Raw genomic sequence first — 57,671 nt, 5'->3', positions numbered from 1 at the left:
GCTGCGCAAGCAGCGCACAACGACTCAGCCGATGACGTGACACGCTAGATAAACCGCAACATTCACAGGCGACCGGCACAGATACTTCTGCGCGCCGCATTGCTGACGCTTTTCGTACCTTGCGTTGATAGCCCTTTTTTGTGCCCGCCTTGCGCGGGCTTTTTTTCTTGTCTGTTCTGGCTATTCCATATCCGGCCAATGTTCGATAGGACAAATCCGATTTGACATGAAGCGTTGCTTCCAGCGCAAGACTGACCGTCAGTTCGAGCTTTCCGATTCATCTGGCGCTAGTTTACCCGGCGATACAAATTAGCATACCGAACAGGCCAGATGAACAGGAACAACTACCGGCTGGTATTCAGCCGGCTGAGAAATATGCTTGTCGCCGTCGAGGAAACCGCCACGGCGACAGCAAAAGAAAACGGGCAGACCAAGGCTTTCAGCCGCGGCAATCCTGCGGGTCATACCGCGCTATTCACCTTGCGGCAGATTGCGTTTGCCGCCCTCGCGCTACTCGGTGCGCTGCCGTCGTGGTCGGCCGCGCAGATCGTATCGGGCGGCGCGCACGCCCCTTCCGTCATTCAGGCGCCGAACGGCGTGGGTCAGGTGAATATCAACCGTCCGTCTGGTGCGGGCGTGTCGGTCAATACCTACAACCAGTTCGACGTACAGCAGCGCGGCGCCATCCTGAACAACTCGCCGACGATGGTTCAGTCGCAACTCGGCGGCATGATTAACGGCAATCCGAACTTCGCGCCGGGACAGGCCGCGAAGGTCATCGTCAACCAGGTCAATAGCACGAGCGCGTCACAGTTCAACGGTGCGCTCGAAGTCGCGGGCCAACGCGCAAACGTGATTCTGGCAAATCCGTCAGGGATTTCCGTCAACGGTGGGACATTCATCAACACGAGCCGCGCGACGCTGACAACCGGCATTCCGAATTATGCAGCGGACGGCTCCGTGTCTGGCTTTAATGTCACGGGCGGCAACATCACGGTCAGCGGCGCCGGTCTGAACGCGTCGAACGTCGATCAGGTTGATTTGCTGTCTCGCGCCGTGCAGGCCAATGCGGCGGTCTACGCGAAGACCAGTCTGAACGTGGTGACGGGCGCAAACAGCGTCGATTACAACACGCTCAACGCCGCCCCGATTACAGGCAACGGCCCCGCGCTTGGCGTTTCGATTGACGTCAGCAATCTCGGCGGCATGTACGCGAACCGCATCCAGCTGGTCGGGACAGAATTGGGCGTAGGAGTTTCGCTCAAGGGCATCGCGGCTGCGCAATCGGGCGACCTCGTACTGACATCGGCGGGCAAGCTCGTGCTTGCAGGCCAGACGAACGCAAGCGGCAATATCGTTGCGAGCGCACAGGACATCGACAACACAGGCACGACCTACGCGCAGCAGAATGTCAGCCTGACCACGTCTGGCGCGCTGACGAACAGCGGCATGCTCACCGCGCAGCAGAACACGAGCATTGCCGCGGGTAGCGTCGCCTCGACCGGCACGCTTGCCGCGGGTGTGAACGGCGACGGCTCGCTGGCGCAGACCGGCGACCTGAACGTGAGCGCGTCCGGCGCGCTCACGGCAACCGGCCGCAACATGGCGGGCGGCAATGCGAACTTGCAGGGGGCGGCGGTCAACGTCGCAGGCAGCACCAACTCGGCAAAGGGCAATCTCGTACTGACCGCGACGGGCGGAGACCTGAACACATCGGGCGCGACGACAACCGCGGGCGGCACGCTCGTCGCCAACGCAACGGGCGGGCTGAACAATGACGGTGGCGCGCTTTCGTCGGGAGGCGCGCAGTTGCTGAATGCCGGCGCGCTCTCGAACCGCAACGGCCAGATTGTGTCGGGCGGCGCGCTGAACGCGAACGTCTTGGGCGCCGTCTCGAACGCGGGCGGCACGATGCAGGCGGCGGCCGGATTGAAGGCGTCCACCGGTTCGTTCGATAACGCCGCCGGACACGTCGCATCGCTGAACACCGACGGTCTCGTCCTCTCGTCCGTGGGTCTGTTGAACAATGGCGCAGGTGGCAGCATCGGTGGCAATGGAAGCGTCGCACTGCAAGGCGGCCAGATTGCCAACGCGGGTTCGATTACGGCAGTGCAGTCGCTGATTGCGCGCGCCGTGCAGACCCTGTTCAACAGCGGCACGTTCGCTACCAATGCGGACATGACGCTTTCGGCCGGTACGACGCTCACGAACGCCGGCCAGTTCGGCGCGGCCCGCGCGCTCACCCTGTCGGCTGCGACGTTCGACAACAGCAGCGGCACTGCGAGCGCCAGCCAGATCGCGCTGCACGCCGCAGACCTCGTGAATCACGGCGGCGCGATCACGCAGACCGGAACCGGCGCGACAACGTTCGACGTGACCGGCACGCTGGACAACTCAGCGGGCGGTACGCTGCAAAGTAACAGCACGGACCTGACGATTGCACCGGCTGCACTCGGAAACGACGGTGGCACGATCACGCACGCCGGGACCGGCAAGCTGTCGATCAATGCGGGGAACGGCGCGGGCGCAATCTCGAACGTCGGCGGCAGGATTGCCACGAATGGCCAGGGCTTGATTCAGGGCGGCGCGCTCAATAACGCATCGGGTTCGATCATTGGACAGGACGGCCTGACGGCGACGTTCGGCGGCGTGCTGGACAACACGAACGGCAAGCTGCTTTCGAACACGGATACAAGCATTGCGAGCGGCACGCTCAATAACAACGGCGGCCAGATCGGTGCGGGCACGACGGAAACAATCAGCACGGGAACGCTGACGAATAGCGGTGGCTCGATTGTTGCGCCTGACCTCACGCTGACGACTGGCGCGACGCTCGACAACAGCGGCGGCGGCATCGAGGCAAACCAGCTCGCGTTGAAAGCGACGGACCTGCTGAACCGCGGCGGCTCGATCACGCAATACGGCACGTCGTCAATGGGCTTCAGCATCGGCGGCACGTTCGATAATTCGAACGGCGGCACATTCCAGACCAACAGCACCGACCTGACGCTTGCCCCCGGCGCGTTCGTCAACGATGGCGGGTCAATCATCGACGCCGGTACGGGCACGCTGACGATTGCTCCCGGCAATGGCGCGGGCAACTTCTCGAACGTCGGCGGCACGATCATCGCGGCGGGACAGATAGCGGCACGCGCCGCAAGCCTGAACAACGCTAACGCCGTGCTCGCTGCGCATGGCAATATCGCAGCGAATATCGCCGGCGACCTGAACAATACACAAGGCTCCGTTCGTTCGCTCTCGTCGCTGTCACTCGCGAGCGGCGGCGCGCTGACGAACACGAACGGACAGATCCAGTCCGGCACAGGCGCGGCCGGCGACGCGAGCACGCTCGGCATTCAGGCCTCGTCGGTCAACAACACGAACGGCCTCGTCGGCAATCTCGGCTCGGGCGACATGACCGTGCAAGGCGGCAGCCAGACGACGAACAGCGGCGGCGTGATGACGGGCAACGGCAATGTCGCCGTCAATACTTCGTCACTCGTCAATACGCAGAACGGCCAGCGCGGCGGCCAGATCAGTGGCGCGGGCGTCACCGTGCAAGGCGACACCGTCGACAACAGCGGCGGGCAGATCGGCACCTTCGCCGGGTCGAACGGCGACGTGTCGATTACGGCGACGGGCACGGTCACGAACGCGGGCGGCCAGATTGGCGCCACGCATAACCTCGCCGTGACTGCCGCGACGCTCACAGGCGGCGGCGCGTACAGCGCGGCCAACGATGTCGCGGTCAGCGTTCAGGGCGACTTCGCGCCGGCGCCCGATGTCCAGTTCAACGCGGGCCACGACCTGTCTTTTACCCTGCCGGGAACGTTCAGCAATAACGCACTCGTCGAGGCGGCGAACAATCTGAACATCAATGCGGGCGATGTCCGGAATGGCGGCGTCATGATGGCGGGCGGCACGCTCGCGACACACTCGAACACGCTAAAGAACACCGGAACGCTGGTCGGCGGCAGCGTCGCGCTCAACGCGACGCAATCGCTGTCGAACACGGGGCCGACCGCACTGATTGGCGCGACCGACAGCAACGGCACACTCGAATTGCTGTCGAACGACATTGAGAATCGCGACGACACCACGGCGACCGACACCCAGGCGACGACGGCCATCTACGGTCTCGGCAAGGTGGTGCTCGCAGGCCGAAAAAATGCGGACGGCAGTTACACGAACGCGGGCCTGATCCGCAACCAGTCGGGGCTGATCGAATCGGCCGGCGACATGGAACTGCACGCCGCCCAGGTAACGAACACGCGCACGCGGATGACGACGACCGGCCTCAACCAGCCGGTCGATCCGGCGCTGCTGGCGCAACTGGGTATCAGCCTGTCCGGATGTACGGCAGTAACGATGGCCGCGTGCTCGGGGCAGAATGTCGGCTGGTCCAACGCAACTCCGGACATGATCGGCGGTGTCAATACGGATCCGCCGCACGGCGGTCAGTGGAACAGCGGCTACCAGTACACGACCTATACCGGTGTAGCGGTCGCGAACCTGATTGCAGGCATCAGCCCGCAAGGACAGATCATCGCCGGGGGCAATCTCGATGCCTCGTCGGTCGGTCTGTTGCAGAACTACTGGAGCGCGGTCGCAGCAGTTGGCAACATCGCAGCGCCCACGGCACTTGACCAGAATAGCTGGCAGGGTCAGACGGCGCCTGGTGTGCAGGTCACGTATTCGGGCTACTACCACTACACGAACTACGACCACAGCATTGCGGACTGGACATTGCCGTTTGGCGATGCGCCGTTCACGGGATCCACTCCGGGCGGCTACACGCAGGCAGCACCCGCCGATATCCGCAACTACGCACTGCCGTCCCATGAGTCGAGCTTTGTCGCGGGCGGCACGCTCTCGGGCAACGGCATCAGCATCGACAACACGGCGGGCAACGCCGGCATTCCTTCGCTCGGTCTCGCACCGGGTCAGGCCATGTCTGGCGTCAATATCAACGGAGTGAGCGGCAACGCGAGCGGCGGGAAATCTGGCGCGGCATCGGTGAATGGCGGCAGCAGCATGGTCAATCCGGCGATTGCCAGCGCCACGGCGCAGAACGTGCTGCAAAACCTCTCGATTCCGCAAGGTGGACTGTTCAGCCCCGCGACTGCACCGGGCGTCACCTACCTGATCGAAACGAACCCGGCATTCACGAACCAGAAGACGTTCATTTCGAGCGACTACTATCTGCAACAGCTTGGCCTGAATCCGCAGACGACGGAAAAGCGCCTGGGCGATGGCTTCTACGAGCAGCAGCTTGTACGCAACCAGATTACGTCGCTGACCGGCAACGCGGTACTCGGTCCATACACCGACCGTCAGGGGATGTATCAGTCGCTGCTGGAGGCGGGCGCGTCGCTGTCGAAGTCGCTCGATCTGCCGCTCGGCATGAGTCTGTCGGCTGAACAGGTGGCGGCGCTTACGGGCAACGTCATCATCATGCAGACGGAAGTCGTGGATGGTCAGTCCGTGCTGGTGCCAGTCGTCTATCTCGCGAAGGCCAGCCAGCAGAACATGAACGGCCCGCTCATTGCGGCAACCGACATCGACATCCGGAACGCACAGACCTTCACGAATAGCGGCACGATACAGGCAGGCAATGCGCTGTCGATCCAGGGCAACCAGATCAGCAATGCATTCGGCACGCTGCAAAGCGGCGGGCTGATGTCGCTGACGACGAAGGGCAACGTCGACCTGACTTCAGCGACCGTGAACGCCGGCAGTCTCGCGCTCAATGCAGGCGGCGACCTGCTGCTGAACACGGCGGTCAGGACCGTCAACCAGGTCAGCGCGACCGGCGCGACACGCACCACGACCACACTCGGCCCCATTGCGAACCTGAACGTCGCCGGTAACGCGGCTATTGTCACAGGCGGCAATTTCGAGCAGAACGCGGGCAATCTGAACGTCGGCGGCAATCTCGGTATGGCCGTGGGCGGGAACTACGATATCGGCTCGGTGCAGACCGGCGAACACAAGATCGTCGAGCGTGCGAACGGCGTGTCGAACACCGACATCAACCAGACGACCGGCAGTTCCGTCAAGGTCGGTGGCATTTCGCAGATTGGCGTCGGCGGCGACCTGACGGCGACCGGCGCAAACATCAATCTCGCAGGCGGTGGAACGCTCGCCGCGAACGGCAATGTGACCTTGCAGGCCGCCAAGGCAACCTCAACGACGGATAGCAACAGTTCCGGCAGCGACAGCCACGGCAGCTACGCGGAGTCGCTGCACCGCTCCGACGACACGCTCACGGCAACCACGCTGAATGCGGGCAATTCGCTCACCGTGGCATCCGGCAAGGATATCAACGTCACAGGCAGCGCGGTCACGCTCGACAAGGGAACGGCGACGCTCGCCGCAGCGGGCAACGTCAACATCGGCGCGGCAACGGAAACGCACGTCGAGAATACGCAGGAGCAGCACAAGCACAGCAATGTCGTGAGCGGCAAGGAAGTGGCGAGTTCGAGCAACACCAGCGCCACGCTCTCACAAGGCAGCATGGTGTCGGCTGACGCCATCTCAATCGCGAGCGGCAAGGACATCAATGTCGCCGGCAGCACGATTGTAGGTACGAACGATGTGAACCTCGCGGCGGCTGGTAACGTGAATATCAGGACGTCGCAGGACACGCAGACTTCGAAGTCATCCTACAGCGAACGTAGTACGGGCTTTGGCGCGGGCGGCGGCATCGGTATCTCCTACGGCACGGTCGCGCAGACCAATACCGCCAACGATGCCATCGTGACGAACAACGCAAGCACGGTCGGCTCGCTCAATGGCAGCGTGAACATTGCGGCGGGTAAAGACCTGCACGTAACAGGGAGCGACCTGATTGCAGCGCAGAACGTCACGGGTACGGGTGCGAACGTCACGATCGATTCGGCGACCGACACGTACAACCACGACGAGAAACAGACCGTCAGCAAGAGCGGCTTTACGCTCGCGATCAAGGCGCCGGTGATCGATGCGATTTCGAACACCGTCGATCAGGCGCATGCGGCCAGCCGTAGCCAGGATGATCGTGCGGCGGCCCTGCACGGGATGGCGGCGGCCAGTAGTGCGATGGATGCAGCGGGTTCGCTTGGCGCGCTGGCGAGCGGCGCGGCACCCGAGGCCAAGATTGAACTGAGCTACGGCAGCAGCCATAGCGAGAATACCTTCACCGAGAACAGCACGACGAATCGCGGCTCGAACGTTTTGGCGGGCGGCACGGCTGCGTTCGTCGCGACTGGCAACGGCACGCCGGGCAGCGGCAACGTGACGATTGCGGGTTCGAATGTGAATGCGGGCGACGTGATTCTCGCGGCGAAGAACCAGGTCAACCTGCTGAACACGACCGACACGGATTCGACGCGCAGCACGAACCGGTCGAGCAGCGCGAGCGTCGGTATTTCGTATGGCACGCAGGGGTTTGGCGTCGATGCGTCGATGTCGAAGGCCAACGGCAACGCGAACAGCGACACCGCGATCCAGAACAACACGCACGTGAGCGCGGCGAACACCGCGACGATCATTTCGGGTGGCGATACCAACATCATCGGCGCGAACGTGAGCGGCAATCAGGTGAATGCGTCGGTCGGCGGCAACCTGAACATCGCGAGCGTGCAGGACACGATGACAAGCGCGGCCCATCAGGAAAGCACGGGCGGCGGGTTTGCGATCAGCCAGGGCGGCGGCAGCGCGAGTTTTAGCCATACCAATGCGAACGCGAGCGGCAGCTACGCGGGCGTGAATGAGCAGGCCGGGATCAGTGCGGGCGATGGTGGGTTCAATGTCCGCGTCGTCGGTAATACGGACCTCAAGGGTGCGGTGATTGCGAGCGGCGCGGATGCGTCGAAGAACACACTATCAACGGGGACGCTGACCTACAGCGATATCCAGAACTCGTCGAATTACAGCGCGCACACGGGCGGCATCAGCGGCGGTGTGACGGTCGGCGATGGTGGCGCGAATTACAGCACGCACGGCAGCACGTCCGGCTCGAACGCGGGCGGCGTCGCACCGATGCTGAGCCAGAACGACAGCGGCAGAGACAGCGCGACCACGCGCGGCGGCGTCAGCGCTGGGACCATCAGCGTGACAGATACCGCCCATCAGACGCAGGACATAGCGAGCCTGAACCGTGATACGTCGAACACCAACGGCACCGTGGCAAAGCTGCCGGACGTGAACAACCTGCTGGACCGTCAGGCCGACATGATGGCGGCGGCAGGCGCGGCGGGTGAAACGGTGTCGCGGCGGATTGGTGACTACGCCGATGCCAAGGCGAAGGAAGCGGGTGGTGACGGCGGCGGCTGGCAGGAAGGCGGGACCAATCGCGCGATGATGCAGGCGGCGGGCGCCGCGCTGGTGACGGGGCTGGCTGGCGGAAACGCAATCGGCGGTGCGGCAGGCGCGGGTATCGTGTCGCTTGCGGCGGGTCAGTTGAATAAGCTGAGCAACGCAATTGCTGACTCGAACCCGGCCGGCAACGCTTCAATGAATGAAGCGCTCGGCAACATCGTGGCAAACGCGATTGCGACTGGCGCGGGCGCGGCGGTCGGCGGTAATGCCGGCGCATTCTCGGGCTATGACGTGGACCGGTTCAACCGCCAGTTCGATGCCAATGGCAAGCCGGTGAATCAGAAGGATCTGGTGGCGCAGGTGTGTCCCGCAGGTGCTCAGTGTAGCGATGCGACGTTGAACGCAGCGATTCAGGCGCAGGGCGATCTGGCGCAAGCAGTAAATCAAACATCCATTATTTCTGCGATTTCGCCGAACTATGCAACTGTTGGCACCGGCAGCTTATCGGGTACCCTTGGCGGAGCAGTGAACCTCTACGACGGCACGACTTATGTGTCGTATGGTGTTAGCCAGTCATTCCCGCCTGCATCGTGGGCACCGGGCGGAGCCGCTACGCTAGGTTGGGTTTGGGGATCACACGATGCTTCCTCGACCAACGCATTTATGAATGGAGACGGGAATCAAATCTACGTTTCTATCCCGGCGGGAAGAGTTAACGTCATGGGTGCAATAACCCACGCGTATGGCGGTTCGACGGCTGTTGAATTGGGCGTTACTACCCCTGGAGGTTTTACCGCAGGCGTCGTCCCTTGGAGCCATTCGGTTTTGGTCAATGACAAGAAATGATTCAGGAGGAAAAATATGCGAGGGCCAACGGATGAAGAATGGAAGCGTATGACGCCAGAACAAAAACGAACCTACAAGATATTTGTTGGGGTCGTCATTGTAATTCTGGTGTCACTCGCCATTAAAAAGTTCTTTTTTTAGAACTGGGCGAAAGGGCAGCCCGGTTCTTGCCGGCTTTGCCACCTGGCCTGCAATTCATCACACGCATATTTTTAGGTGGTCAAAAATAAATGGTCAGATTGCCAATAAGGTTTCTATTTTTTTGGATAATCTGCCTTGCCGGTGCCTTTATTGCATGGCAGATCGACTTATGCATTCATTGTGTTTTTATCTGCCTGTATTGCCCGGCTGATTCTTTACAGTCTCGTCGCTGCGGAACGGTCGAAATGTACACGCCAAATGGACGTTTTGGCAGCGGCAATTATCTTAATAGCCATGCTGAAAGACGATCGCAGTAACAGCAGATTCGTCGCTGCCTGCGGCAGCACGGATTTGTTTTTTAAAAACCGTTTTAGCTATTTGCCTTGAGAGAAAATTCATGAGTATCCGATACTTTGTTGCGCTTCTATTCCCAGTCGTTAGCGCGTGCTCCGCGCTTGTCCCGGATATCGCAGATGAAAATCAGGGCCTAAAAGGTCAGGCAGCGGAAAGCCTGGAGCAATTTTATGGAACCTATCAAGTGGCAAACACCAAAGGCCGTAACTGGGATGTATCGTCTGTATCAGTCATCCGTGGTGATGCCGCCGGAAATAACCTCCCACTGTTTCGCCTCTACAGAAAAGACGGCAGACAGTTCGACACAATCACGCCGCGCGTGTGCGAAACCTCGAGCACGCACAAGAAGCCCGAAGGTAGTGATGGGACTTACGTGAGGTGCGGGCTAACGGGTATGATGTCCAATGCGCCGTTCCTTATCTTCGACAGCTTTCCAATGACATTGAAATCAAATAATCTCATTTTCAAAGATAAAACATTTGAAATCAATCCCGGTGAATATCACCTCTTCCTATCCTATAAGAATGGCGGATCGGCAGATTTCGAACTGGTGCGCATCAGCGAAGGTAGTGCGAACAAACCTGCGGTTAAGTGACCGTTATTTCTAACGTCGCTCCCTGTCCGTTCAACCGCCAGTTGCATCCGGGCGAGAAAAAGATCACGGATCAGGCGAACGGAGACAAAGCTGAAGAGGTGAAGCTGACCAAAGCGGCGTGCTATGCGGTGAAATGCTGGGCCGAATATCCGAAGGGCAGCGACCAGTACAACGCGAATTACGTGAGTCAGCTTGATGCGTCGCAACTCGTGCCGGAACTGTCGTGCGTGAAAAATCAGAAGGAAGCGGGTTTGTTCAATTACACGCCGGAGCAGAAGGTCACCGACATGGTTAAGAGCGATCCGTTGGGTATTGCGAAAGATGCGGCCAAGGTAGTTGTCGGTGCTGTCACTGTAAAAACAGGCGTGGGACTCTGCGCCACTGCACTCGGTTGTTCGGCTGGAGTACCAATGGCTGCGTTCAGCACAAGCGACATGGCCGAAGGGATGGAGAGTTTATACAACCGCTATGACGGGATCAACTCATCTGGCGTTAATCCGCTACGTTACGCGTTCAACGAGGTAAGCCCTACATGGGACGATACTATGTACGATGCCCTCAACTTGGGTGCGTCTGCCCTCGCGCTTCGCGCACAAGTGCCTTTGAAAATGGGTGTAGCAGACGGCATGAACAGATCGGGAACCATCTTCGATGTGACTGTACCGCGGATGAACAACAATACGCTCGTTCCGTTCTTAAACACGGCTGCGCCATACGGAACGACGCAGGCAATCTCGGCCTACGGTATTGCCAGCAAGGGGGGCAACCCTAATCAAGGACGCGACGCAGGCAGGATCGAAAAAATGAACTGGCGAAGACTTTATTCGACGTTGGAAATTTGCGTCACCGTTGGGCTATTCGCCGCATTCATCGCGGCGTTTTGGGCCTTCCAGTTTTCGGGATTGTACAGATTGGTGTTCCATTTGGACGACATACAGTCGATGTGAATTGTCTTCGTGCCCACAGCAGTTTTGCTTTTCCTTTTGTTGACAAGATTTTTAAGTCCCTTCGAAAGATGGGGCTGTTGAGTGATCCGCCTTCGCGTTTTGGGCCGTGGTTCAAGTAATGGCAAAAGGAAAAGAGCGAGTTTATTGCTCGATGAAATAGCCGAACACACAATCATCAACTTGACGATGCGCGGCCCAGACCTGCGAGCGAAGCGCAACGGTCAGCGGCGCGCTCGTCGCGGAAACGTGGTGAAAGCGGGTAAAGCTGATTGTCCCTGCCATGCTGCGTTGCGCGCTGATCATTTAGCTTTACGAGAAAAAATCGTCGGGCCGCTAAATAGATGTCTTCCATTGCAACCAACTGCTGCAAGAAATTTATAACGCCTGTTTATGTGTTTCTGTGCGTTAGTTTGACAATAGGAGCCGCAGTGTTTATCGCGATCCCTGTATTCGGGGTGCCGCGCGGCGTCGATGCAGAAGTGGTGGCGCGGTTAATGATACCTGTGCTTGGGGTCTCGTGTTTTATAGGGGCTTGCCGAAAATGGACGCTACGACTGCCGTACAAAACAAGGTACGCAAAGACGTTTTATCCCCTGCAAAGGGGTTGGACTAATCGACTTATTGTAGAAATGGCAATGGGCACCTGTTTGGTCGTCATCGGGGTTGTAGCGAACTACTGAACTACAAGTTTTGAATCACGGAACAAATAGTTATGAGAATCAGAAATAGCCTGGCGGCGCTGCCGCTATCGGCTTTGGTCGCGCTCGCGCCCAATGTGCAGGGGCAAAGCCTCGGCGGTATCGAAACCGAACAGAACCAGCAGCAGCGGCGCGACGCACAGCAGCGCGAAGCGGCAGTACAGGCGCCGGCCGTGCGCTCGACCTTGCAGAAGGTCGAACCCTTTCCGGCGCTTCCGGCTGAAACGCCGTGCTTTCGCATCGACCGGTTCGCGCTCGACGTGCCCGGCACACTGTCGGCCGCGGCGCACGCGAAAGGCGCATCCGTTTTGCCTCTCGACCCGTTCGCATTTGCGCGCGAATGGCTCGCCCACTACAAGGGGCAATGCGTCGGCAAGCAAGGCGTCGACGTACTGAGCAAGGGTTTGCAGCAGGCCGTGCTAGGTCGCGGGTACGTGACCACGCGCGTACTCGTGCCGCAGCAGGACTTGACGGCGGGCACGTTGTCGTTTGCGCTCGTGCCGGGTCTGGTTCGGCAGGTCCGGCTGGCCGATCCTTCCATGCGGGGAACGTGGAAAAACGCGTTTCCGGTCAGCGGCGGTGACCTGCTGAACATGCGCGACCTTGAGCAAGGGCTAGAGCAGATGAAACGCGTCGCAAGTCAGGACGTGGACATGAAGATCGAACCGACCGACATCCCAGGCGAAAGCGATGTCGTCGTGACAGTGAGGCGCGCGAAGCCCTTGACGTTCGTCGCATCGGTCGATAACTCGGGCACGTCTTCGACAGGCAAATGGCAAGGCAACGTCAGCCTTGGCATTGATAACCCGCTCGGCCTGAACGACGTATTCACGGTCGGTGCTAATCAGGATCTGTCGTTCGGCAACAAGGCACTCGGCTCACACGGGTTCAATGGTTCGTACTCCATTCCGTTCGGCTACTGGACGGCGACCCTCTCGGGCAACACGAACACGTACTATCAGAACATCGCCGTCGTGAACGATACTGTCGTATCGAGCGGCAATTCACAGACGGCCGCGCTGCGCATCGCACGCGTTCTCTCGCGTGGCCAGAACGACGTGCTGGGCGGATACGTGCAGCTATCGAAGCGTTTCGGCGACAGCTTCATGGACGATGCGAGCATTCGGACACAGGCGCGCAACAACACGTTTCTGGAACTCGGCGCGACCGACCGGCATTACTTCGGCGCGGCGCAGTTCGACGGCACGCTTGCATACCGTCAGGGCATCGGCGGACTCGGCGCGACGCCCAACCCGTACCCGGACGGCCCGACGTACCGCTTTCACATGGCCGTGCTCGACGCGAACCTGTCGGTGCCGTTCGCCGTCGCAACACAGAATTTCCGCTACGTGACGACGGTTCACGGCCAGTTCACCAACGACACGCTGTTCTATCTGGACGACCTGACCATCGGCAGCCGCTACACGGTGCGAGGCTTCGACGGCGAAACGATGCTCGCAGCAGAGAAAGGCTTCTACTGGCGCAACGAACTGCAATGGCTGGTCTTCCAGACGGGTCAGACGTTGTATGCGGGGATCGACTACGGGCGCGTGTTCGGGCCGAACACGGCATTTCTGGCGGGGACGCAACTGGCGGGCGCGGTGATCGGCATTCGCGGTGGTGTGCCCGCAAAGATTGCCGGCCTGTCCTACGACCTGTTCGCCGGAACACCGATCTACAAGCCGTCAGGCTTTCCGACAGCACGCGCGACGGTCGGCTTTCAAATGACCGCGCAGTTCTAGGCGAAAGCGCCGGACAGCTCGTAACTTTGCGTCAATGCGTCAAAAATTGTATTGGGGGTAGGATTGAGGGTAACGAATTGCATTAATCGCTAGAAGCGCCTACCCATAAGGGTTGTACGGCGATAATTGCTTTGCCGCCGCGAAAGGAAGCAAAGAAAGCGGCTTCACGCCGCCAGCCTGTAAGCGGGTCTCCTGGCTTGGAGGAGGCAGTGGCGCATCTGGAATCCGTGCCCTCGCGCCTTCCGCGTTCGTGACAAGGCGCTCATTCTTCCGGCGGCGCTGCGCGCGCCGTCGCGGTCGTTCTGCAAAACGTCGGTCGTTTCGATGCCAAGCGTTCAATGAGTCGTGGACGGATTTCCCGCGTGGGCGGCTTGCCAAGGTACTCTGCTTTTTTGCGCGCAACTGTTTTCGTCTCGTCATTTTCCACGTCCGACGGCATTTCCCGTGGTGCCGGCTCCGTCCACCGCGGCCGCCGCCTTCAAGACCGCCGGCCGCTTCGCGGCATCGCCGGGGCGAAGCCGGTGGCCCCACTGCACACGCGCGCAGCGACGGGTTTTTGGACAGACCGTTCCGGCGAGCGCGCAGCGCGAGGCGGGCGGTATGACGGCCTTGTCACAAGCTCCGAATGCGCGAGGGCACAGATTCCAGATGTGCCACTGCCTCCTCCAAGCCTGGGGACCCGCTTGTAAGCTGGCGGTGTGAAGCCGCTTTCTTTGCTTCCTTTCTTTGCGGCGGCAAAGAAAGGGAGTGCCGCCCCGCACAGCAATGCTCTCAACTTAAGCCTCGAAGGGCTTGTATACAGGGCGTTAGCCCTGTAAGCTTCATCGCATAACTCACTGATAAATCAACGATATGAACTCAAATACCAGCGTCCTCAAGGCTTCTGGCTGAGTTCTCCGAATTCCTGTTCGATCCGGCGCTCGCCGATCGCGTGCGTCGTTCTCCCACCGCCTTTACCCGCAATCGCACACTGACCTTGCCGCGCATGGCCGCGCTGATGATGTCGGGCATGTGCGCCAGTGTGCAGGCCGAACTTGACGCGCTATTCGGCGCACTGGGAAGCCGCGGCGGGCGCACCCGCGCTGTGAGCGCACAGGCCTTCAGCAAGGCGCGACGGGGAGTGTCTGCCGAACTGTTCGAGCTGGCCCGCGCCCGCCTGATCTCGCTGGCCCAACCCCATATCGATTCGATGCGCTGGCACGGCCTGAGGCTGGTCGCCGCTGATGGCAGCCGCCTGCGTGTGGGCACGCGTCGCGGCCATGAACTGCGCGCCGATCACTACGCGTTTGCGCTATTCCTGCCGGGTTCCGAACTGACCCTGCACGCTGCACTTCATCCCGCCGACGGCGGCGAGCGGCAGATGCTGTTCGAAGCCCTCGATGTGCTGCAACCGCATACCGACCTGCTGCTGCTCGATCGCGGCTATATCGGCAACGCGATGGTGGCGGCGCTCGCACAGCGCGAAATCCCGTTCTGCATGCGCGTCGATGCGCGTAACTGGAAATGCGTCAGCGCCTTTGCCCGCAGCGGTAAAGCCGAGCGTGTGGTGACACTGGACGCGCCCAGCGAACTGGATGCCCGCGACTATGAACTGGCGCGTACGCCCACCACTGTTCGCCTGATCCGCGACGTCACGCCGGGCGGTCGCGTGCGGGTGCTGATGACCTCGCTGCTCGATGGCGGGCGTTATCCGGCGGCATCGTTCGGCGCGCTCTATCACCAGCGCTGGCGGGTCGAGGAAGCGTTCAAACGACTCAAGCACCGGCTGCGGCTGGAAGCCGTCACAGGCCTCGATTACCTGGCGTTACAGCAGGACTTCGGCGCAAAAATCCTCGCCGACAACCTGTTCACCCTGCTCAGCGATCTCGATGCGCCGCACGACGACAGACATGCCAGCCGTCCTAACCGGGTGTATGCACTGGGCGCACTCAAGCCCATCCTCGGCGCGTGTCTTCTGCGCATCCAGCGATGTCTGGACGGCCTCGCCGGTGTGCTGGAACTGATCCGCCAGACCCGATGCCGGATACAGCCCTCACGCTCCTATACAAGACCACCCAGAAAAGCCAAGCCCCACTTCCATCTCGCGTACAAACTCGCATGATCCAGCGGAGCTTAAGTTGAGAGCATTGCCCCGCACAGGGGCAACGCCAATAAACCACAAACAAATCAAGGAAAGGCCCACACGCCAGGCAACCGAACCATCCGACCAAAACACCCAAAACCCGCCCGCCCGCCAGGCGCCGCTTATAATCAACCATTCTCAGCATTCACCAGCCGAACCGACACAAATGAGCGAGACCCCGAGCGACACCACCTCTACGCTTGCCAAAAGCTTTGAGCCCCACACCATTGAAGCCCACTGGGGCCCCGAATGGGAAAAGCGCGCCTACGCGACGCCCACCATCGAGGAAAACCGGAAAGATTTCTCGATCCAGTTGCCGCCGCCGAACGTCACAGGCACCCTCCACATGGGCCATGCGTTCAACCAGACGATCATGGACGGCCTGACCCGCTATCACCGCATGCTCGGCGAAAACACCCTGTGGGTGCCCGGCACGGACCACGCGGGCATCGCCACGCAGATCGTCGTCGAACGGCAACTGGACGCACAAGGCATCTCGCGCCACGACCTCGGCCGTGCAAAATTCGTCGAACGCGTCTGGGAATGGAAGCAGGAATCCGGCTCGACCATCACGAACCAGGTGCGCCGCCTGGGCGCTTCGATCGACTGGTCGCGCGAATACTTCACGATGGACGACAAGATGTCGGCCGCCGTGCGCGACGTCTTCGTGCGCCTGTATGAACAGGGCCTGATCTACCGCGGCAAGCGCCTCGTGAACTGGGACCCGGTGCTGCTCACCGCCGTCTCCGACCTCGAAGTGGTCAGCGAAGAAGAAAACGGCTCGCTCTGGCACATCCAGTATCCGCTCACGGACGGTTCTGGCCATCTGACGGTCGCCACCACGCGCCCGGAAACCATGCTCGGCGACACTGCCGTGATGGTCCACCCGGAAGACGAGCGCTATGCGCATCTGATCGGCAAGACGGTCACGCTGCCGCTGTCAGGCCGCGAAGTGCCGATCATCGCGGATGATTATGTCGACCGCGAGTTCGGCACCGGCGTCGTCAAGGTCACGCCCGCGCACGATTTCAACGATTATCAGGTCGGCCTGCGCCACAAGCTGCCGATGATCGAAATCCTCACGCTCGACGCGAAGATCAACGACAACGCACCGGAAAAATACCGCGGCCTCGATCGCTTCGAAGCCCGCAAGCAAGTTGTGGCCGACCTCGAAGCGCTCGGCGTACTCGAATCGGTCAAACCGCACAAGCTGATGGTGCCGCGCGGCGACCGCACGGGCGTCGTGATCGAGCCCATGCTGACGGACCAATGGTTCGTCGCCATGAGCAAGCCGGCGCCGGAAGGCACCTTCAATCCAGGCAAATCGATCGCCGAAACGGCCCTCGACGTGGTGCGCAGCGGCGAAATCAAGTTCGTGCCGGAAAACTGGACCACCACTTACTATCAGTGGCTCGAAAACATCCAGGACTGGTGCATCTCGCGCCAGCTCTGGTGGGGCCATCAGATTCCGGCGTGGTACGGTGAAAACGGCGAAATTTTCGTCGCGAAGACCGAGGAAGGCGCGCGCGCTAAGGCCGCGGCCGCCGGCTACACGGGCGCGCTCAAGCGCGATGAAGACGTGCTCGACACGTGGTTCTCGTCCGCTCTGGTGCCGTTTTCGTCGCTCGGCTGGCCGAATGAAACGCCGGAACTGAAGCACTTCCTGCCGTCGTCGGTGCTGGTCACCGGCTTCGACATCATCTTTTTCTGGGTCGCGCGCATGGTCATGATGACCACGCACTTCACCGGCAAGGTGCCGTTCGACACGGTCTACGTGCACGGCCTCGTGCGCGACGCCGAAGGCCAGAAGATGTCGAAGAGCAAGGGCAATACGCTCGACCCGATCGATATCGTCGACGGCATCGGCCTCGACGCGCTGGTCGCCAAGCGCACCACCGGCCTGATGAATCCGAAGCAGGCCGCGTCCATCGAGAAGAAAACCCGTAAGGAATTCCCCGACGGCATCCCGGCATTCGGCACGGACGCGCTGCGCTTCACGATGGCGTCGATGGCCACCCTCGGGCGCAATGTCAACTTCGATCTGGCGCGCTGCGAAGGCTATCGCAACTTCTGCAACAAGCTGTGGAATGCCACCCGTTTCGTGCTGATGAACTGCGAAGGCCACGATTGCGGCTTCGGCAAGCCGGAACAATGCGGCGAATGCGGCCCGGACGGGCACCTGCATTTCTCCCAGGCCGACTACTGGATCGTCTCGCGGCTGCAGCGCGTGGAAGCGGAAATCGCCAAGGGTTTTGCCGATTATCGTTTTGATAATGTGGCCAACGCCCTATACAAGTTCGTGTGGGACGAATACTGTGATTGGTATCTGGAGCTCGCGAAAGTTCAGATCCAGACGGGTCAGCCGAACCAGCAGCGCGCAACTCGCCGCACGCTGTTGCGCGTGCTCGAGACGGTGCTGCGACTGGCGCACCCGGTGATTCCGTTCATCACCGAAGCGCTGTGGCAAAAAGTAGCGCCGTTGGCCGGGCGTTATCCCAAGGACAAAGCCGAGGGTGAAGCGTCCATCATGGTGCAGCCGTACCCCGTCGCCGAACCGTCGAAGATCGATGAAGACGCGGAACAGTGGGCGGCCGATCTGAAAGCAGTGATCGATGCGTGCCGGAATCTGCGCGGCGAAATGAATCTGTCGCCGGCGGTCAAGGTGCCGTTGCTCGCTACCGGCAACGCGGAGCGCCTGCGCACCTTTGCTCCGTACGCACAGGCATTGGCCCGTTTGTCCGAAGTGCAGATCATTGCCGACGAGGCAAGCCTGGATGCGCAGGCAGATGGCGCGCCAATTGCTATCGTTGGGAATGACAAGCTCGTGCTGAAAGTGGAAATCGATGTGGCAGTCGAGCGCGAGCGGTTGTCGAAGGAGATTGCGCGGTTGAGTACGGAAATCGTCAAGTGCAACGGCAAATTGCAAAACGAAAGTTTCGTTGCCAAGGCACCGCCGGCAGTCGTTGAGCAGGAGCAGAAAAGACTGGCAGAATTCGAAGCGACAGTGGGCAAGCTGAAAGCCCAACTGGCGCGCTTGCCGGTTTGATCACGCTCCGTGCCCGTCCCAGGCGGCGGGCAAGGACCGATCGCTAATTCAGAGGATTCAGGGTAATCACATGCTAAAAGTTACAAAGGCGGTTTTTCCGGTAGCAGGTCTTGGCACCCGGTTCCTCCCTGCCACGAAGGCGAGCCCGAAAGAGATGCTTCCGATTGTCGACAAGCCGCTGATCCAGTACGCGGTCGAAGAGGCAATGGCGGCCGGCATCACCGAAATGATCTTCGTCACGGGCCGCAGCAAGCGCGCGATCGAAGACCACTTCGATAAGTCGTATGAAATCGAGGCCGAACTCGAGGCGCGCGGCAAGGACAAGCTGCTGGAGCTCGTGCGCAGCATCAAGCCGAGCCATGTGGACTGTTTCTACGTACGTCAGCCGGAAGCGCTGGGCCTGGGCCACGCGGTGATGTGCGCCGAAAAGCTGGTGGGCGACAACCCGTTCGCCGTGATTCTCGCGGACGACTTGCTGTACGGTACGCCGCCCGTCATGACGCAGATGATCGAGGTGTTCGACCACTATCACAGCTCGGTGATCGGCGTCGAGGAGATCCCGGCTCAGGAGACGAAGTCGTACGGTATCGTCGACGGCAAGGAGTGGGAAGACTCGATCATCAAGATGTCGGGCATCGTCGAAAAGCCGGAGCCGAGCGTGGCGCCGTCGAATCTCGGCGTGGTCGGCCGTTATGTGCTGAAGCCGCGCATCTTCGACCATCTGCGTGCGTTGAAGCCGGGCGCGGGCGGCGAATTGCAGCTCACGGACGCGATTCAGTCGCTGCTCGCCGACGAACAGGTGCTGGCGTACAAGTATCACGGCACGCGTTTCGACTGCGGCAGCAAGCTGGGTTATCTGAAGGCAACCGTCGAGTTCGCCTTGCGTCACCCGGAAGTGGCCGCCGATTTCGAAGAATATCTGCGCACCCGTTCGCCGGTGCTGGAAGGTTGAGCGGCTGTGAGCCGTTAGCCACCCGGTAGCGTTGGACCGAAGTTAAAAGGCGCTGTGCCCGCGTTCGTGGGCACAGCGCCTTTTGTTTTCTGGCGATCGCTCTGGGGCGCGCGCTGGTGCGTCGACGTCAGCGGCGCTTCATCAGGAAGGTGAAAACCTTGTCATGCGCGGAGCTTTCGACGATTTCATTGCCGGTTTGTCTCGCAAACGCGGCGAAATCGCGCTGCGAGCCCGGATCGGTGGCGAGCACCTTGAGAATCTGGCCGCTTTCCATGTCGGCGAGCGCCTTCTTGGCGCGCAAAATGGGCAGCGGGCACATGAGCCCGCGTGCATCGACTTCCTTGTGAATCTGAATTTGCATCGACGATGACCTTCGGGGGAGTGGGCGTGTTTTTTGACGCCGGTGGGTCAAATTCTACAGCAGGCTTATTGTGGTTGCCGGGAGGTGGGTTTTTGGCTGTTTGATCGCTGTTTGGTCGCTGTTTGGTCTCTGGGTGGGCCTTTCCTTGAAATCTTTGTGGTTTATTAGTGTTGCCCCTGTGCGGGGCGGCACTCCCTTTCTTTGCCGCCGCAAAGAAAGGAAGCAAAGAAAGCGGCTTCACACCGCCAGCTTATAAGCGGGTCCCCCGGCTTGGAGGAGGCAGTGGCACATCTGGAATCTGTGCCCTCGCGCATTCGGAGCTTGTGACAAGGCAGTCATACCGCCCGCCTCGCGCTGCGCGCTCGCCGGAGCGGTCCGTCCAAAAACCCGTCGCCGCGCGTGTGCGCGGTGCGGCCACCGGCTTCGCCCCGGCGATGCCGCGAAACGGCCGGCGGTTTTGAAGGCGTCAGCCGCGGTGGACGGAGCCGGCACCACGGGAAATGCCGTCGGACGTAGAAAATGGCGGGACGAAAACAGTCGCACGCGCGAAAGAGGTCGAGCCCCTGGCAAGCCGCCCATGCGGGAAATCCGTCCACGACTCATTGAACGCTTGGCATCGAAACGACCGACGTCTTGCAGAACGACCGCGACGGCGCGCGCAGCGCCGCCGGAAGAATGAGCGCCTTGTCACGAACGCGGAAGGCGCAAGGGCACGGATTCCAGATGCGCCACTGCCTCCTCCAAGCCAGGGGACCCGCTTATAAGCTGGCGGTGTGAAGCCGCTTTCTTTGCTTCCTTTCTTTGCGGCGGCAAAGAAAGGGAGTGCCGCCCCGCACAGCAATGCTCTCAACTTAAGCTCCGCTGGATCATGCGAGTTTGTACGCGAGATGGAAGTGGGGCTTGGCTTTTCTGGGTGGTCTTGTATAGGAGCGTGAGGGCTGTATCCGGCATCGGGTCTGGCGGATCAGTTCCAGCACACCGGCGAGGCCGTCCAGACATCGCTGGATGCGCAGAAGACACGCGCCGAGGATGGGCTTGAGTGCGCCCAGTGCATACACCCGGTTAGGACGGCTGGCATGTCTGTCGTCGTGCGGCGCATCGAGATCGCTGAGCAGGGTGAACAGGTTGTCGGCGAGGATTTTTGCGCCGAAGTCCTGCTGTAACGCCAGGTAATCGAGGCCTGTGACGGCTTCCAGCCGCAGCCGGTGCTTGAGTCGTTTGAACGCTTCCTCGACCCGCCAGCGCTGGTGATAGAGCGCGCCGAACGATGCCGCCGGATAACGCCCGCCATCGAGCAGCGAGGTCATCAGCACCCGCACGCGACCGCCCGGCGTGACGTCGCGGATCAGGCGAACAGTGGTGGGCGTACGCGCCAGTTCATAGTCGCGGGCATCCAGTTCGCTGGGCGCGTCCAGTGTCACCACACGCTCGGCTTTACCGCTGCGGGCAAAGGCGCTGACGCATTTCCAGTTACGCGCATCGACGCGCATGCAGAACGGGATTTCGCGCTGTGCGAGCGCCGCCACCATCGCGTTGCCGATATAGCCGCGATCGAGCAGCAGCAGGTCGGTATGCGGTTGCAGCACATCGAGGGCTTCGAACAGCATCTGCCGCTCGCCGCCGTCGGCGGGATGAAGTGCAGCGTGCAGGGTCAGTTCGGAACCCGGCAGGAATAGCGCAAACGCGTAGTGATCGGCGCGCAGTTCATGGCCGCGACGCGTGCCCACACGCAGGCGGCTGCCATCAGCGGCGACCAGCCTCAGGCCGTGCCAGCGCATCGAATCGATATGGGGTTGGGCCAGCGAGATCAGGCGGGCGCGGGCCAGCTCGAACAGTTCGGCAGACACTCCCCGTCGCGCCTTGCTGAAGGCCTGTGCGCTCACAGCGCGGGTGCGCCCGCCGCGGCTTCCCAGTGCGCCGAATAGCGCGTCAAGTTCGGCCTGCACACTGGCGCACATGCCCGACATCATCAGCGCGGCCATGCGCGGCAAGGTCAGTGTGCGATTGCGGGTAAAGGCGGTGGGAGAACGACGCACGCGATCGGCGAGCGCCGGATCGAACAGGAATTCGGAGAACTCAGCCAGAAGCCTTGAGGACGCTGGTATTTGAGTTCATATCGTTGATTTATCAGTGAGTTATGCGATGAAGCTTACAGGGCTAACGCCCTGTATACAAGCCCTTCGAGGCTTAAGTTGAGAGCATTGCCCCGCACAGGGGCAACGCCAATAAACCACAAAGATTTCAAGGAAAGGCCCACCCACTCAGCAAGCAAACCCACCCCGCCGAACAGGCAAAAAATCGCCCCCCCGTCCGGGGCATATAATGTCGAACGACCCGCCGCCCCTCCGAAAAAATGCCCGACCTGCTAGCCAATCTAAACCCCGAACAACACGCCGCCGTCACGCTCCCCAACGAGCCCGCGCTCATTCTCGCCGGCGCGGGCAGCGGCAAAACCCGCGTTCTGATCACCCGCATCGCGTGGCTCATCCAGCACGGCTTGGCGTCGCCCGCCACGATTCTGGCGGTGACCTTCACCAACAAAGCCGCCCGCGAAATGATGTCGCGTCTGTCGGCGCTCCTGCCGATCGACACGCGTGGCATGTGGATCGGCACCTTCCACGGCCTGTGTAACCGCATGCTGCGCGCGCATCACCGCGACGCGGGACTGCCGGCCACCTTCCAGATTCTCGATACCGCCGACCAGTTGTCCGCCATCAAGCGTCTGATGAAGGGCCTCAACATCGACGACGAAAAGTACCCGGCGAAAAATCTCCAGTACTTCATCAACAACGCGAAGGAACAGGGCCTGCGCCCGAAAGACGTCGACGCGACCGACAACTTCAACCGCAAATTCGTCGAACTCTACGAAGCCTACGACCAGCAATGCCAACGCGAGGGCGTGGTCGACTTTCCGGAACTGCTGCTGCGCTGCTACGAACTGCTCGCGCACAATCCGCCGCTGCGCGCCCACTACCAGGCGCGCTTCCGGCACATTCTGGTCGACGAGTTCCAGGACACCAACAAGCTGCAATATGCGTGGCTGAAGATGCTGGCGGGCCAGACCAACTCGATCTTCGCCGTCGGCGACGACGACCAGTCGATCTACGCCTTCCGCGGCGCGAACGTCGGCAACATGCGCGACTTCGAACACGAGTTCAACGTCCGTCATCTGATCAAGCTCGAGCAGAACTACCGCTCGCATGGCCATATTCTCGACGCGGCCAATCAGCTCATCGCCAACAACTCGCGCCGTCTGGGCAAGAATCTGCGCACCGACGCGGGTCACGGTGAACCGGTTCGCGTGTATGAATCCGCGACCGATTCGCAGGAAGCCGGCTGGATCGTCGAGGAAATCAAGGCGCTGATCAGCACCGGCACGTCGCGCAGCGAAGTGGCGATTCTCTACCGCAGCAACGCGCAGTCGCGCACGATCGAACACACGCTGGTCAACGCGGGTATCGCGTATCGCGTGTACGGCGGCTTGCGCTTTTTCGAGCGCCAGGAAGTCAAGCACGCGCTCGCCTATCTGCGCCTGATCGACAATCCGAACGACGACACCGCGTTCGCCCGCGTCGTCAATTTTCCGACGCGCGGCATCGGTGCCCGCTCCATCGAGCAACTCGCGGACGCGGCGCGTCAGTACAACTGCTCGATGGCCGCGGCGATTCCGTACGTGGCGGGCAAGGCGGGTTCGAGCCTCGCGGGCTTCGCCAATCTGATCGGCAAGATGCGCGCGGAAACGCAGCAGATGAGCCTGCCGGAAACCGTCGAATACGTGGTGCGCACGAGCGGTCTCTCGGAGTTCTATCAGAACGAACGCGAAGGCCAGGACCGGTTGGAGAACTTGCAGGAACTGGTCAACGCGGCCGCCGCGTTCGTCAGCGAAGAGGGCTACGGCATGGACACGCCTGCGCGCTCCATTCCGCTGCGTCCGGGCGCGAGCGCAGCGCCTGAACTGGCCGTCGCCACCGACGATCCGAATACCGTCGTGCTCGACGCGCCCGGCATCGCCGACCCGGCGCAAAACCCGGACACGATGACGCCGCTCGCCGGCTTCCTGTCGCACGCATCCCTCGAAGCGGGCGACAACCAGGCGCAAGCCGGCCAGGAGGCCGTGCAACTGATGACGGTGCACGCGGCGAAGGGCCTCGAATTCACGGCGGTGTTCATCACCGGTCTGGAAGAGGGGCTGTTCCCGCACGAAAACAGCGCGATGGAATCGGACGGTCTGGAAGAAGAGCGCCGCCTGATGTACGTGGCGATCACGCGCGCCAAGGAGCGGCTGTATCTGTCGTTCGCGCAGAGCCGCATGCTGCACGGCCAGACCCGCTACAACATCCGCTCGCGTTTCTTCGACGAACTGCCGCAGGAAACGCTCAAGTGGCTCACGCCGAAGGTCGAGGCGGGCGCGCGCTGGGGCGGCCGCTCGGACAACGCGGGTTATGGGCGCGACTGGTTCGCGCGGCCGGGTTATACGGGGCCCGCGTCGTCCACGCCCGCGCAATTGCCCGCGTTCGCGAACGAACAGCGTGCGGCGGAAACGGGTTTCCGCGTCGGCCAGCAGGTGTTCCACACCAAGTTCGGCGAAGGCACGATCACCGCGCTCGAAGGCGGCGGCACCGACGCGAAAGCACAGGTCAAGTTCAAGCGGCACGGCGAGAAATGGCTGGCGCTCGCGGTCGCTAAATTGCAGGCGGTGGAATGAGCGGCACGGGCGCAGACGCGCCGGGCGCGGGCGTCGGGGCATCTGGCGTCGACGCGGCGGGCGAAGAGGCGCATGGCGCTGGAACGGTGGGCGTCGAGGCTCACGGCGTGGAAGCTGCCGGCATGCCGGGCGTGGTGGGTGGCTCATCAGCCGCAAGCCTGTCCGCGATCGATCCGAACCGCAGCGGCGCGCCGGTTTCGCATCGGCCGCTCGGCATTCTGGCGGCGTTGCCGCAAGAACTCGGCGATCTGATCGAAGCAATGCGTGCCGAGTCCGGCGTGCGCACGATCACGCACGGTCAGCGCGACTATCACCTGGGCAGCGTCCACGGCGCGCCGTGTGTCGTAACGCTGGCGCGCGTCGGCAAGGTCGCGGCGGCGGCCACGGTCAGCGCGCTGATCCACGCATTCGACGTCGAGGCGATCGTGTTCACGGGCGTGGCCGGCGGCGTGGGGCGCGAAGTGCGGGTGGGCGACATCGTGGTCGCCGACGCGTTGCTGCAGCACGATCTCGACGCATCGCCGCTGTTTCCGCGTTTCGAAGTGCCGTTGCTGGGCATCTCGCGCTTCGACGCCAATGCGGCGCTCGCCGATCAACTCGCCGCAGCCTGCGAGCGTTTCGTCGCGGAAGAGGGCGCGGCCTCGGCGGCGCGTTTCGGCACGCGCGAGCCGCGCGTGCATCGCGGTTTGATCATCAGCGGCGATCAGTTCGTGGCCAGCGCCGCGGGCGTTCAGGCCTTGCGCGAAGCGTTGCCGGATGCGCTCGCCGTGGAAATGGAAGGCGCGGCGATCGCCCAGGTCTGTTACGAATACGGCGTGCCGTGCGCGGTCGTGCGTACCGTTTCCGATACCGCGGACGATCACGCGCCCGAGTCTTTCGTGTCGTTTCTCACGGCGATCGCGGGCACGTATTCGAACGCGATCCTGACGCGGTTTTTAGAAGCACGCAGTTCGACAATCTGACGGCCGGCGTCGCGGCGCGCATGTCGACGCATTGATGAACAACCCGCGCTTCAGCCCGGGCTTCAGCCCCCGCCGCAGCCTTGCAAGCTATTTCCCCCCGGCGTCGTCCAGCGCCTCGCGCACCTGCTGCAACGCTGCCGGATCTTCGATTGTCGGCAGATCGCCCGGCTCGCGTCCCTCGGCGAGCGCCGCGATCGCGCGGCGCAGCAGCTTGCCGGAGCGTGTCTTCGGCAGCATCGACACCACTACGACCCGTGACGGCCGTGCAATCGCACCAAGCTGCCGGTCAACCGTCGCCGTAAGTTCGCTTTCCAGTTTGCCGCGCTTTTTCGTGTCCGCGTAAGCCTGCGCGTCGCGCAGCACCACGAAGGCCATCGCCGCCTGACCCTTCACCGGATCCGTTACGCCGACCACCGCCACTTCCGCGACGGCCGCGTGGCTCGACAACGCTTCCTCGATCTCGCGCGTGCCGAGCCGGTGGCCGGCGACGTTGATCACGTCGTCGGTACGGCCGAGGATCGTCACGTAGCCGTCTTCGTCCTGCACGCCCCAGTCGAAGGTCGAATAGACCTGCTGGTTCGGAATGCTCGACCAGTAGGTGCTGACGAAGCGTTTGTCATCGCCCCATACCGTCGACATGCAACCCGGCGGCAGCGGATAGTCCAGCGTCAGCACGCCCTTTTCGCCGGGCGGGCAGGGCTCGCCGCTCAACTCGTTGCGCAGGGTCAGATTGAATCCCGCCGACGGCACCCCGGGCGAGCCAAGCCTGGTCGGCAGTGCTTCGACGCCGCGCGGAATCGCCAGCATCGGCCAACCGGTTTCGGTCTGCCAGTAGTTGTCGATCACCGGCTTGCCGAGCGCGCCGGCGATCCAGGCGGCGGTCGGTTCGTCGAGCGGCTCGCCCGCGAGGAACAGCGCGCGCAGGCTCGTCAGGTCCGCTTGCTTCAGCAGCGCCGGATCCTGCTTCTTCAGCACGCGCAAGGCGGTCGGTGCGGTGAACATCAGATTGATCCGGTGATGGGCGACGAGCCGCCACCAGATGCCGCCGTCCGGACGGATCGGCGTGCCTTCGTACATCACGGTGGTGAGGCCCGCGAGCAACGGCGCGTAGACGATATAGCTGTGGCCGACCACCCAGCCCACGTCCGACGCGGTGAACATCACGTCGCCCGGCTTGCCCTGAAAGATGTGCTCCATCGACGCCGCCAGCGCGACCGCGTAGCCGCCGACATCGCGTTGCACGCCCTTCGGCTTGCCGGTCGTGCCCGACGTGTACAGCACGTAGGACGGCTCGTTCGATTCGAGCCACTCGCACGGCACATGGGCGTCGAAAAACTGCTCGCGCAACGGTTCGTAGGGGACGAGATAACTGGCATTGAGCCGCTCGGGCGCGAGCTGCCGGTCGATCAGCAGGACATGCGGCGTCTTGTGTTTCGCGCGGGCGAGCGCTTCGTCCATCAGCGGCGTGTAGTCGATCACCTTGCCGCCGCGCGCGCCGGCGTCGGCGGTGACGATCAGCACCGGCTTCGCGTCGTCGATGCGGGCCGCGAGATTCGGCGCCGCGAAGCCGCCGAACACCACCGAGTGAATCGCGCCGAGCCGCGCGCAGGCGAGCATCGCGAACAGGGCCTCGGGGATCATCGGCAGATAGAGCAGCACCACGTCGCCGCGCTTCACGCCGAGCGAGCGCATGACCGCCGCCATCCGGTTGACCTCGCCGTAAAGTTCGGCGTAGGTGTAGCGCCGCTCGATGCCGGTTTCCGTCGACACATACACCAGCGCGTTCTGCTGCGCGCGCTCGGCCAGATGGCGGTCCACCGCGTTATGGCACAGGTTCGTGCGGCCGCCGACAAACCAGCGCGCGAACGGCGGATTCGAACGGTCGAGCACGGTGTCGAACGGCGTGTGCCAATGGATGCGCCGCGCTTCGTCGCGCCAGAATCCTTCGGGGTCTTCGATCGAACGGCGGTGGAAGTCGCGATAGCTTGTCATCTGCGGCGATCCTTCTGCTGCGTGGGTGAACGGATGTCGGGTCGTGCGGCCGTGTGGCGCGGCGCGAGAGCAGGGCGTGTGTCGCACAAGCATAGAGCAGGCGTGGCTCGGCGGACAACGCGGGTTCACCATGAGCGGTGCGGCGTGGGTCGGATTTGGGGAGAAGTCGCGCTTCCGACAGCACGCCACCATAGTCGCCGGCCTCTCGCACAGACAAAGCAAAAGGCGCCGAAGCGCCTTTTTTCACCAGACCTGCGGTCAGTCGGCCATCACGCCTTCGCGCGCTTGCCTTCCACATCCGGCAGGAACACCGTCAGCACGCCGATCAGCGGCAGGAACGAGCAGACCTTGTAGACGTACGTGATGCTGGTGGCATCGGCCAGTTGCCCGAGCACCGCCGCGCCGATCCCGCCCATGCCGAACGCGAAGCCGAAGAAGAGGCCCGCGACCATGCCCACCTTGCCGGGGATCAACTCCTGCGCATACACGAGGATCGCCGAGAACGCCGAGGCGAGCACCACGCCGATGATCACCGTCAGCACGCCGGTCCAGAACAGATTGGCATACGGCAACAGCAGCGTGAACGGCGCCACGCCGAGGATCGACACCCAGATCACGTACTTGCGACCGATCTTGTCGCCGATCGGACCGCCGATCACCGTGCCCGCCGCGACAGCCGCGAGGAAAACGAACAGATGGACCTGCGCGGCCTGCACCGGCAGATGGAACTTGTCGATCAGATAGAACGTGAAGTAGCTGTTGATGCTCGCGAGGTAGAAGTACTTCGAGAACACCAGCAGGATCAGCACGCCCATCGCGAACATGACCTTGTTGCGCGAGAGCGTGGCGTGACCGGTGACGCTGCGCGCCTTCTTCACCGACGGATGCGCCTTGTACCAGCGGCCGATCTGCGTGAGCACGACGATCGCAACGAGCGCCGCCACCGAAAACCACGCGATGCTGCGCTGGCCGTGCGGAATCACGATCAATGCGGCGAGCAGCGGCCCGAGCGACGAACCCGCGTTGCCGCCCACCTGAAACAGCGACTGTGCGAGCCCGTGACGGCCGCCCGACGCCATGCGCGCGACCCGCGACGACTCCGGATGGAACACCGACGAACCGCAGCCGACCAGCGCGGCCGCCACCAGCAGCACGCCGAAGCTGGGCGCGACCGACATCAGCAGCAGACCCGCGAGCGTGAAGCCCATGCCGACGGGCAGGGAATACGGCTTCGGATGCTTGTCCGTGTAACTGCCGACCAAGGGTTGCAGCAGCGACGCGGTGATCTGATAGGTCAGCGTGATCAGGCCGATCTGGCCGAACGACAGCGAGAAGTTGTCTTTCAGCATCGGGTAGATCGCCAGAATCAACGACTGGATCATGTCGTTGAGCAGGTGCGAGAAGCTGATCGCGCCGAGCACGGAGTAGACCGTGCGCTGCACCTTGGCGGCGGGTTGCGCGGCGCTGCCCGCGCCGGTTCCTGTTGCTGTGCCAGCTCCGGCTGGCGCGCCGGCGAGGGCGCTTTTATCGAGGCTTGTTTCCATACGCTAGATAAGTGAGAACAAAGAGAGATCTGAAGCCGCCAAGGCGCTGTTTAAGCAAGCTTTTCAACGCTGCGGCATTTCGACGCGGCGTTTTGCATCGGCAACTATTCGTCGAAGTTTAATGTGGCCTGACCGAATTGTAAGGACAAGTTTTGTCGCGAATCGGACACGCGCTGCTGATAAGGGCCAGAGACTGTGCGCCGAAACCGGGAACCGCGCGCACCTCGACGGTGCCGGGCACGCGCGTGCTGCCACGATCACGCGCGGCTGGCAAGACGGCCGATATATGCCGACCGGCGATTTTTGGCCATGTATAAAACGGTCGCGGGCGCGCGGCTCACAAAGCGGCGTGCCGAGGACCGGGCGACACACATGCGGCGAAAGCCGGCCGGCATTTCGCGAGCGACGTTAAAGATCGCGGGCGTTCTTGCCGTAGACCCGGAGAGATAAGAAGCAATGCCGGAACCGACCTTTCCGGCAGTTCTAAACGTGGGGACGGGGAATATGAAAGCAGTTTCGCTGGGCAGCCAGACGGGTGCGGGATTCGTTGCGGAAGGAGAAGCGGCGGGCCAGCCGCCGCGTGGCCAGAGCAGCCGCTCGCGGGCGGTAAGGCTCAAGGGTTTGTCGGTGAAGGCGATGTTGCGCCTCGCGTTTGCCGTGCTGCTGGTCGGTACGCTGCTGATCGGCGTGTTCTCGCTGACCCAGATCAGCCGTCTGAATGCGTCCGCTCAATCCATCTACGATCAGGGGCACGTCGCCAGCCGCGCCGCGGAAGAAGCGCGCGGCTACATGTTACGTGCGAGCCGCGCGCAGAAAATGCTGCTCACCGCGACCACCGCGAAAGAGCGCGATGAACTCGGCACCGACATCGAAGCGGGCCTGAGCGGTCTCGCCGCGCAACTTGGCACGCTGCAACAGTACGTCGACACGTCCGACGCGAAGGCCGTCGATCAGCAGAAGAAATTCGCCGCTGCCGTGACGGTGTGGAGTGCGCATCTGCGCGACTTCGTGACGCTCGTGAAAGCGCAGCCGCTCGATCTCTCGCAGATGAACTGGCAGGTCGGCACGCAGGACGTGTCGATGCTGGTCGAGACCGGCAAGCTGGAAAAAATGGTCGACGACCTCGTCGCGCAGCGCGGCACCGCGGCCAAGGCGACCATCGAGGCGTCGGGCTTCATTTACCACTCGTCGTTCGTGATGATCGCGGTGGCGACGCTTGGTCTGATCGTGCTCGCGTTCGGCATCAGCGAGTGGGTGGTCCGGCGCCTCGCCGGTCAGCTCGGCGGCGAGCCGGCGTATGCGAAGGAAATTGCCAGCCGGATCGCGGCGGGTGATCTGTCGATCGAGATCGCGCTCGGTCGCAAGGACAAGTCGAGCATGCTGTTCGCGCTGCACGACATGCAAAGTGGGCTCGCGACGACAGTCGCCGATATCGCGTCGAGCGCGGATGCGATTGCGACGGCATCCGGTGAGATTTCGATGGGTAATCTCGACCTGTCGCAGCGCACGGAGCAGCAGGCGATGGCACTCGAGCGCACGGCTAGCAGTATGGAGCAGTTGACGTCGACGGTTCGCCAGAACGCCGATAACGCGAAGCAGGCGAGCACGCTGGCCAACAACGCGTCGGAGATCGCGGAGAAGGGCGGCGCGGTGGTGAGCCGCGTGGTCGCGACGATGAACGATATCAACGATAGCGCGCGCAGTATCGGCGATATCATCGGGGTGATCGAAGGGATTGCGTTTCAGACCAATATTCTGGCGCTGAACGCGGCGGTCGAGGCTGCGCGGGCGGGTGAGGAAGGGCGGGGATTTTCTGTTGTCGCTGCCGAGGTGCGGAATCTGGCTCAGCGGAGTGCTGCGGCTGCCAAGGAGATCAAAGGCTTGATCAGTACTTCTGTGGAGCGCGTGAGCAATGGCTCGACCCTCGCTCAGGACGCCGGACAAACCATGGATGAAGTGGTCAAGGCGGTGAAGCGCGTGACCGACATCATGGGCGAGATTTCCGCGGCTTCTTCCGAGCAGAGTGCCGGGATCGAAGAGATCAACCTTGCCGTGACGCAGATGGATTCCGGGACGCAGCAGAACGCGGCGTTGGTGGAGCAGGCGACGGCGGCGGCCAGGTCGCTGGACGATCAGGCGCGAGGTCTGAAGGCGATGGTCGGGAAGTTCAGGTTGTGAGTTTGGGGGTTTTTTGCCCTGGCGGGTGGGGTTGTTTTGGGATGCTTAGGGTGTTGGCCTTTCCTTGTTTTGCTGGTGGTCTATTAGCGTTGCCCCTGTGCGGGGCGGCACCTACTTCTCTTTGCACGGCGGCAAAGAAAGGAAGCAAAGAAAGCGGCTTCACACCGCCAGCCTATAAGCGGGTCCCCAGGCTGGGAGGAGGTAGTGGCGCATCTGGAATCCGTGTTCTCGCACACTCCGCGTAAGTGACAAGGGACTCATTCTTCCCGCCTCGCGCTGCGCGCTAGTCGGAGCGGTCTGCCTGAAAACCAGTGGGTGCGCATGCGCGCTGTGGGGCTATCAGCTTCGCCCTGGTTTTGGTGGGTGAAAGAAGACGAGCTGCCGAATTTTCTGCATGGCTTTAGCCTGCCGTTCAGCATCTTAAATTTCGGATCGCAAACTATTGAAAATCCGAAAATAGCCAGTGCGATTGCGTGCCGAACGACCACGACGGCGCGCGCAGCGCCGCCGGAAGAATGACGGCTTTGTCACTTACGCGGAGTGTGCGAGAACACGGATTCCAGATGCGCCACTACCGCAACTGCGCGAGAGACCCGCTTAAGAACTGGCGGTGTGAGCCGCTTTCTCTTGCCTACTTCTCTTTGCGGCGGCAAAGAGAAGTAGGTGCCGCCCCGCACAGGGGCAACGCTAATAGACCACCAGCAAAACAAGGAAAGGCCAACCACTTAGAAATCCGAACAACTCACCCAGCCTTCCGAACTTCAGGCGTAACAACAACAGTACAAGTAATCCCGGCAGCCAACACAACATCTTCCGGCACGGAATCAATCCTAACCCGCACAGGCACGCGCTGCGCCAACCGCACCCAATTAAAAGTAGGATTCACATCGGCGAGCAATTCGCGGCTTTCCGGATTGTCGCGGTCATAGATGCCACGAGAAATACTTTCGACGTGCCCTTGCAGCGTGCCACCGCTCATCAACCGAACTTCAGCCTTATCCCCGACCCGCACATGAGGAAGCTTGGTCTCCTCAAAGTATCCATACACCCAGAACGAGTGACTATCGACAATCGCCAGCTTGGCCGAACCCGCCGTCGCATAATCGCCGCGAAACACGCTGAGGTTGGTGACGTAACCATCCACCGGCGACACAACCCGCGTCCGCGAAAGATTCAACTTGGCCGCATCCAGAGCCGCCAAAGCTTGCTGATAGGAAGCCTCCGCAGCCGAAGCCGTATGAGTCGCATTCTCCCGGCTCTCCTTGGACACAACCAAGGCATCCATATCCGCGCGCCGCTGCGCATCATCGCGCTTCATCTGCAATTCGGCCTTTCGCGCCGCCACCGCAGCCTGCGCCTGCTCAACCGCAATCTCATAGTGCGACGGATCGATCTGCATCAACAGATCGCCCTTCTTCACCAGTTGATTGTCCTTCACAGGCAGATCCACAACCGCGCCGGAAACATCCGGCGCGACATTCACGATCTCGGCGCGCACGCGCCCATCGCGTGTCCAGGGTTCATCCATGTAATGAACCCACAGCACGCGTCCAATCAAAATCGCGACGATAAAAATGACGGCTGTCGCGACGAAGCCCACAAGATTTCGGATGGTCATGTTTCGACTCTGATCAACGATAAACGGCGAGACCCAGCACGCCGCACACACACACGAGCAAGCTGGCCCGGAACAAGGACGGATGCCACACCACGCGATACAAGCCCGTATAGGCGATCACGCGGTCCAACATCCAGGTGAGCGCGGCGCCCGCGATAAACAGCAGCACGATGGCCGGCACGTAGGCGTCGAAAACGGCGATATCACGTGGCATGAAGAACTCCTTCTGACGCGTTTGCACGTCCGCTCATCAGCGGTTCAAGCGGCGATTGCGGATCGAGCAGCGCGGTACGAATGAAATGCAGTTGACTCAAAATGCGTTGCAGCCGATGCCGCTCTTCACGCGGCGGCGTGAAAGTGGCCAGCATCTGCTGGACGGCAGCGATGGCATCGGAGGTCGCGGCCAGCGCGCGGTCGAAGCGCTCTTCACGCGGCCGCTCGAAGAGCGCGGCCAGTGCATCGCGCATCGAACGCAACGCGACACGCCACGGCATCGACCGGGCATAGCGCGCGTCGGCGGGTAGCGCCGCCACTTCGCGGCGCAGGTCGATCATCGCGTTGCCCACTTCGAGCACCGAGAAGAGCCAGCGCAAGGTGTCGCGTTTGAGTTCGGGCTCGTTCTGCGCGAGCGCATTGATCTGGAACATCAGATCGCGCGCGCCGCTCTCGAAGCGCGACCTCACGCGGCGCAGGCCCGCGCGGCTCGCCAGCACGACCTGGCGGCGCAGATCCACCAGCAGGCGGTTGCGCAGCCACGGCGTCGAGGGCGGCAGCAGCACGGCGAACGCGATCGACGACACCAGCATCGACAGCACCAGCGCCATCGCATCGTTCATGAACGCGCTCGGGTCGTAGTGAATCACGTTGTCCGGGCCGGCAAGAAAGCAGAAGAAGATGCAGTAGCCAACGCCATAGCCGGCCAGCGCGGGACGCGTCGTCATGAACACGCCGAGCAGCAGGAACGGCGTGAGCGCGGCGCACAGCAGCGGAAAGCCGTCGATGTGCGGAAACACACCGTACACCGCGATCATGCCCATCACCGTGGCGACCAGTGTGCCGCCAGCCATCTGGAAAGCGGTGCGCTTCGGATTCGGCGATGACGACGCCAGCGCGCAAATCGCCGCGGCATTCAGCGTCAAGGTCGAGCCGCTCGGCCACGCGGTCGCGATCCAGAACGCGCCGAGCGCCATCATCACGATGGCGGCGCGCACGCCCGCGACGCCCGCCGCGATCGCATTCGTCTTCGGTTCGTAACGCTCGATCCAGCGCTCGCGCTCGTGCGTATCGACGGCAAGCGACGCGTAGGTGGCCGCGTACGCATGCAGATCGTCGATGAAGCGGTACAGCAGTTCTGCGCCGGTGTCGAAGTCGAGCAGCGGCGCCTCGGGATGCGTTTCCAGTTCCGCGCGCGTCGCGCGCACGCGCTTGGGCAACTCGGCTTTGTAGGCTTCGAGTTGCGCGGCGGCATGCGCGGCATCGGCGGCGCTCAGCACGGGTTCGCCGGACTTCGCGAGCAGCGGGGCGATTTCCTTGAAGTACGGTTCGAGCGCGTCGATCGCGATGGCCGCGCCGCTCGTGTTCGTACTGCGCAAGCGGTTCATCAACTGATGCAGCGCGTGAAAGCGCGTCGACGCGGTCATGAACTCGCTGTTCAGGCGAGCGAGACGGCCGCCGCGCATGCGCGAAGCGGGGCCTTCGAACACGGCCACGCTGCGCGCCGCTTCGAAACCGACGATGTCGGCGACAAAGCGCGCGTTGGTCGCTTCGATCTGCGCGCGGTCGTTGCGGCCGGCAAGCGACGCCGACACATACTCGACGAACGCCGAGAACCGCGCACGCACGGTGCCGCGGATCTGCAAGCCGGCATACTGCGGAAACACGAGGCCGCTCACCGCGCCCGCGCAGACGATGCCGACCACCACTTCCGCCACCCGCGTGAGGGCGCTCAGAAACGCGCCGTCCGGATGTTGCGAGGCGGGAATGCCGATCAGCGCGGCGGTATAGCCGGCCAGCACGAAACCGTACGAGCGGAAGTTGCGGTTGCGTGCGGCGCCGGCGGTGCAGATGCCGACCCAGATGGCGGTCGTGACGATGAACAGTTCGGGCTGCTGCGCGAACAGGCCGATCAACGCGAGCATCACGACGAGACCGACGAGCGTGCCGCAGATCCGGTAGAAGCTTTTGGCGAACACCATGCCGCTTTGCGGCTGCATCACGATGAATACGGTGGTCATCGCGGTGCGCGGCTGCGGCAGGTCGAGCTTCATTGCGACGCCGAGCGCGAGGAAGCAGGCGGCGAGCGCTTTGAAGAGGTAGATCCACGTGAGGCCGTCGTTGCGGGCCCAGTCGGCGGCGGCCGCGTAGAACGCGGCGAACTTCGCTGTAAACGCCGACCGCGACGCGGAAGCAGGGGAGGCGGACATGATCAGCTTCCTGACTTAGACGGCCGGGCAGCGGCGTTAGTGCTCGCCGACGCGTTTGCCGGTGTCGTTGGCGACGTGGACAGAGTGTTCGAGTTCGCCGCCGCATTCGCCGACATTGACCCAGCGCTCGACTTCACCGCCCCGTTCGACGACTTCGATCCAGCGCCCGAACCCGCCGACGTGTTCGCCGGCAAAACGCCAACGGCCGAACCCGCTGCCACTTTCCCCTTCCCATGCGCCGGCAGCGTCTCACTAGCCTGCGGACCGTTAGCCGGGTCATCGAGTCCCCCGCCCAACGCCGTGACCAGCGACGCATGCGCGCCCAGCCGCTCGGCCTGAATCTTCGCCACGCCTTCCTGCGCGCGCAGCAACTGGTTCTGCGCGATCAGCACGTTCAGATAATCGGTCAGGCCGCGCCGATATCCTTCGCGCGACAAATCGTAATTCTTGCGGGCTGCCGCGACCGAGCGGTCGGCATCCTCGGCCTGCGTGGCAAGCGAACGGATGCGGATCACCTGGTCGGAAATGTCCTTGAGCGCGCCCACAATCGACTGGTTATAGCTCTCGACGGCCTCGTCATAGCCCGCCGACGCCGCGCCGAGTTGCGAACGCAGCCGTCCACCATCGAGGATCGGCAGCGACAGCGCCGGCCCCGCGCTCCAGCTATGCGACGGATTCTTCAGGAACTGGAACAGCGGCCCCATCGCCGCATAACCGCCGATCGACGCCAGCAGGTTGATGTCCGGGTAGAAGTCCGCCTTGGCGACATCGATGCCGCGCGCTTGCGCCGCGACCGTCCAGCGCGCCGCGACCACGTCCGGCCGATGGCCGATCAGGTCCGCGGGCAACGCGCTCGGCAAGCCGGCAGGCCCCATCTCGAGCGACAAGCTTGGGCGCTGGATCGAATCGCCCGCGCCCGGACCCTTGCCGGCCAGCGCGGCCAGCTGATTGCGGCCGAGCGCGATCTTTTCTTCGATTTCGTCGATCTGGCGTTCGTATTCCGGCAGCGGCGTTTCGGCCTGGCTCACTTCGAGCTGCGTGCCGATGCCGCCTTTCAGACGCCGGTTGGCCAGATCCACGATCTGCTGCTGTTGCTGCAAGGTGGCCTTGGCGATGTCGAGCAACGCGTAGTTCAGCGACATCTCGATATAGGTGCGCACCACGTTGCCTTCCAGTTCGAGCTGGGCAGCGCGCGCATCCGCCGAACTCGCGTGCGCGGCGTCCAGAGCGCGCTCGGCGGCGTTCTTGTCCTTGCCCCAGATGTCGAGGTGATACGACAGGCCGAGCGTGCCGGTGTTGTTCCACGATTGCTCGCCGGCCAGCGGGCCCGGGCCGTAGTAAAGATTGTCGGCCCACTTCTGGCGTTGGATCGACAGGCTGCCGTTGACTTGCGGCGACAGCGCCGAGCGGGCTACACCGGCCATCGACATGGCTTCGCGCACGCGCGCCTGGGCGGCGGCGAGGCTCGGGTTGCCCGTCCGCGCCTCTTCGATCCACTGGTTCAGTTGCGGATCGTTATAGGCGCGCCACCAGTCGACCGCGGGCCATTGGGCGTCCGCATTGGCCGCGCGGATCGCGTTGCCCGCGTCGAGCGAAGCGGGTTCGATTCCGCTGGCCTGCGGCGCGACGCCTCCGGTACTTGCACAGCCGGCGATTGTTAATAGGATCGTAAGAACCGCGGCTGCGGCGATCCCTTTCTGTACCGGAGACTGCACGATTTCCTCCAAAATTGACTATAGAAGCATGTGCGTCATTATATTTTTTGATTGATTGGGGAATAACCGGTAAAGATGCAAGGCATTTTTACGAGATATGAGACAATCGCCTTTGCGAATCGTGTAACAATCGCTTCCGGATACAAGGGAAAGTTATGGATACGCTTCAAAACATGCGCGTATTTGTCCGTGTCGTCGAAGCGGGCAGCTTCACGGGCGCCGCGCAGCATCTGAATACGACCACGGCCTACGCGTCGCGCGCGGTGTCCGATCTGGAAGCGCATCTGCGCACGCGTCTGTTGAACCGCACCACGCGCCGCATCGCGCTGACCGAGGCCGGCGAACGCTACCTGCAGCGCTGCGAGCAAATCCTCGCGTACGTGGACCAGGCGGAAGCCGAGGCGAGCGACGCCCACGCCCGCCCGTCCGGCAAGCTGAAGGTCCACGCCATGACGAGCTTCGGCCAGCACTATGTGGTGCCGGCCGTCGGCCGCTATCAGGACCGTTACCCGGACGTGCAAATCGAATTGACGCTGGCGCAGCGCATGCCCGATCTGCTCGACGAAGGCTTCGACGTATCGCTCACGCTCGCTACCGGTCTGCCGGATTCGGGACTGGTGTCGCAAAGACTCGGCAGCGCGTTCAGCATTGCTTGCGCGTCGCCTGCCTATCTGGAGCGGCACGGCGTGCCGCAAACGCCGGCGGACCTTTCGCGCCACGCGTGTCTGCAAATGGTCACGCCGGTGTTCCCGACCGACAAGTGGACTTTCGACGGCCCGAACGGTGAGGAAACCATCGCTCTTGGGCCGACGACGTTTCAGGTGAACGTGGCCGAAGCGATGGCGGTCGCCGTGTCGAGCGGCATGGGCGTCGGGCTGATTCCGATCTACTCGGCGATCAGTGGTTTGCGAAAGGGCGAACTCGTTTGGCTGCTGCCGGAATACACGTCGCAGGAAATGAATCTGTACGCGTTGTACCCGTCGCGGCAGTATCTGGACGCCAAGATCCGCACGTGGGTCGAGTTCCTGCGCGACGAGTTGCCCGCCACGCTGGCCGCGGACCAGGAGGAGTTGCGCGAGTTCGCGCGGACCTGAAACCTCGCCACGCGAGGGTTCCGAGGATTGTCGACGGTCGCCGGGAGGAGTTGGCGCGAGCGCCTGTTACATAACTGCCGCGTCGCAACATTTCCTTACTTCTGCCGTGCGGTCGATTTGCTAACGTGTCGTTCATGCGCTGCGGTCTTGCACTGCGCGCACCGGACGCGTTGAGTTCGCCGCCGTTCGGCAAATCGCTACAAATCGCAACGACAGAAGGACGAGGATTCATGGATACGCATCTGATGATCGGCGTGGCCGTCATGTTTGGCTTGATCGGGATTGCCGCGTCACGCGATTTGCTGCGCCAGCTGCGCGAACAGCAGCCGCAACTGGTGCCGATCAAGGTCGAGCGTCCGGATTTGCAGGGGCAGCGGCGCGATCGTTGAGATTCGACGCAGCGCCTCCCTAGCGGGCAGGCTGTTTTCTGTCCTTGGGGTGATGGGGGAGATCCGGGCTCACGTCCCTCGCTTACGTTGAGTTCCGTGTGCGGCGATTGAGCGCTTACGCCTTGGGCCGTCGTGGTTCACCCGCCTTCCGCGTCCCTATCAGGCGCTCAAATTCAGCTTACTGCTGCGATCAGACCCGGCTCGTCGTTCAGCGTGCGGTCCACTTCGTGGCTCACTCTATGCCAACGAAAGCGCGCGGCGGCGATACCGGCGGTGCGCGTCAACTGCTCAAGTTCATCGAGCGGCAATTCAGGGTCTAGCCAGCGGCGCGCCGCGTCCGGCGCGAATGCCAGCGGACGGCGGTCGTGCACATCGACGAGGCCCGCGTCGGCGACGGCCGTCACGATCACCATCCCCATGCCTTCCGTTTGCGGTTCAGTGCCGCGCACGCTCGAGAGCGCCGCGAGATACATGGGCGCATCGCTCTTCAAATGCACGAAGTAGGGCTGGCGGCCTGACGGCTCGTCTAGTCTGTCTTTACGGTCCTCGATTGTGGACACGGCCGCGGTTTCCATGCGCCACTCGAACCAGCCGTCGGCCGGCACCAATACCCGTCCGGTTTTCCACAACTCCTTGAAGTAGCGCCCGTTCGGCGCGGCGTCGGCGCGCGCATTGATCGTCTGCGGCAGATGCTGTTCGCGCGCCCAGTCAGGGCAATAACCCCAGTGGATCGCGTGCACCGTTTGATCGGGGTAGATGGCGAGCGGGTGGGTGCCGGGCGCGAGGTTGTAGCCGGGACGGCGGTCGGCGGCATCGAAGAGCATGAGCGGGTCGGCGAGGCCGAGGTGCTCGGCGTAGAAACGCGGCTCGCGATACTGGCTGATTCGACCACACATGAGCGACCTCCGGGGACGACCGGCCTGGGTTTCGATAACCGCGGCCGGATAACCGCGATTCGACAACCTACGACAGCGTAGTGCGTGCTGTGCGGGTGCGCTATTCAGATCGGCCCCAAGGCGGCAACTATGCCGAGGGACTCGAGTCGGCCCGAGTGGCTCTAAGCGGATCCAATCCATGCCGATTCAAGCCAAGCGGATTTAAGCGAAGCCGACCCGGGCAACGCCGCCCCGGCCAAGCCGAACCCAGCCCAGCCGTCCCGAGCGATCAGCGGCGCCAAGTCGTGCGCGCCTCAAGCCACCTGAAGCGACCGCTAAATCTCGATGACCTTATCCCACGCAAAAAGCGGATTCTCCAACTGGCCAGTACGCCGGTCGCGATAGCCGCGCGGATTGCAGACCACGCGCGTGCCGTTCACGCTGTAGTCGAACGGCGTATGAGTATGCCCATGAATCCACAGCGCGACAGGCGGCCCCACGAGGTCTGGCAAGTGATTGACGAAGCCCGCCGATACGAGATCTTCCGCATAGCGCTCGGCGAGACTCAGCCGATGCGGCGCATGATGCGTGACAACAATCGTCTTGCCGCCGAACGGTTTGGCCAGCTCGCTTTCGAGCCAGGCGCGCGCTTGCCGGTGCAACGCAAGCGAGTCGCCGGGCGTGAAGTCGCGCGCGGCATCGTGGGTGTCGTGCGGCCAGTTCATCTGAATCAGTCCGCGGAAGTCGAGCATCACCTTTCGCGACGCCTCGATCGATTCGGCGAGCATGTCCGGATCGCTTCCGTACAACGCGAAGTCGGTCCACAAGGTCGTGCCGAGCACGCGCCACCGGCCTTGCAGGTCGACCAGCGCGGCGTTGTTCAAGACGTGCACGTTATCGACCTGCGCTGCCGCGTCATAAAGCGCGGCGTCAAGCGCGCCGAACTCGCCGTCGTAGTACTCGTGATTGCCGGGCACGTAGACCACCGGCACGGAGCCGTCGAAAGTTTGCGCGGCCCAGCGCGGTCCGGCCGCGTGATTGTGGATGTCGCCGGCGAGCACGATCAGATCCGCCTGCGCATGCGGGATCAGCTCAGGCTCGTCGTTTTCCAGATGCAGATCGGACAGCACTCGAATCTTCACGGCCACGACTCCTGCAATGGCCTCCGCAGGGGACGCGGAGCTTCAAACGTTAGCGTAGCACCTTGCCAGGATTCATCAGATTCAGCGGATCGAGCGCATGTTTGATGGTTCGCATCAACTGCACCTCGACGTCCTGCTTGTAGTGCATCGCCTCGTCGATCTTCAACTGGCCGAGCCCGTGTTCCGCGCTGATGCTGCCGCGATGCCGGTGCACGCTGTCGTAGACGATCCGGTTGATCGGGCTCTGGTATTGCCTGAGGAACGCTTTCGCGTCGCCGCCCTCGGGCGCCTGCACGTTGTAGTGCAGATTGCCGTCGCCGAGATGGCCGAACGTCACCATGCGCGCGCCGGGCACGGCCTGCGCGATCGCCGCGTCGGTTTCCTCGATGAAGTGGCCGATACTCGAGATCGGCACCGCGATATCGTGCTTGATGTTCAGGCCTTCCTCGGCCTGGGCGAGCGGAATGTGTTCACGCAGATTCCAGAACGCCCGCGACTGGCTGAGATTTTCCGCGACCACTGCGTCTTGCACCAGGCCGTTTTCGAGCGCCGTCTCCATCAGACGCTCGAACAGTTGGCGCGCGTGCTCCTCGCTTTCGCTGTCCGACAGTTCGAGCAGCACGACTTGCGCGTGCGGCTCGGCGAACGGATAGCGCATCTGCTCGAAATGCCGGCCGACCAGCCGCAGGCAGAAATCGGACATCAATTCGAAACCGGTCAACAGCGGCCCGGCGGCACCCTGCGTGAGCGACAAAAAGTCGAGCGCGGCATGCGGCGACGCGAGCGCGGCGAGCGCCGTGACGCGCGCGGCCGGTTGCGGATGCAACTTGAGCACGGCGGCGGTGATGATGCCGAGCGTGCCTTCCGCGCCGATGAACAGGTCACGCAGATCGTAGCCGGTGTTGTCCTTGCGCAGTCCGCGCAGGCCGTCCCACAGTTCGCCTTGTGGCGTGACCACTTCGAGCCCGATGCACAACTCGCGGGCGTTGCCGTAGCGGAGCACGCCGGTGCCGCCCGCATTGGTGGCGAGATTGCCGCCGATCGTGCAGCTGCCTTCGGCGGCGAGGCTCAAGGGGAAGAGGCGGCCGGCCTCGTCGGCGTGCTTCTGCACTTCGGCGAGAATCACGCCGGCCTCGACTGTGATCGTATTGTTGTGCGGATCGATGTCCCGCACCCGGTTCAGACGCCGCAAGCTGATGACCGCCTGCGCGCCGCTTGCGTCCGGCGTGGCGCCGCCGGCAAGGCCCGTGTTGCCGCCTTGCGGGACCAGCGCGATGCGATGTTCGACGGCGAGCTTCACGAGTGCCGCGACTTCGTCAGGCGTGGCCGGGCACAGCACTGCGCACGCCGCGCCGGTGTAGCGGCGGCGCCAGTCGGTCAGATACGGGGCGGTGTCGTGCGGATCGGTCAGCACCTGCGCGGCGCCGATGGCGTCGCGGCAGGCGGCGAGAAAAGCGGTTTGGGTCATGTTGGTCGGTCAGCGTATTCGGGCGGAAATGTCGGGCGAGGCGGAGCGTTTTGGTCAGCCGGACGGATTGGCGTGATCGGCCGGCTCGCTTCCGGCGTGATTGGCTGGCTGAATTTCGGGCTTAATTGCAGCCTGCTTTGCTGCTCGTTTCGCCGCGCGTTTGAACGGCGCGACGTAGGCCAGCGAGCAGACGAAGAAGACCACGGAGAGCGCGGCTTCCAGCCAGCCGAGTCCTGCGCTCGGCCCGCGGTCGCTCCAGCCACGCACAACGCCTTCGGCAAAATACAGCAGGATCAGCATCGACGCCCATTGCAGCGTATAAAGCCGATGCCGCCAGACGCCAGGTAACGCGAGCAGCAACGGCACCGCCTTGAGCACCAGCGCCGAACCGCCGGGACGCAGCGGCGCGAGCCACCATTCCCACACGACGGACACGACGATCAGCGCAACCAGGGTCGTGGTGGCGCCGAGCGCGGCGGCGCGATTTCGCGGCACGGCCGGAGCAGTTGGAGGCGTGGGCGCCCGCGTTGCGGTGTCGGCGTTCGGCGCGGCGGCCGGTTGCGCGTGCGGCTCGTTCACGGCCTTTCACTCATGGATGCCGCCGTGCGGGCGACGCGCGCGCCGAGCGCGATGGCGAGCGTCTTCTCGTCCGCCGAGATACCGTGTTCGGCGCTGCCCGCGCGCGCGAAATGCGACGCGCCGTACGGCGTGCCGCCGGTTTGCGTGGTGCTCAATGCGCTCTCCGTGTACGGAATGCCGACGATCAGCATGCCGTGATGCAAAAGCGGCAGCATCATGGAGAGCAGGGTGGATTCCTGGCCGCCGTGCAAACTGCCGGTGGACGTGAACACGCAAGCGGGTTTGCCGGCAAGCGCACCGGACAGCCACTGCGGCGTGGTGCCGTCGAGAAAGTATTTGAGCGACGCGGCCATGTTGCCGAAGCGGGTAGGCGAACCGAGCGCGAGACCGGCGCAATCTTCGAGGTCGCGCAGTTCGACGTAGGGCGGCCCCTCGGCGGGAATATCGGGCTGGGTCGCTTCGCAGACGGTGGACACCGCCGGCACGGTACGCACGCGCGCCTGCATGCCGGGAACGCTGTCGACGCCGTGCGCGATCGCCAGCGCGAGCTCGCGCGTGGCGCCGTGACGGCTGTAATAGAGCACGAGAATGTCTTTCATAGGCCTCATCGGTGAACGGGTATTATAGGGGCTGGGTCCGCTCCACAGGCCGCCCATAGCCATTCGGCCAGGTCTCGCGCGCGGTCCTGTCATACCGGTGCATGCAGCAAGGAGGTGGGGTTTGTTGTCCAGGGTGCGTTTCGATCTCGACACGCTCAAACGGCTCGCGCAATTTGCCGCGCAGCGCAGTAGCGAAGACCGCATTCCGCAGGTGGCCGGCAGCCTCACGTTCACCACCATGCTCTCGCTCGTGCCGCTCGCGACGGTTGCGTTCGCGCTGTTCACCGCGTTTCCGATCTTTGCTTCGTTCCAGATGTCGCTGCAGATTTTTCTTGCCGACCATCTGATGCCCGCGCAGCTCAACAGTCAGATTTTTAACTATCTGAATCAGTTTGCGGCGAAGGCGAAGGGTCTCACGACCATCGGCATGATCTTTCTGTTCGTGACCGCGGTGATGACGATGATGACGGTCGAATCCGCTTTCAACGTGATCTGGCGCGTGCGCAAAGCGCGGCCTATCGCGCAGCGCATTCTGGTGTACTGGGCGATCATCACGCTCGGGCCGATTCTGATTGGCGTGAGTTTGTCGATATCGTCGTATCTGTTCACGCAGTCCATGACCTTCACGGCGGCGCAGCGCATGACGCCCGTCATCGAGTGGGCGCTCGCGGGCGCGGCGCTACCGCTCACCGCGCTCGCCTTCACGATTCTCTATGTCTACCTGCCGAATTGCCGCGTGGAATGGCGCGACGCGGTAATTGGCGGCGTGACCGCGGCGATCGCCTTCGAACTGGCGAAGCGCGGCTTCGGCTATTACGTGCGGCGCATTCCGACCTACACCGCGGTGTACGGCGCATTCGCGGCCGTGCCGCTATTCCTGGTGTGGATGTATCTGTGCTGGTTCATCACGCTCGCGGGCGCGATGACCGCGTCCGCGTTGCCGGCCATTCGCATCGGCCAGTTTCATCGGCCCACCTTCGAGGGCAGCAATCTGTTCGACTCGCTCGAACTGCTCGCGCGGCTCTCGGAAGCGCGTGAGGCAGGCAAGCGCGGCTACACCGTACCCGAACTTTCGCGAATGCTTCGACGCGATATGGACACCACCATCAACCTGCTGCAGAAGCTCGAGGAGATCGAATGGATCGCGCGCTTGCAGGAGGACGGCATGCGTCCGCACTTCCTGTTGCTGGCGAATCCGGCGCAGATCACGGTTGAGCGCCTGTTCGAGCTGTTCGTGATCGACCACGCCGAACTCGAGTATCAGCTGCAACTGGCGTCCACCCGCGTGGATGGCCAGATGCTGCTGGCGGCGCTGGAAAACGACAAGCTGAAAGTCACACTCGCCGCGTTGATGACCGCGCGCGCGGCCGCTCGTGCGGCGCCTGCCGAGCAGAGCGAACCCGGCACACCTTCCATGCCGCATCAGGCGGCTTGAGTCGCGCGGAATGCGTACTGTCGGCGCTGAAAACTAGCGCATCGCTACAGCGAAATCTTGCCGACGCAGATGTCCTTGAACATCACCCAGTCGCCCATCAGGCTGTAAAGCGGATGCCGGAAGGTAGCCGGCCGGTTCTTCTCGAAGAAGAAATGCCCGACCCAGGCGAAGCCGTATCCGCAGATCACGGCGGCGGGCAGCCATAACCAGTCGCCAGTGGCGAGCGCCATGGCGAGACAGCCGATCACGCCGAGCGATCCCACGAAATGCAGCCGCCGCGAGACTGTGTTGCGATGCTCGCTCAGATAGTACGGATAGAACTCCGCGAAACTCGCGAAGTGATCGGTGTGCGCGGTTTGAGCCATCACGGCCTCCAGATTGCGACGCTTCTCGATCCTTTAGCGCGTACGAATATGCAGATGCACGCGCTCGAAACAGGACAGGCTTGGCCCATTGTGCGGCTATCGGCCGACGCGCGCAACCTGGCCATTCGGCCGATGGCGCGCCGGTCTTCGCGCGGTTATCGTGACGGCTCGTGACGTTTATCGGACCTCGCGGGGCGCTCTGGAAGCGAAGCTGAAGAGGGCGTCAAGCGTGGCGTCGGGTTGCTCGGACATGAGCGCGTGGCCGGCTTCGAGCGTGACCGTGTCGACCGGTACGCCGGCCTGCGCGAGGGCGCCCGCAAGTGCTTTGGCGGCGCGCGGCGGCGTCATCGCATCGCGCCGGCCGACGATCAGGCGTACGGCGCAGCGCACCTGCGCGGCGCGGGCGAGGCCGTCCGCGTAGCTGTTGCAGGCGGCGAAGTCGGTGTGGAACAGGTTCGGCTCGCCGCTTGCCGAGACACGCTCCATCAAACGCTGGTTCATGCCGTGCAGCCAGAAGCCGGGGCCGGGGCAGGAGGGTTTGGCTGCGAAGGTCGAATGCGACCATTGATTGACCATGGCGATCGCTTCGGGCTCACGGTGCAAGGCGGCGTCGAGCAGCGCGTCGGAGACGGCCATCGGAATCGCCGTGGCAAGCAGGGCGAGATGCGTTGCGCGCTCCGGATAGCGGCCGGCGAAGTCGAGCGCGATCAGCGAGCCCATGCTGTGGCCGGCCACGAAGGCGCGTTGCACGCCGGCGGCGTCGAGCAGCGCGGCCAGCCAGTCGGCCATGGCCGGCACCGTGGTCATAGCCGGGCCCGCGCTGCGGCGGTGACCAGGCAGATCCACGGCCAGCACACCAAAGCCGTGATGCGCGAAGTAGCGGGTTTGCAGCGCCCACACGCTGTGATCGTGCTCGGCGCCGTGGATGAAGACGGCGGTCGGCAGGTTCGCATCGAACGCTTTGCCGCCGGTGTACGCGTAGGCGGGTTTGCCTTGAACGGTCAGGATCATGCTGACTCCGGGCGGGGTTGGGCGGCTGTGCCGCCATGCGGCGCGTTTGTCGCGCTCGCTTTCTGTGCGGCTTTCAACGCACGCTTGAGGTCGTCGATCAGATCGTCCGGGTCTTCGAGGCCGATCGAGAGGCGGATCGTACCTTCGGCGATGCCGGCCGCGGCGAGCGCGGCGGCGTCCATGCGAAAGTGCGTGGTCGATGCGGGATGGATCACGAGCGAGCGCGCGTCGCCCACGTTCGCGAGATGCGAGAACAGCGAGAGCGCCTCGATGAAACTGCGCCCGGCGGCGCGGTCGCCGCGCAGATTGAAGCTGAACACCGCGCCGGCGCCGCGCGGCAGCAGGCGCTTCGCAAGGGCGTGATCCGGGTGTGTCGGCAACTCCGGATAGGCGACGGATTCGACTGCCGCGTGACCGGTCAGGAATTCGACCACGCGGCGTGTATTGGCAACGTGCCGCTCCATCCGCAACGGCAGCGTTTCGATGCCTTGCAGCAGTTGCCACGCGGCTTGCGGATGCAGGCAGGCGCCGAAGTCGCGCAGGCCTTCGCGGCGTGCTCGCAGAAGGAACGGCGCGACGGTGCTTTCCTCGCTGAACACCATGCCGTGAAAGCCGTCGTAAGGCTCGGTGAATTCGGGAAAACGCCCGGAGGCCTCGAAGTCGAACGTGCCGCCGTCCACCAGCACGCCGCCGATCGTCGTGCCATGGCCGCCGAGAAATTTGGTGGCCGAGTGATAAACGAAGTCCGCGCCGTGTTCGAACGGTCTAAGCAGATAAGGCGTGGTGAATGTCGAGTCGACCAGCAGCGGCACACGGTGCTCATGCGCGATCTGCGCCACGGCGGCGATATCGAGCACGTCGAGGCCCGGATTGCCGAGCGTTTCGCCGAACAGCAACCGCGTGTTCGGACGCAGCGCGGTGCGCCACGCATCGAGGTCGCCGGGCTTGACGAAGGTCGTCTCGATACCGAAGCGCCGCAACGTGTAGTGCAGCAGATTGTGCGAGCCGCCGTACAGCGCGCTGGAGGCGACGATGTGCGAGCCCGCGCCCATCAGCGTGGCGATGGCCAGATGCAAGGCCGCTTGGCCGCTTGCCGTGCCGATCGCGCCCGCGCCGTTTTCCAGCGCGGCGACGCGTTCCTCGAACACGGCCACGGTCGGGTTCGAGATGCGTGAGTACACGTGACCGGCGCGCTCCATATTGAAGAGCGCCGCGGCGTGGTCCGAGTCGCGGAACGAAAACGAGGTAGTCTGGTAAATCGGCGTGGCGCGTGCGCCGGTTGTCGGGTCGGGAGCAGCGCCGGCGTGCAGCGCAAGCGTGTCGAAACGGTTGGCGGACATGCTGGACGGCGAGGCCACGGACGGCCTCGCGAATGGTGAAAGTGGCGGCCATCCTATCACCGGCATGCGGCGCTTCAAGCGCGGTTTTCCCGATGCGGGTGCGCGCGCAAGCACCGCTTCGAACCTGCGAACGCCCGCTGCGCCTTGGTGGGCGGGCCGCTTTCCTTTTATGGGTCTTTCCGCTAGGATCGAAAAACATCGATGCTTTACCAGCTTAGCGGGCACTACGGGAGACAGATCATGCGAGTCAGCGACATCCTCAAAGTCAAAGGCAATACCCTATTCACGGTCACGCCGGATACCACGCTGCACGACGCAGTCAATGCCATGGCCGAGCACGACATCGGCTCGCTGGTGGTGATGGAGTACGGCGACCTCGTCGGCATGCTCACATTCCGCGAAATCATGCTGACGCTGAGCAAGAATGGCGGCAGCGTCGGAACTTCCACGATCCGCAAGGTGATGGACGACCATCCACTCACCTGCACGCCGGAAACGGACGTCAACGAAGTCCGCCGCATGATGCTCGAGCATCACGTGCGTTATCTGCCGGTGCTGGAAAGCCGCACGCTAATGGGCGTGATTTCGTTCTACGACGTCGCCAAGGCAGTGGTCGAAGAGCAGGGCTTCGAAAACCGCATGCTCAAGGCCTATATCCGCGACTGGCCGGAAGAACAGCAGGAACAGCAGCCGGCGCGTTAATGCGCGGCGATTCACTGCGACGCGCTGGTCGTTGCTGTGAGCGCGAAAAGGCAGTCGAGGCGCGCGCGAAAGCGTGCGCTTTTTTTGTGTCCGGCGCTGGGTTCGGCCGCATGTGGAGTTTGGTGTCCAGTTCGGTGCCCGGCTCGACGCCGAGGCGGGCGTGAGCGCGCGTAATGGGTTTGCAGTCCGGGATTTGCAATCCGGCACCGCGCGCCGCCCGGCGACCCGCCCACACGCAACACCATGCATGGCACTTTCTTCCATGTCGTTCTTCCAGCCTGTGTTTGGAATTCCATGAGCGATCGTCCGTTACCTGCTGCCCGCCGCGCTGCCCGTCAACACGAGGCACACGAATCCCAGTTCCGGCTGCTCAGTCAGCGCCGTTTCGCGCCGTTTTTCTGGACCCAGTTCCTCGGCGCGATGAACGACAACGTGTTCAAGATCGGCTTCACGTCGCTTGTCACGTATCAGGCGGCGCGCTTTTCCGGAGTCGATCCGAAAACGGCGGCGTTCCTGATCTCGGCCATTTTCATTCTGCCGTTCGTGCTGCTGTCGGCCACCTCCGGCCAGATCGCCGACAAGTACGACAAGGCGATGCTCACGCGCTTCGTCAAGAGCTTCGAAATCGTCGTGATGCTGATTGGCGGCGCGGGTTTCTGGCTGCATAGCGCGCCGCTTCTGTACCTGTGCACGTTTCTGATGGGCGTGCACTCCACCGTGTTCGGGCCGGTCAAATACTCGTATTTACCGCAGCATCTGTCGAAGGCGGAACTGGTGGGCGGCAATGGCATGGTCGAAATGGGCACCTTCGTGGCGATCCTGATCGGTACGATCGTCGGCGGAGTGGGCGCGGGTTTTGTCGAACATGGCGCGGTGGTGCTGGCTTGCGCGTGCGTCGCGATCGCGCTGGTGGGGCGCGTGGTGTCGAGTTTCGTGCCGACCACGCCGGCGCCGCAGGCCGATCTGCGCATCAACTGGAATCCGGTCAGCGAGACGTGGCGCAACCTCAAATTGGCGCGCGAGAATCGCACCGTGTTTCTGAGCCTGCTCGGGATTTCCTGGCTGTGGTTCGTCGGCGCGATCTTCCTGTCGTCGTTTTTCAGTTTCGCGAAGAATGTGCTGTCCGCCGATCCGGACGTCGTGACCGTGCTGCTCGGCACCTTCTCGATCGGCATCGGCCTCGGCTCGTTGATGTGCGAAAAGCTCTCGAAGCGGCGCATCGAAATCGGGCTCGTGCCGCTCGGTTCGATCGGCATGAGCGTGTTCGCGATCGACCTGTTTTTCGCTAGCCACGCATTGCCGCTGCCGGGACATCTGCTGAGCGTCGGCGAGTTCATTCTGCGGCCCGCGCACTGGCGAGTGCTGGCCGATCTGTTCCTGCTCGCCATGTTCGGCGGCTTCTACAGCGTGCCGCTGTATGCGCTGATCCAGAGCCGCAGCCAGCCGAGCCACCGTGCGCGCATCATCGCGGCGAACAATATCCTGAACTCGCTGTTCATGATCGTCTCGTCGCTGATGGCCGTCGCTCTGACTTCTGCTGGCTTCAGCATTCCCGCGATTTTCCTCGTCACCGCGCTGCTCAACATCGTGGTGGCGACGTATATCTACTCGCTGGTGCCGGAGTTTCTGCTGCGCTTCATCGCTTGGGTGTTGGTGCACACGTTCTACCGGATTCGCCTCGTCCATGCCGAGCGGATTCCGGAAGAGGGCGCGGCCGTGCTGGTCTGCAATCACGTGAGTTTCGTCGACGCGATCGTCATCATGGCCGAGAGCCCGCGGCCGATCCGTTTCGTGATGGACCACCAGATCTTCAAATCGCCGTTCGCCGGCTGGGTGTTCCGTCACGCCAAGGCAATTCCGATCGCGCCCGCGCATCAGGACCCCCAGCTGCTGACGCGCGCCTACGAACGCTGCGCGCAGGCGCTCGCGGAGGGCGATCTGGTCTGCATCTTCCCGGAGGGCAAGCTGACCAGAACCGGCGACATGAATCCGTTCCGTCATGGCGTCACCGAGATCATCCGGCGCACGCCGGCGCCGGTCATTCCCATGGCGTTGCGTGGCCTGTGGGGCAGCGTGTTTTCGCGCGCGGGCGACGCGCGCTGGCCGCGGCCGATCCAGAAGGGCGTCATGAGTCGCCTGACGCTGGCGGTGGGCGAGCCGATTGAGCCCGCGTTGGCAACGCCGGAGAAGTTGCAGCAGATCGTCACCGAGTTGCGCGGAGCACGGAAGTAGCGTGACCGCGGCGCTGAAGCCCGCCAACGGCATCACGGAAAAGGAAAGATGCCGGCGCCGGGCGGGGCTCGGGTGAAAGGTGGTGGAATGCGGGCGCCGGCCAGGTGCAGATTGCCCGGTCAGGCTGTGCGCAATATCGGCGCAGAAATTTCCGACTCGCGATGTTTTGCGTTCCCGCAGCCTGAATGACTTGGGCCGGCGGCGATGCGAACGTTCCTACATCGCGCGGCATGTGTCTTGACAAACTAGGTGATCGACCGGGAAGCGCTCGCGCATGCTCCCCTGGCCGATCGGCCAAAGCGGCCGCGCGACGCGGTCCAGACGCCACGGGGCTGGCATAATAACGTTTTCCCCGCATTTCTTTGGACGACGCCCATGTCCGGCAACACGCTCGGTACGCTTTTCACTGTCACGACCTTCGGCGAATCGCACGGCCCCGCTATCGGCTGTGTGATCGACGGCTGCCCGCCGGGCATGGCGCTCAACGAAGCCGACATCCAGTTCGAACTCGACCGCCGCAAGCCCGGCACGTCGCGGCACGTCACGCAGCGTCAGGAAGAAGACAAGGTCGAGATTCTGTCGGGCGTGTTCGAAGGCCAGACCACCGGCGCGCCGATCGCGCTCCTGATCCGCAATACGGACCAGCGCAGCAAGGACTACGGCAACATTGCCGACACGTTCCGCCCGGGCCACGCCGACTACACCTATTGGCAGAAATACGGCATCCGCGACTATCGCGGCGGCGGCCGGTCGTCGGCTCGCCTCACGGCGCCGACGGTGGCCGCGGGCGCGGTCGCCAAGAAGTGGCTGCGCGAGAAATTCGGCACCGAGATTCGCGGGTATATGGCGGCGCTCGGCGAGATCGACGTGCCGTTCGTCGATTGGGCGCACGTGCGCGAGAACCCGTTCTTCGCGCCTAACGCGCAGATCGTGCCGCAGCTCGAAGCCTACATGGACGCGCTGCGCAAAGACGGCGACTCGATCGGCGCGCGCATCAACGTCGTGGCGTCGGGCGTGCCGGTCGGCCTCGGCGAGCCGTTGTTCGACCGTCTCGACGCGGACATTGCGCACGCCATGATGGGCATCAACGCAGTGAAGGGTGTCGAGATCGGCGCGGGCTTTGCCAGCGTCGCGCAGCGCGGCTCGGTGCATGGCGACGAATTGACGCCGGAGGGTTTCGTCGGCAATCACGCGGGCGGTGTGCTCGGCGGTATTTCGACCGGCCAGGACGTGACAGTGTCGATCGCGATCAAGCCGACGTCGAGCATTCGCACGCCGCGCCGCTCGATCGACAAGGCGGGGCAGCCGGTCGTCGTCGAAACGTTCGGACGGCATGACCCGTGCGTCGGCATCCGCGCCACGCCGATCGCTGAATCCATGCTGGCGCTGGTGCTGATCGACCATGCGCTGCGCCATCGCGCGCAATGCGGCGACGTAGCCGTCAGCACGCCGAAGATCGCGGCGAGCGCGCCTTAACGGGCCTGCTTCAGGCAGCTCTGTACCCGTTGGCAGCGCCTTCTCCATGACCGATCTCAACTCCGCGCCGTCCGCGAGCCACCTCGCGGGTTTGCGTGCGCAAGCCGCCGCGCCCAACGCCGCCGCCGGCGACTGCCTGGCGTTCGGTTTGGCGTTGCTGCAACACGCCGGCCGCGACAAGGCGAGCCAGCGCGAGGCGCTTGCTGCGCTGGTGCGCGCCTATCAACTCGATCCTTCCTGCGAACCGACACTGCTGCATACGATTGCGCAAACGGCGTTCGTGTTGCGCGACTGGGCATTGGTCGACTCGGCCACCGGCCTGCTGCTCGCGCGTCATGCCGAAGACGCCAACGCGTTGATCTGGCGCGCGGCGGCCGTCCAGCAGCGCGATGATTTCGCCGCAGCCGAGGCGCATTTACGCGAAGCCGTGCGCGTCGTGCCGGGTAATCCGGTGGCGCTTCACAAGCTGGCGCTGTGTATCAAGGAGCAGGCGCGATTCGCCGAGGCCGAGGCGTTGCTGCGGCAAGTGCTGGCGCTTTCGCCGCACAACGCCCATGCGCTGTTCGATCTGTCGGAACTCGAGATTCGCAGTGGACGGTTTGCCGATGGCTGGGCGCATTACGAGTCGCGCATCGCGTTCGCGGCGGGCGAACTGAATAACGCGCAGCAAGCCCTCGCGGCGATCAGTGCGCATTGGCAGGGCGAATCGCTTGCCGGCAAAACACTGGTGGTGTACGGCGAGCAAGGCAATGGCGACTGCCTCTGGGCGGTGCGTTTTTTGCCGCTGCTGGCCGAGCAGGCGCGGCGTGAGGGCGGCCGGGTGGTTTTTGGCCACGACGGACCGTTGCGGCATCTATTCGAAAGAATGCTGCCCGCCGACTTGCCGCTCGAAACGAGTCTGGAGACGCAGCCGGATTTTCATTGCGGGCTGATGAGCCTGCCGCTGCGGCTCGGTATTGTCGACGCAACGGGGTGGGGCGCGCCGTACTTGAGCGCTGATCTTGCTCTTGAGCAGACATGGCGTGAGCGAGTCGAAGCGCACCCGGCGGGTAAGCGCGGCAATCGCAAGGTCGGTCTGGTGTGGAACGGCAATCCGGACCATATCCGCGATATGCGGCGTTCGGTGCCGGCCGAGCAAATCGAACCGCTGTTGAATGTAGCCGGTGTGACCTATTTCGCTGTGTCGCCGGGGCGCGGCGAGACGGTCGCGCAGTGGCAGGCCAAGGGTCTCGACGTCGTCGATCTGACGCATCATTTTCAGTCCGGCTTCGACGATGTCGCAGCGTTGCTCGCGAATCTGGATCTGGTCGTCACGATCGACAGCGGGCCCGCGCATCTGGCGGGAGCGCTTGGCGTGGCGACCTGTTTGATGATCGACCACGTCTCCGCCTGGTTCTGGGGCGATGGATCGCCGGAGACTGCCTGGTACGATTCGATCGAGTTAGTTCGACAGCCGCATGTCGGCGACTGGGCGCCGGTGGTGGCGAAGGTGCGAGAGCGGATTGAAGCGGTGGGGCGGCGCTGAGTTGCCTGCCTTCGCAGCGCCGGCATTCAGAAGCAGGCGCTGCGAAGGCAAGTGAAGCATCGATTACATGTTCGGATAGTTTGGACCGCCGCCACCTTCAGGCGTGACCCACACGATGTTCTGCGTCGGGTCCTTGATATCGCAGGTCTTGCAGTGCACGCAGTTCTGCGCGTTGATCACGAGGCGTTCGCTGCCGTCGTCGTTCTTCACGAACTCGTACACGGCCGCCGGGCAATAGCGTGATTCCGGACCGGCATAGGTCTGCCAGTTCACATTCACCGGCACGGACGGATCTTTCAGCGTCAGGTGAGCCGGCTGATTTTCCTCGTGATTCGTGTTCGAGATGAACACTGAAGAAAGGCGGTCGAACGTGAGCTTGCCATCGGGCTTCGGATACACGATCGGCTTGCATTGGGAAGCCGGCTTGAGCATCTCGTGATCCCAATGCTGATGATGCAGCGTCCACGGTACGTTGCCGCCCAGCAGCTTCTGCTCGATGCCCACCATCAGCGTGCCGAGGTACAGGCCCTTGCTCATCCACTGCTTGAAGTTGCGCGCGCGATGCAGTTCCGTGTGCAGCCACGAAGTCTTGAAACTCTCCGGATACGCGGTGAGTTCATCGCTGGTGCGACCTGCCTGCACGGCTTCAAAAAGCAGCTTCGGCAGCCAGCATGCCGGTCTTGATCGCCGCATGCGAGCCCTTGATCCGCGACGCGTTCAGGAAACCCGCATCGTCGCCGACCAGCGCGCCGCCCGGGAACACCAGCTTCGGCAGCGACATCAGGCCGCCGGCCGTGATCGCGCGTGCGCCGTACGACACACGTTTGCCACCTTCGAGCACCGCGCGAATCGCCGGATGCGTCTTGTAGCGCTGGAATTCCTCGAACGGCGACAGATACGGGTTCGTGTAGCCGAGGCCGACTACAAAGCCCACCACCACCTGATTGTTGTCCATGTGATACAGGAACGAGCCGCCGTACGTATCGTTCTCCAGCGGCCAGCCGGCAGTGTGCATCACCAGACCCGGCTTGTGCTTCGAAGGATCGATTTCCCACAGTTCCTTGATGCCGATCCCGTAGACCTGAGGATCGGCGCCTTCGCGCAGCTTGAATTTATCGTTCAGCTGACGGCCCAGGTGCCCACGCGCGCCTTCGCAGAAGAGCGTGTACTTCGCGTGCAGCTCCATGCCGAGCTGGAAGTTCTCGGTCGGCTCGCCGTCCTTGCCGATGCCAAGGTTGCCGGTGGCGACGCCTCTGACCGAACCATCGCCGTTATACAGAATCTCCGCCGCCGGAAAGCCCGGGAAGATTTCCACGCCCAGCGCCTCGGCCTGCTGACCCAGCCAGCGCGTGACATTCGCGAGGCTGATCACGTAGTTGCCGTGATTCTTGAAATTGTCCGGCAACGCCCAGGTCGGCACGCTCTTCGAGCCGGTTTCGGTCAGGAACAGGAACTTGTCTTCGGTCACGTCGACCGTCAGCGGCGCGCCTTTTTCTTTCCAGTCCGGAATCAGTTCGGTGATCGCGCGCGGATCCATCACCGCGCCCGACAGGATATGCGCCCCGATCTCCGAGCCTTTTTCCAGTACGCACACGCCAAGCTCGACGCCTTTTTCCGCTGCCAGCTGCTTCAGGCGGATCGCCGCGGACAGCCCGGCGGGGCCTCCACCGACGATCACGACGTCGTATTCCATCGACTCGCGTGGACCGTATTGCTCAATGAGACTTGCGGGGGTCATTGATGCTCCTCTTACCGTTAGAATGCTTTTTTCGGGTTCGTATTGTGGGCGATGCACACCCGCACTGCAACCAGATGAGCAGAGATTAGCACGATCGTTCTATTTCTATGATACGGTATGACCCGTAGTGACGGTCTTACCGCACCCGTCAACCGCAGCCGTAACAACAACCGAACAAGGAACGACAATGGGCCGTTCGATCAATCTGGAAGGCAAGGTCGCGCTGATTACCGGCGCCTCGAGCGGGTTGGGAAAGCGCTTTGCTCAAGTGTTGTCGCAGGCGGGCGCCAAGGTCGTGCTGGCGAGCCGGCGGACCGAGCGTCTGAAGGAGTTGCGCGCCGAGATCGAGGCCTCCGGCGGCGCGGCGCACGTCGTTTCGCTCGACGTGACCGACTACCAGAGCATCAAGTCGGCGGTCGCCCATGCGGAGACCGAGGCCGGCACGATCGATATTCTGGTGAACAATTCGGGCGTGTCGACCACGCAGAAGCTCTCGGAAGTCACCCCCGCCGACTTCGAATATGTGTTCGATACCAACACGCGCGGCGCGTTCTTCGTCGCTCAGGAAGTCGCCAAGCGCATGATCATGCGCGGCAACGGCGCGCAGAAGCCGTCGTACCGCATCATCAACATCGCGTCGATGGCGGGTTTGCGCGTGCTGCCGCAGATCGGCCTGTATTCGATCAGCAAGGCGGCTGTCGTGCATATGACGAAAGCCATGGCGCTGGAGTGGGGCAAGCACGGCATCAACGTGAACGCGATCTGCCCGGGCTACATCGACACGGAGATCAATCACCATCACTGGTCGACGGAGCAAGGGCAGAAGCTCGTGTCGATGCTGCCGCGTCACCGCGTCGGCAAACCGGAAGATCTGGACGGACTCCTGCTGCTGCTGGCGGCGGACGAATCGCAGTTCATCAACGGCTCGGTGATTGCCGCCGACGACGGCTTCGGGCTCTCCTGAACGCAAGACGGCGCGGCCGGCGCTCGTGCTTGCAGGTCGCGAGGACCGGATTTGCGTCCGTTCGAAGAAACTGTTTTACACCCTCGGGACTTTGTCCTTTCGAGGGCGCGCGCTATGTTGCTGTCTGTCTCTGCGCCGGTCCGCGCGCCGGCTTCAACCTGATTTCAACCCGTTAAAGAAGTACGATGAGCGATTTTCACGCAGTTTTCGAGATGTCGATGCCGATCCGCTGGGGCGACATGGACGCCTTCGGCCATGTGAACAACACAGTCTATTTCCGCTACATGGAGCAGGTGCGGATTTCCTGGTTCGAACAGCTGGGCCTGGCCGGTAACAATGCCGACGGCCAGGGTCCGGTGATCGTCAATGCGTCGATGGAGTTTCTCAAGCAACTGCATTATCCCGGCGACGTGATCGGCCGGATGACGGTGGCCACGCCCGGCCGCAGCAGCTTCGACACGGGTTTCGAACTCGTGCGCGCGGACGATCCGAATACCGTCTATGCACGTGGCGCCGCGCGCTGCGTCTGGATCGATTACGCGGCGGGCAAGTCGGTGCCGGTGCCGGACCTGCTGCGCGAAACCATCGAGCGGGCTGCGCTGGTCAAGGTGGCGTAATAGCCGGCTTTCAGCCGATTTTCGTGGCGAACCGGCGGCGTTCGCTAACGTTGCCGTGCATTGCCCGCTTGCCTCTGAGGTGGCCTGCTAAAGGCGCGACTCAGCGTCGCGCGAACCAGCGTCCCGACACACGCGCCGCTGCTTCAATGCCCGAGCAGGCGCTGCAACAACTCCGTCGCGTTACCCGTATCGTATTTGCGCATTAGCCGCGCCCGGTAGACATCGACGGTGCGCGGGCTGATATCCAGCACCCGCCCGATCTGCTTGCTGGTTTTTCCCGTCACCAGTTGCGCGGCGATTTCGCGTTCGCGCGGTGTCAGTTCGACCGCCACGCGCCGTGTCGCGCTCAAGTCCTCGAAGGTCCAGACGCCCGCCGCGTGCGGGTCGGCGCGTTCCTGCGCGCGGCCCGTCACGTGGCACCAGAACAATTCCCCGTTGGCCCGTTTCATGATGCGGTCGTCCGCGTAGCTGCCGTGCGCCGTCATGATGGGCGGAATCCGCGCGCCGATCCGCTCGAATTCGTCTGTGGACGGATACAGCACCTGGAACGACTGGCCGAGCAGCGACTCTCGCGTGCAGCCGAATATCGACGCGAGCTCGTCATTGCAGTCTTCGATAGTTCGTTCGCGCGACAGGACGAGTCCGATTGGAGCGAGCTGGAACGCGGTTTGATAATCCAGTGCGGGCATGAATTGGCGGCAAGTACTTATGTATTTTTGCGTATTGTGCCGCATGGCGCGCCCAGCGTACTCTTTCGAGCACATGACAACGCGGCGAAGCCGTCCGCGGCGGGCTTTGTACTACGCGCAGCGAAACCGGGGCGCACGGCCGGCCGGGGATGACTAGAATGACGTGTCGGGCTCGGGCCCGCCCAACGT

General features: G+C 62.9%; 39 protein-coding genes and 1 pseudogene (1 of these 40 running past the window's edge). 21 read left to right on the top strand and 19 right to left on the bottom strand.

The genetic code is table 11. The features are described from left to right. From B0G80_RS09680 to B0G80_RS09665, 4 genes are all read left to right on the top strand, one after another. Positions 1-35, top strand: the 3' portion of a protein-coding gene (locus B0G80_RS09680) for a hypothetical protein (protein ID WP_258878865.1). Its footprint begins 259 nt before the window's first position; 35 of the gene's 294 nt are visible here — the last part of the coding sequence; its start codon lies off the left edge, out of view; the stop codon is at positions 33-35. 295 nt (positions 36-330) lie between these two features. Next, a complete protein-coding gene (locus tag B0G80_RS09675) occupies positions 331-9,147 on the top strand; it encodes a hemagglutinin repeat-containing protein (RefSeq protein ID WP_116117841.1) in 8,817 nt (2,938 codons plus the stop codon). A 538-nt stretch (positions 9,148-9,685) separates the two neighbouring features. Beyond that, positions 9,686-10,237: a hypothetical protein gene (locus B0G80_RS09670; protein ID WP_116117840.1), complete on the top strand. Its 552-nt coding sequence runs from the start codon at positions 9,686-9,688 to the stop codon at positions 10,235-10,237. After that, on the top strand, positions 10,234-11,184 hold the full coding sequence (locus tag B0G80_RS09665; protein WP_116117839.1) for a hypothetical protein: 951 nt from the start codon (positions 10,234-10,236) through the stop codon (positions 11,182-11,184). The genes B0G80_RS09670 and B0G80_RS09665 overlap by 4 nt, the downstream gene beginning before the upstream one ends. Before the next feature lie 141 nt (positions 11,185-11,325). On the opposite strand, the gene B0G80_RS45775 is transcribed toward B0G80_RS09665, so the two are convergent. Then, the gene (locus B0G80_RS45775; RefSeq protein ID WP_181919938.1) at positions 11,326-11,487 is read right to left on the bottom strand and encodes a hypothetical protein; all 162 of its coding nucleotides are present in this window, start codon (positions 11,485-11,487) and stop codon (positions 11,326-11,328) included. 409 nt (positions 11,488-11,896) lie between these two features. Between B0G80_RS45775 and B0G80_RS09660 the strand changes: the two genes are divergently transcribed. The 4 genes from B0G80_RS09660 (at position 11,897) to galU (ending at position 19,744) form a co-directional block, all read left to right on the top strand. After that, positions 11,897-13,624 carry a ShlB/FhaC/HecB family hemolysin secretion/activation protein gene (locus tag B0G80_RS09660; protein ID WP_116117838.1) on the top strand — a complete coding sequence of 576 codons (1,728 nt, stop codon included), beginning with the start codon at positions 11,897-11,899 and terminating at the stop codon, positions 13,622-13,624. 862 nt (positions 13,625-14,486) lie between these two features. Beyond that, a complete protein-coding gene (locus B0G80_RS09655) occupies positions 14,487-15,725 on the top strand; it encodes an IS4 family transposase (RefSeq protein WP_309546282.1) in 1,239 nt (412 codons plus the stop codon). 187 nt (positions 15,726-15,912) lie between these two features. Continuing rightward, positions 15,913-18,792 (top strand): valine--tRNA ligase, encoded by a 2,880-nt coding sequence (locus B0G80_RS09650; RefSeq protein ID WP_116117837.1) that lies wholly within the window; start codon positions 15,913-15,915, stop codon positions 18,790-18,792. A gap of 70 nt (positions 18,793-18,862) precedes the next feature. Beyond that, complete coding sequence (galU, locus tag B0G80_RS09645; protein ID WP_116117836.1) at positions 18,863-19,744, top strand: UTP--glucose-1-phosphate uridylyltransferase GalU; 882 nt, start codon at positions 18,863-18,865, stop codon at positions 19,742-19,744. 127 nt (positions 19,745-19,871) lie between these two features. Here galU and B0G80_RS09640 read toward each other — a convergent pair whose 3' ends face one another. Both B0G80_RS09640 and B0G80_RS09635 read right to left on the bottom strand, forming a co-directional pair. Continuing rightward, positions 19,872-20,099: a sulfurtransferase TusA family protein gene (locus B0G80_RS09640; protein WP_041759012.1), complete on the bottom strand. Its 228-nt coding sequence runs from the start codon at positions 20,097-20,099 to the stop codon at positions 19,872-19,874. An 872-nt stretch (positions 20,100-20,971) separates the two neighbouring features. Next, positions 20,972-22,168 (bottom strand): IS4 family transposase, encoded by a 1,197-nt coding sequence (locus tag B0G80_RS09635; RefSeq protein ID WP_116117835.1) that lies wholly within the window; start codon positions 22,166-22,168, stop codon positions 20,972-20,974. Positions 22,169-22,458: 290 nt separating this feature from the next. On the opposite strand from B0G80_RS09635, the gene B0G80_RS09630 reads away from it, so the two are divergent. Beyond that, positions 22,459-24,810: a UvrD-helicase domain-containing protein gene (locus B0G80_RS09630; RefSeq protein WP_116117834.1), complete on the top strand. Its 2,352-nt coding sequence runs from the start codon at positions 22,459-22,461 to the stop codon at positions 24,808-24,810. 122 nt (positions 24,811-24,932) lie between these two features. After that, positions 24,933-25,772 carry a 5'-methylthioadenosine/adenosylhomocysteine nucleosidase gene (locus tag B0G80_RS09625; RefSeq protein ID WP_408967995.1) on the top strand — a complete coding sequence of 280 codons (840 nt, stop codon included), beginning with the start codon at positions 24,933-24,935 and terminating at the stop codon, positions 25,770-25,772. 87 nt (positions 25,773-25,859) lie between these two features. Here the strand turns inward: B0G80_RS09625 and B0G80_RS09620 are convergent, their stop codons facing one another. Further along, positions 25,860-27,764 carry a propionate--CoA ligase gene (locus tag B0G80_RS09620; RefSeq protein ID WP_116117832.1) on the bottom strand — a complete coding sequence of 635 codons (1,905 nt, stop codon included), beginning with the start codon at positions 27,762-27,764 and terminating at the stop codon, positions 25,860-25,862. A gap of 269 nt (positions 27,765-28,033) precedes the next feature. After that, positions 28,034-29,308, bottom strand: coding sequence for an MFS transporter (locus tag B0G80_RS09615; RefSeq protein WP_116117831.1), 1,275 nt, complete (start codon positions 29,306-29,308; stop codon positions 28,034-28,036). A gap of 504 nt (positions 29,309-29,812) precedes the next feature. On the opposite strand from B0G80_RS09615, the gene B0G80_RS09610 reads away from it, so the two are divergent. Both B0G80_RS09610 and B0G80_RS45770 read left to right on the top strand, forming a co-directional pair. Next, positions 29,813-31,486 carry a methyl-accepting chemotaxis protein gene (locus B0G80_RS09610; RefSeq protein ID WP_116117830.1) on the top strand — a complete coding sequence of 558 codons (1,674 nt, stop codon included), beginning with the start codon at positions 29,813-29,815 and terminating at the stop codon, positions 31,484-31,486. Between the two features lie 363 nt (positions 31,487-31,849). Continuing rightward, positions 31,850-32,005: a hypothetical protein gene (locus tag B0G80_RS45770; protein WP_166679039.1), complete on the top strand. Its 156-nt coding sequence runs from the start codon at positions 31,850-31,852 to the stop codon at positions 32,003-32,005. Between the two features lie 223 nt (positions 32,006-32,228). On the opposite strand, the gene B0G80_RS09600 is transcribed toward B0G80_RS45770, so the two are convergent. The 4 genes from B0G80_RS09600 to B0G80_RS09585 are packed head-to-tail and all read right to left on the bottom strand — an operon-like array spanning position 32,229 to position 37,242. Further along, the gene (locus B0G80_RS09600) at positions 32,229-33,104 is read right to left on the bottom strand and encodes an HlyD family secretion protein (RefSeq protein WP_106286389.1); all 876 of its coding nucleotides are present in this window, start codon (positions 33,102-33,104) and stop codon (positions 32,229-32,231) included. A gap of 13 nt (positions 33,105-33,117) precedes the next feature. After that, positions 33,118-33,318 (bottom strand): DUF1656 domain-containing protein, encoded by a 201-nt coding sequence (locus B0G80_RS09595; RefSeq protein WP_106286390.1) that lies wholly within the window; start codon positions 33,316-33,318, stop codon positions 33,118-33,120. Further along, on the bottom strand, positions 33,308-35,527 hold the full coding sequence (locus tag B0G80_RS09590) for an FUSC family protein (RefSeq protein WP_116117828.1): 2,220 nt from the start codon (positions 35,525-35,527) through the stop codon (positions 33,308-33,310). The genes B0G80_RS09595 and B0G80_RS09590 overlap by 11 nt, the downstream gene beginning before the upstream one ends. 2 nt (positions 35,528-35,529) lie before the next feature. Continuing rightward, positions 35,530-37,242 carry an efflux transporter outer membrane subunit gene (locus B0G80_RS09585; protein ID WP_116119596.1) on the bottom strand — a complete coding sequence of 571 codons (1,713 nt, stop codon included), beginning with the start codon at positions 37,240-37,242 and terminating at the stop codon, positions 35,530-35,532. A gap of 155 nt (positions 37,243-37,397) precedes the next feature. On the opposite strand from B0G80_RS09585, the gene B0G80_RS09580 reads away from it, so the two are divergent. Then, a complete protein-coding gene (locus tag B0G80_RS09580) occupies positions 37,398-38,336 on the top strand; it encodes a LysR family transcriptional regulator (protein ID WP_116117827.1) in 939 nt (312 codons plus the stop codon). A 230-nt stretch (positions 38,337-38,566) separates the two neighbouring features. Continuing rightward, a complete protein-coding gene (locus tag B0G80_RS45765; protein WP_181919937.1) occupies positions 38,567-38,725 on the top strand; it encodes a hypothetical protein in 159 nt (52 codons plus the stop codon). Positions 38,726-38,898: 173 nt separating this feature from the next. On the opposite strand, the gene B0G80_RS09570 is transcribed toward B0G80_RS45765, so the two are convergent. From B0G80_RS09570 to wrbA, 5 genes are all read right to left on the bottom strand, one after another. Next, complete coding sequence (locus B0G80_RS09570) at positions 38,899-39,621, bottom strand: SOS response-associated peptidase (protein ID WP_116117825.1); 723 nt, start codon at positions 39,619-39,621, stop codon at positions 38,899-38,901. 314 nt (positions 39,622-39,935) lie between these two features. Then, a complete protein-coding gene (locus tag B0G80_RS09565) occupies positions 39,936-40,742 on the bottom strand; it encodes a metallophosphoesterase (RefSeq protein WP_116119595.1) in 807 nt (268 codons plus the stop codon). 49 nt (positions 40,743-40,791) lie between these two features. Continuing rightward, positions 40,792-42,210, bottom strand: coding sequence for an FAD-binding oxidoreductase (locus tag B0G80_RS09560; RefSeq protein WP_116117824.1), 1,419 nt, complete (start codon positions 42,208-42,210; stop codon positions 40,792-40,794). A 54-nt stretch (positions 42,211-42,264) separates the two neighbouring features. Further along, a complete protein-coding gene (locus B0G80_RS09555; protein WP_116117823.1) occupies positions 42,265-42,789 on the bottom strand; it encodes a DUF2069 domain-containing protein in 525 nt (174 codons plus the stop codon). Next, positions 42,786-43,388 (bottom strand): NAD(P)H:quinone oxidoreductase, encoded by a 603-nt coding sequence (wrbA, locus tag B0G80_RS09550; RefSeq protein WP_106309597.1) that lies wholly within the window; start codon positions 43,386-43,388, stop codon positions 42,786-42,788. Before wrbA ends, B0G80_RS09555 begins: the two co-directional genes overlap by 4 nt. Positions 43,389-43,509: 121 nt before the next feature. Between wrbA and B0G80_RS09545 the strand changes: the two genes are divergently transcribed. After that, on the top strand, positions 43,510-44,823 hold the full coding sequence (locus B0G80_RS09545) for a YihY family inner membrane protein (RefSeq protein WP_181919936.1): 1,314 nt from the start codon (positions 43,510-43,512) through the stop codon (positions 44,821-44,823). A gap of 44 nt (positions 44,824-44,867) precedes the next feature. Here B0G80_RS09545 and B0G80_RS09540 read toward each other — a convergent pair whose 3' ends face one another. From B0G80_RS09540 to B0G80_RS09530, 3 genes are all read right to left on the bottom strand, one after another. Beyond that, complete coding sequence (locus tag B0G80_RS09540) at positions 44,868-45,188, bottom strand: Mpo1-like protein (RefSeq protein ID WP_012433756.1); 321 nt, start codon at positions 45,186-45,188, stop codon at positions 44,868-44,870. A 177-nt stretch (positions 45,189-45,365) separates the two neighbouring features. Further along, positions 45,366-46,199, bottom strand: coding sequence for an alpha/beta fold hydrolase (locus B0G80_RS09535; protein WP_116117822.1), 834 nt, complete (start codon positions 46,197-46,199; stop codon positions 45,366-45,368). Then, entirely contained in the window at positions 46,196-47,539 is a 1,344-nt protein-coding gene (locus B0G80_RS09530; RefSeq protein WP_116117821.1) for an O-acetylhomoserine aminocarboxypropyltransferase, read from the bottom strand. Before B0G80_RS09530 ends, B0G80_RS09535 begins: the two co-directional genes overlap by 4 nt. A gap of 240 nt (positions 47,540-47,779) precedes the next feature. Between B0G80_RS09530 and B0G80_RS09525 the strand changes: the two genes are divergently transcribed. From B0G80_RS09525 to B0G80_RS09510, 4 genes are all read left to right on the top strand, one after another. Next, complete coding sequence (locus tag B0G80_RS09525; RefSeq protein ID WP_012433753.1) at positions 47,780-48,241, top strand: CBS domain-containing protein; 462 nt, start codon at positions 47,780-47,782, stop codon at positions 48,239-48,241. A 294-nt stretch (positions 48,242-48,535) separates the two neighbouring features. Continuing rightward, positions 48,536-50,473, top strand: a complete 1,938-nt coding sequence (locus B0G80_RS09520; RefSeq protein WP_116117820.1) for an MFS transporter — start codon at positions 48,536-48,538, stop codon at positions 50,471-50,473. 375 nt (positions 50,474-50,848) lie between these two features. Then, on the top strand, positions 50,849-51,949 hold the full coding sequence (gene aroC / locus B0G80_RS09515; RefSeq protein WP_106309582.1) for a chorismate synthase: 1,101 nt from the start codon (positions 50,849-50,851) through the stop codon (positions 51,947-51,949). A gap of 46 nt (positions 51,950-51,995) precedes the next feature. Beyond that, a complete protein-coding gene (locus B0G80_RS09510; protein ID WP_116117819.1) occupies positions 51,996-53,474 on the top strand; it encodes a tetratricopeptide repeat protein in 1,479 nt (492 codons plus the stop codon). A 63-nt stretch (positions 53,475-53,537) separates the two neighbouring features. Here the strand turns inward: B0G80_RS09510 and B0G80_RS09505 are convergent. Beyond that, a pseudogene (locus B0G80_RS09505) lies at positions 53,538-55,212 on the bottom strand (electron transfer flavoprotein-ubiquinone oxidoreductase). Between the two features lie 187 nt (positions 55,213-55,399). Between B0G80_RS09505 and B0G80_RS09500 the strand changes: the two are divergent. Beyond that, a complete protein-coding gene (locus tag B0G80_RS09500) occupies positions 55,400-56,176 on the top strand; it encodes an SDR family oxidoreductase (protein WP_012433748.1) in 777 nt (258 codons plus the stop codon). A 185-nt stretch (positions 56,177-56,361) separates the two neighbouring features. Further along, the gene (locus B0G80_RS09495; RefSeq protein WP_041758509.1) at positions 56,362-56,793 is read left to right on the top strand and encodes a thioesterase family protein; all 432 of its coding nucleotides are present in this window, start codon (positions 56,362-56,364) and stop codon (positions 56,791-56,793) included. A gap of 143 nt (positions 56,794-56,936) precedes the next feature. Here the strand turns inward: B0G80_RS09495 and B0G80_RS09490 are convergent, their stop codons facing one another. Next, positions 56,937-57,482 (bottom strand): LuxR C-terminal-related transcriptional regulator, encoded by a 546-nt coding sequence (locus tag B0G80_RS09490; protein ID WP_106279195.1) that lies wholly within the window; start codon positions 57,480-57,482, stop codon positions 56,937-56,939. Between the last annotated feature and the right edge of the window lie 189 nt (positions 57,483-57,671).

It is taken from the genome of Paraburkholderia sp. BL6669N2 (genome assembly GCF_003387275.1).
Taxonomy (GTDB): Bacteria; Pseudomonadota; Gammaproteobacteria; order Burkholderiales; family Burkholderiaceae; genus Paraburkholderia.
Note: the sequence above shows the minus strand (reverse complement) of the source record. Positions and strands in the feature narration are given on the sequence as shown.

Excerpts from the sequence above, each read along its gene's own strand:
- B0G80_RS09675 (WP_116117841.1), top strand. The coding sequence starts at position 331 with ATGAACAGGAACAACTACCGGCTGGTATTCAGCCGGCTGAGAAATATG.
- B0G80_RS09670 (WP_116117840.1), top strand. The coding sequence starts at position 9,686 with ATGAGTATCCGATACTTTGTTGCGCTTCTATTCCCAGTCGTTAGCGCG.
- B0G80_RS45775 (WP_181919938.1), bottom strand. The coding sequence starts at position 11,487 with ATGATCAGCGCGCAACGCAGCATGGCAGGGACAATCAGCTTTACCCGC.
- B0G80_RS09660 (WP_116117838.1), top strand. The coding sequence starts at position 11,897 with ATGAGAATCAGAAATAGCCTGGCGGCGCTGCCGCTATCGGCTTTGGTC.
- B0G80_RS09650 (WP_116117837.1), top strand. The coding sequence starts at position 15,913 with ATGAGCGAGACCCCGAGCGACACCACCTCTACGCTTGCCAAAAGCTTT.
- galU (WP_116117836.1), top strand. The coding sequence starts at position 18,863 with ATGCTAAAAGTTACAAAGGCGGTTTTTCCGGTAGCAGGTCTTGGCACC.
- B0G80_RS09630 (WP_116117834.1), top strand. The coding sequence starts at position 22,459 with ATGCCCGACCTGCTAGCCAATCTAAACCCCGAACAACACGCCGCCGTC.
- B0G80_RS09625 (WP_408967995.1), top strand. The coding sequence starts at position 24,933 with ATGCCGGGCGTGGTGGGTGGCTCATCAGCCGCAAGCCTGTCCGCGATC.
- B0G80_RS09620 (WP_116117832.1), bottom strand. The coding sequence starts at position 27,764 with ATGACAAGCTATCGCGACTTCCACCGCCGTTCGATCGAAGACCCCGAA.
- B0G80_RS09615 (WP_116117831.1), bottom strand. The coding sequence starts at position 29,308 with ATGGAAACAAGCCTCGATAAAAGCGCCCTCGCCGGCGCGCCAGCCGGA.
- B0G80_RS09610 (WP_116117830.1), top strand. The coding sequence starts at position 29,813 with ATGAAAGCAGTTTCGCTGGGCAGCCAGACGGGTGCGGGATTCGTTGCG.
- B0G80_RS09600 (WP_106286389.1), bottom strand. The coding sequence starts at position 33,104 with ATGACCATCCGAAATCTTGTGGGCTTCGTCGCGACAGCCGTCATTTTT.
- B0G80_RS09595 (WP_106286390.1), bottom strand. The coding sequence starts at position 33,318 with ATGCCACGTGATATCGCCGTTTTCGACGCCTACGTGCCGGCCATCGTG.
- B0G80_RS09590 (WP_116117828.1), bottom strand. The coding sequence starts at position 35,527 with ATGTCCGCCTCCCCTGCTTCCGCGTCGCGGTCGGCGTTTACAGCGAAG.
- B0G80_RS09580 (WP_116117827.1), top strand. The coding sequence starts at position 37,398 with ATGGATACGCTTCAAAACATGCGCGTATTTGTCCGTGTCGTCGAAGCG.
- B0G80_RS45765 (WP_181919937.1), top strand. The coding sequence starts at position 38,567 with ATGGATACGCATCTGATGATCGGCGTGGCCGTCATGTTTGGCTTGATC.
- B0G80_RS09570 (WP_116117825.1), bottom strand. The coding sequence starts at position 39,621 with ATGTGTGGTCGAATCAGCCAGTATCGCGAGCCGCGTTTCTACGCCGAG.
- B0G80_RS09560 (WP_116117824.1), bottom strand. The coding sequence starts at position 42,210 with ATGACCCAAACCGCTTTTCTCGCCGCCTGCCGCGACGCCATCGGCGCC.
- wrbA (WP_106309597.1), bottom strand. The coding sequence starts at position 43,388 with ATGAAAGACATTCTCGTGCTCTATTACAGCCGTCACGGCGCCACGCGC.
- B0G80_RS09540 (WP_012433756.1), bottom strand. The coding sequence starts at position 45,188 with ATGGCTCAAACCGCGCACACCGATCACTTCGCGAGTTTCGCGGAGTTC.
- B0G80_RS09535 (WP_116117822.1), bottom strand. The coding sequence starts at position 46,199 with ATGATCCTGACCGTTCAAGGCAAACCCGCCTACGCGTACACCGGCGGC.
- B0G80_RS09530 (WP_116117821.1), bottom strand. The coding sequence starts at position 47,539 with ATGTCCGCCAACCGTTTCGACACGCTTGCGCTGCACGCCGGCGCTGCT.
- B0G80_RS09525 (WP_012433753.1), top strand. The coding sequence starts at position 47,780 with ATGCGAGTCAGCGACATCCTCAAAGTCAAAGGCAATACCCTATTCACG.
- B0G80_RS09520 (WP_116117820.1), top strand. The coding sequence starts at position 48,536 with ATGAGCGATCGTCCGTTACCTGCTGCCCGCCGCGCTGCCCGTCAACAC.
- aroC (WP_106309582.1), top strand. The coding sequence starts at position 50,849 with ATGTCCGGCAACACGCTCGGTACGCTTTTCACTGTCACGACCTTCGGC.
- B0G80_RS09510 (WP_116117819.1), top strand. The coding sequence starts at position 51,996 with ATGACCGATCTCAACTCCGCGCCGTCCGCGAGCCACCTCGCGGGTTTG.
- B0G80_RS09500 (WP_012433748.1), top strand. The coding sequence starts at position 55,400 with ATGGGCCGTTCGATCAATCTGGAAGGCAAGGTCGCGCTGATTACCGGC.
- B0G80_RS09495 (WP_041758509.1), top strand. The coding sequence starts at position 56,362 with ATGAGCGATTTTCACGCAGTTTTCGAGATGTCGATGCCGATCCGCTGG.
- B0G80_RS09490 (WP_106279195.1), bottom strand. The coding sequence starts at position 57,482 with ATGCCCGCACTGGATTATCAAACCGCGTTCCAGCTCGCTCCAATCGGA.